At 45.9% G+C, this 57,278-nt stretch carries 62 protein-coding genes, 1 tRNA gene and 1 pseudogene (1 of these 64 running past the window's edge); 34 read left to right on the top strand and 30 right to left on the bottom strand.

What is annotated here, in order from left to right:
- The 5 genes in view from rpl7ae to infB are tightly spaced (at most 28 nt apart) and all read left to right on the top strand, a layout consistent with a single transcriptional unit that may run on beyond the window.
- A protein-coding gene (gene rpl7ae / locus NGAR_RS13260) for a 50S ribosomal protein L7Ae (protein ID WP_148681467.1) crosses the window boundary here: on the top strand, nt 1-268 show its 3' portion. The gene continues 119 nt to the left of window position 1, outside the view; only the last 268 of its 387 coding nucleotides appear in the window; the start codon falls outside the window, past its left edge; its stop codon occupies nt 266-268.
- A 21-nt stretch (nt 269-289) separates the two neighbouring features.
- Entirely contained in the window at nt 290-505 is a 216-nt protein-coding gene (locus tag NGAR_RS13255) for a 30S ribosomal protein S28e (protein WP_015020284.1), read from the top strand.
- 15 nt (nt 506-520) lie between these two features.
- The gene (locus NGAR_RS13250; RefSeq protein ID WP_015020283.1) at nt 521-736 is read left to right on the top strand and encodes a 50S ribosomal protein L24e; all 216 of its coding nucleotides are present in this window, start codon (nt 521-523) and stop codon (nt 734-736) included.
- Nucleotides 737-764: 28 nt separating this feature from the next.
- The gene (ndk, locus tag NGAR_RS13245) at nt 765-1,169 is read left to right on the top strand and encodes a nucleoside-diphosphate kinase (RefSeq protein ID WP_015020282.1); all 405 of its coding nucleotides are present in this window, start codon (nt 765-767) and stop codon (nt 1,167-1,169) included.
- 3 nt (nt 1,170-1,172) lie between these two features.
- A complete protein-coding gene (gene infB / locus NGAR_RS13240) occupies nt 1,173-2,966 on the top strand; it encodes a translation initiation factor IF-2 (protein ID WP_148681466.1) in 1,794 nt (597 codons plus the stop codon).
- A gap of 3 nt (nt 2,967-2,969) precedes the next feature.
- Here the strand turns inward: infB and trxA are convergent, their stop codons facing one another.
- From trxA to NGAR_RS13225, 3 genes are all read right to left on the bottom strand, one after another.
- Nucleotides 2,970-3,329 (bottom strand): thioredoxin, encoded by a 360-nt coding sequence (gene trxA / locus NGAR_RS13235; RefSeq protein ID WP_015020280.1) that lies wholly within the window; start codon nt 3,327-3,329, stop codon nt 2,970-2,972.
- A gap of 43 nt (nt 3,330-3,372) precedes the next feature.
- Entirely contained in the window at nt 3,373-8,037 is a 4,665-nt protein-coding gene (locus NGAR_RS13230; RefSeq protein ID WP_187147512.1) for a S8 family serine peptidase, read from the bottom strand.
- A gap of 174 nt (nt 8,038-8,211) precedes the next feature.
- Nucleotides 8,212-8,694: a 50S ribosomal protein L11 gene (locus NGAR_RS13225; RefSeq protein WP_015020278.1), complete on the bottom strand. Its 483-nt coding sequence runs from the start codon at nt 8,692-8,694 to the stop codon at nt 8,212-8,214.
- A gap of 1,049 nt (nt 8,695-9,743) precedes the next feature.
- Here NGAR_RS13225 and NGAR_RS13220 point away from each other — a divergent pair.
- The 3 genes from NGAR_RS13220 to NGAR_RS13210 all read left to right on the top strand — a co-directional run bounded on the left by NGAR_RS13220 (nt 9,744) and on the right by NGAR_RS13210 (nt 11,150).
- On the top strand, nt 9,744-10,556 hold the full coding sequence (locus NGAR_RS13220) for a helix-turn-helix transcriptional regulator (RefSeq protein WP_015020276.1): 813 nt from the start codon (nt 9,744-9,746) through the stop codon (nt 10,554-10,556).
- A 19-nt stretch (nt 10,557-10,575) separates the two neighbouring features.
- Nucleotides 10,576-10,821, top strand: coding sequence for a hypothetical protein (locus NGAR_RS13215; protein ID WP_015020275.1), 246 nt, complete (start codon nt 10,576-10,578; stop codon nt 10,819-10,821).
- 98 nt (nt 10,822-10,919) lie between these two features.
- Nucleotides 10,920-11,150, top strand: a complete 231-nt coding sequence (locus NGAR_RS13210; RefSeq protein ID WP_015020274.1) for an Lrp/AsnC ligand binding domain-containing protein — start codon at nt 10,920-10,922, stop codon at nt 11,148-11,150.
- Nucleotides 11,151-11,163: 13 nt separating this feature from the next.
- Here the strand turns inward: NGAR_RS13210 and NGAR_RS13205 are convergent, their stop codons facing one another.
- Entirely contained in the window at nt 11,164-12,384 is a 1,221-nt protein-coding gene (locus NGAR_RS13205) for an MFS transporter (RefSeq protein ID WP_015020273.1), read from the bottom strand.
- Between the two features lie 190 nt (nt 12,385-12,574).
- On the opposite strand from NGAR_RS13205, the gene NGAR_RS17790 reads away from it, so the two are divergent.
- The 3 genes from NGAR_RS17790 (at nt 12,575) to thsB (ending at nt 15,579) form a co-directional block, all read left to right on the top strand.
- The gene (locus tag NGAR_RS17790) at nt 12,575-12,739 is read left to right on the top strand and encodes a C2H2-type zinc finger protein (protein ID WP_015020272.1); all 165 of its coding nucleotides are present in this window, start codon (nt 12,575-12,577) and stop codon (nt 12,737-12,739) included.
- A 57-nt stretch (nt 12,740-12,796) separates the two neighbouring features.
- Nucleotides 12,797-13,822 (top strand): rhomboid family intramembrane serine protease, encoded by a 1,026-nt coding sequence (locus NGAR_RS13200; RefSeq protein ID WP_148681464.1) that lies wholly within the window; start codon nt 12,797-12,799, stop codon nt 13,820-13,822.
- Nucleotides 13,823-13,902: 80 nt separating this feature from the next.
- Nucleotides 13,903-15,579 (top strand): thermosome subunit beta, encoded by a 1,677-nt coding sequence (gene thsB / locus NGAR_RS13195; protein WP_015020270.1) that lies wholly within the window; start codon nt 13,903-13,905, stop codon nt 15,577-15,579.
- 14 nt (nt 15,580-15,593) lie between these two features.
- Here thsB and NGAR_RS13190 read toward each other — a convergent pair whose 3' ends face one another.
- The gene (locus NGAR_RS13190) at nt 15,594-15,815 is read right to left on the bottom strand and encodes a hypothetical protein (protein ID WP_148681463.1); all 222 of its coding nucleotides are present in this window, start codon (nt 15,813-15,815) and stop codon (nt 15,594-15,596) included.
- Between the two features lie 45 nt (nt 15,816-15,860).
- Here NGAR_RS13190 and NGAR_RS13185 point away from each other — a divergent pair, with 45 nt between their 5' ends.
- On the top strand, nt 15,861-16,190 hold the full coding sequence (locus NGAR_RS13185) for a hypothetical protein (RefSeq protein WP_015020268.1): 330 nt from the start codon (nt 15,861-15,863) through the stop codon (nt 16,188-16,190).
- 59 nt (nt 16,191-16,249) lie between these two features.
- Here the strand turns inward: NGAR_RS13185 and NGAR_RS19420 are convergent, their stop codons facing one another.
- Both NGAR_RS19420 and NGAR_RS13175 read right to left on the bottom strand, forming a co-directional pair.
- A complete protein-coding gene (locus tag NGAR_RS19420) occupies nt 16,250-16,465 on the bottom strand; it encodes a winged helix-turn-helix domain-containing protein (RefSeq protein ID WP_407637206.1) in 216 nt (71 codons plus the stop codon).
- 290 nt (nt 16,466-16,755) lie between these two features.
- Nucleotides 16,756-17,304 (bottom strand): hypothetical protein, encoded by a 549-nt coding sequence (locus NGAR_RS13175; RefSeq protein WP_015020266.1) that lies wholly within the window; start codon nt 17,302-17,304, stop codon nt 16,756-16,758.
- Between the two features lie 77 nt (nt 17,305-17,381).
- On the opposite strand from NGAR_RS13175, the gene NGAR_RS13170 reads away from it, so the two are divergent.
- A complete protein-coding gene (locus tag NGAR_RS13170; RefSeq protein ID WP_015020265.1) occupies nt 17,382-18,551 on the top strand; it encodes an aminotransferase class V-fold PLP-dependent enzyme in 1,170 nt (389 codons plus the stop codon).
- A gap of 3 nt (nt 18,552-18,554) precedes the next feature.
- Here the strand turns inward: NGAR_RS13170 and NGAR_RS13165 are convergent, their stop codons facing one another.
- On the bottom strand, nt 18,555-18,809 hold the full coding sequence (locus NGAR_RS13165; RefSeq protein WP_015020264.1) for an Lrp/AsnC ligand binding domain-containing protein: 255 nt from the start codon (nt 18,807-18,809) through the stop codon (nt 18,555-18,557).
- 92 nt (nt 18,810-18,901) lie between these two features.
- Here NGAR_RS13165 and NGAR_RS13160 point away from each other — a divergent pair, with 92 nt between their 5' ends.
- Nucleotides 18,902-19,534 carry a cyclase family protein gene (locus NGAR_RS13160; RefSeq protein WP_015020263.1) on the top strand — a complete coding sequence of 211 codons (633 nt, stop codon included), beginning with the start codon at nt 18,902-18,904 and terminating at the stop codon, nt 19,532-19,534.
- Between the two features lie 59 nt (nt 19,535-19,593).
- Here the strand turns inward: NGAR_RS13160 and NGAR_RS13155 are convergent, their stop codons facing one another.
- Nucleotides 19,594-19,800 (bottom strand): hypothetical protein, encoded by a 207-nt coding sequence (locus NGAR_RS13155; RefSeq protein WP_148681462.1) that lies wholly within the window; start codon nt 19,798-19,800, stop codon nt 19,594-19,596.
- Between the two features lie 1,029 nt (nt 19,801-20,829).
- Between NGAR_RS13155 and NGAR_RS13150 the strand changes: the two genes are divergently transcribed.
- A complete protein-coding gene (locus NGAR_RS13150) occupies nt 20,830-21,060 on the top strand; it encodes a hypothetical protein (RefSeq protein ID WP_148681461.1) in 231 nt (76 codons plus the stop codon).
- Here the strand turns inward: NGAR_RS13150 and NGAR_RS13145 are convergent.
- Complete coding sequence (locus tag NGAR_RS13145; RefSeq protein WP_148681460.1) at nt 21,044-21,859, bottom strand: spherulation-specific family 4 protein; 816 nt, start codon at nt 21,857-21,859, stop codon at nt 21,044-21,046. The two genes, NGAR_RS13150 and NGAR_RS13145, sit on opposite strands and share 17 nt — an antisense overlap.
- Nucleotides 21,860-21,952: 93 nt before the next feature.
- Between NGAR_RS13145 and NGAR_RS13140 the strand changes: the two genes are divergently transcribed.
- Both NGAR_RS13140 and NGAR_RS13135 read left to right on the top strand, forming a co-directional pair.
- Nucleotides 21,953-22,042: transfer RNA gene (locus NGAR_RS13140), tRNA-Lys, on the top strand.
- 131 nt (nt 22,043-22,173) lie between these two features.
- A complete protein-coding gene (locus NGAR_RS13135; protein ID WP_015020257.1) occupies nt 22,174-23,664 on the top strand; it encodes a site-specific integrase in 1,491 nt (496 codons plus the stop codon).
- 82 nt (nt 23,665-23,746) lie between these two features.
- Here the strand turns inward: NGAR_RS13135 and NGAR_RS13130 are convergent, their stop codons facing one another.
- Complete coding sequence (locus NGAR_RS13130) at nt 23,747-23,980, bottom strand: hypothetical protein (RefSeq protein WP_015020256.1); 234 nt, start codon at nt 23,978-23,980, stop codon at nt 23,747-23,749.
- A 479-nt stretch (nt 23,981-24,459) separates the two neighbouring features.
- Between NGAR_RS13130 and NGAR_RS17785 the strand changes: the two genes are divergently transcribed.
- Nucleotides 24,460-24,636 (top strand): hypothetical protein, encoded by a 177-nt coding sequence (locus NGAR_RS17785; RefSeq protein ID WP_015020255.1) that lies wholly within the window; start codon nt 24,460-24,462, stop codon nt 24,634-24,636.
- Nucleotide 24,637: 1 nt separating this feature from the next.
- On the top strand, nt 24,638-25,513 hold the full coding sequence (locus NGAR_RS13125) for a hypothetical protein (protein ID WP_148681459.1): 876 nt from the start codon (nt 24,638-24,640) through the stop codon (nt 25,511-25,513).
- Between the two features lie 570 nt (nt 25,514-26,083).
- Here the strand turns inward: NGAR_RS13125 and NGAR_RS13120 are convergent.
- Both NGAR_RS13120 and NGAR_RS13115 read right to left on the bottom strand, forming a co-directional pair.
- On the bottom strand, nt 26,084-26,542 hold the full coding sequence (locus tag NGAR_RS13120; RefSeq protein WP_015020252.1) for a hypothetical protein: 459 nt from the start codon (nt 26,540-26,542) through the stop codon (nt 26,084-26,086).
- A 134-nt stretch (nt 26,543-26,676) separates the two neighbouring features.
- Nucleotides 26,677-26,805, bottom strand: coding sequence for an AbrB/MazE/SpoVT family DNA-binding domain-containing protein (locus NGAR_RS13115; RefSeq protein ID WP_187147509.1), 129 nt, complete (start codon nt 26,803-26,805; stop codon nt 26,677-26,679).
- Nucleotides 26,806-26,929: 124 nt separating this feature from the next.
- On the opposite strand from NGAR_RS13115, the gene NGAR_RS13110 reads away from it, so the two are divergent.
- A complete protein-coding gene (locus tag NGAR_RS13110; RefSeq protein WP_015020251.1) occupies nt 26,930-27,166 on the top strand; it encodes a hypothetical protein in 237 nt (78 codons plus the stop codon).
- A 69-nt stretch (nt 27,167-27,235) separates the two neighbouring features.
- A complete protein-coding gene (locus tag NGAR_RS13105; protein WP_015020250.1) occupies nt 27,236-27,736 on the top strand; it encodes a hypothetical protein in 501 nt (166 codons plus the stop codon).
- 849 nt (nt 27,737-28,585) lie between these two features.
- On the opposite strand, the gene NGAR_RS13100 is transcribed toward NGAR_RS13105, so the two are convergent.
- The 6 genes from NGAR_RS13100 to NGAR_RS13075 all read right to left on the bottom strand — a co-directional run bounded on the left by NGAR_RS13100 (nt 28,586) and on the right by NGAR_RS13075 (nt 32,830).
- Nucleotides 28,586-29,803 (bottom strand): hypothetical protein, encoded by a 1,218-nt coding sequence (locus tag NGAR_RS13100; RefSeq protein WP_015017779.1) that lies wholly within the window; start codon nt 29,801-29,803, stop codon nt 28,586-28,588.
- 129 nt (nt 29,804-29,932) lie between these two features.
- On the bottom strand, nt 29,933-30,370 hold the full coding sequence (locus NGAR_RS13095; protein WP_015020248.1) for a hypothetical protein: 438 nt from the start codon (nt 30,368-30,370) through the stop codon (nt 29,933-29,935).
- A gap of 116 nt (nt 30,371-30,486) precedes the next feature.
- Nucleotides 30,487-31,035, bottom strand: coding sequence for a hypothetical protein (locus tag NGAR_RS13090; RefSeq protein WP_148681457.1), 549 nt, complete (start codon nt 31,033-31,035; stop codon nt 30,487-30,489).
- Between the two features lie 306 nt (nt 31,036-31,341).
- Nucleotides 31,342-31,650: a hypothetical protein gene (locus NGAR_RS13085; protein WP_015020246.1), complete on the bottom strand. Its 309-nt coding sequence runs from the start codon at nt 31,648-31,650 to the stop codon at nt 31,342-31,344.
- Between the two features lie 5 nt (nt 31,651-31,655).
- Nucleotides 31,656-32,021 carry a hypothetical protein gene (locus NGAR_RS13080; protein WP_015020245.1) on the bottom strand — a complete coding sequence of 122 codons (366 nt, stop codon included), beginning with the start codon at nt 32,019-32,021 and terminating at the stop codon, nt 31,656-31,658.
- 20 nt (nt 32,022-32,041) lie between these two features.
- Entirely contained in the window at nt 32,042-32,830 is a 789-nt protein-coding gene (locus tag NGAR_RS13075; protein ID WP_015020244.1) for a hypothetical protein, read from the bottom strand.
- A 1,022-nt stretch (nt 32,831-33,852) separates the two neighbouring features.
- Between NGAR_RS13075 and NGAR_RS13070 the strand changes: the two genes are divergently transcribed.
- Nucleotides 33,853-35,094 (top strand): hypothetical protein, encoded by a 1,242-nt coding sequence (locus NGAR_RS13070; RefSeq protein ID WP_015020243.1) that lies wholly within the window; start codon nt 33,853-33,855, stop codon nt 35,092-35,094.
- A gap of 491 nt (nt 35,095-35,585) precedes the next feature.
- Here the strand turns inward: NGAR_RS13070 and NGAR_RS13065 are convergent, their stop codons facing one another.
- Entirely contained in the window at nt 35,586-36,026 is a 441-nt protein-coding gene (locus tag NGAR_RS13065; protein ID WP_015020242.1) for a hypothetical protein, read from the bottom strand.
- Between the two features lie 245 nt (nt 36,027-36,271).
- On the opposite strand from NGAR_RS13065, the gene NGAR_RS13060 reads away from it, so the two are divergent.
- Entirely contained in the window at nt 36,272-37,555 is a 1,284-nt protein-coding gene (locus NGAR_RS13060; protein ID WP_015020241.1) for a DNA methyltransferase, read from the top strand.
- A 3-nt stretch (nt 37,556-37,558) separates the two neighbouring features.
- On the opposite strand, the gene NGAR_RS13055 is transcribed toward NGAR_RS13060, so the two are convergent.
- The 5 genes from NGAR_RS13055 to NGAR_RS13035 form a co-directional block, all read right to left on the bottom strand.
- The gene (locus NGAR_RS13055) at nt 37,559-38,317 is read right to left on the bottom strand and encodes a type II restriction endonuclease (RefSeq protein ID WP_015020240.1); all 759 of its coding nucleotides are present in this window, start codon (nt 38,315-38,317) and stop codon (nt 37,559-37,561) included.
- 514 nt (nt 38,318-38,831) lie between these two features.
- Nucleotides 38,832-41,093 (bottom strand): DNA polymerase domain-containing protein, encoded by a 2,262-nt coding sequence (locus NGAR_RS13050; protein WP_015020238.1) that lies wholly within the window; start codon nt 41,091-41,093, stop codon nt 38,832-38,834.
- A complete protein-coding gene (locus NGAR_RS13045; protein ID WP_015020237.1) occupies nt 41,090-41,356 on the bottom strand; it encodes a hypothetical protein in 267 nt (88 codons plus the stop codon). Before NGAR_RS13045 ends, NGAR_RS13050 begins: the two co-directional genes overlap by 4 nt.
- Nucleotides 41,357-41,620: 264 nt before the next feature.
- Nucleotides 41,621-42,493 carry a hypothetical protein gene (locus NGAR_RS13040; protein ID WP_148681456.1) on the bottom strand — a complete coding sequence of 291 codons (873 nt, stop codon included), beginning with the start codon at nt 42,491-42,493 and terminating at the stop codon, nt 41,621-41,623.
- 64 nt (nt 42,494-42,557) lie between these two features.
- Entirely contained in the window at nt 42,558-43,859 is a 1,302-nt protein-coding gene (locus tag NGAR_RS13035) for a hypothetical protein (RefSeq protein WP_015020234.1), read from the bottom strand.
- A gap of 330 nt (nt 43,860-44,189) precedes the next feature.
- On the opposite strand from NGAR_RS13035, the gene NGAR_RS13030 reads away from it, so the two are divergent.
- Nucleotides 44,190-44,744 carry a DUF72 domain-containing protein gene (locus NGAR_RS13030; protein WP_015020233.1) on the top strand — a complete coding sequence of 185 codons (555 nt, stop codon included), beginning with the start codon at nt 44,190-44,192 and terminating at the stop codon, nt 44,742-44,744.
- 245 nt (nt 44,745-44,989) lie between these two features.
- Here the strand turns inward: NGAR_RS13030 and NGAR_RS13025 are convergent, their stop codons facing one another.
- From NGAR_RS13025 to NGAR_RS13015, 3 genes are all read right to left on the bottom strand, one after another.
- Nucleotides 44,990-45,238, bottom strand: a complete 249-nt coding sequence (locus NGAR_RS13025; RefSeq protein WP_015020232.1) for a hypothetical protein — start codon at nt 45,236-45,238, stop codon at nt 44,990-44,992.
- 444 nt (nt 45,239-45,682) lie between these two features.
- On the bottom strand, nt 45,683-46,213 hold the full coding sequence (locus NGAR_RS13020; protein WP_015020230.1) for a hypothetical protein: 531 nt from the start codon (nt 46,211-46,213) through the stop codon (nt 45,683-45,685).
- A 111-nt stretch (nt 46,214-46,324) separates the two neighbouring features.
- Entirely contained in the window at nt 46,325-47,110 is a 786-nt protein-coding gene (locus tag NGAR_RS13015; protein WP_015020229.1) for an AbiV family abortive infection protein, read from the bottom strand.
- A gap of 253 nt (nt 47,111-47,363) precedes the next feature.
- Between NGAR_RS13015 and NGAR_RS13010 the strand changes: the two genes are divergently transcribed.
- The 6 genes and pseudogenes from NGAR_RS13010 to NGAR_RS12985 all read left to right on the top strand — a co-directional run.
- Entirely contained in the window at nt 47,364-47,822 is a 459-nt protein-coding gene (locus tag NGAR_RS13010; protein ID WP_015020228.1) for a hypothetical protein, read from the top strand.
- A gap of 114 nt (nt 47,823-47,936) precedes the next feature.
- On the top strand, nt 47,937-48,281 hold the full coding sequence (locus tag NGAR_RS13005) for a hypothetical protein (protein ID WP_015020227.1): 345 nt from the start codon (nt 47,937-47,939) through the stop codon (nt 48,279-48,281).
- 313 nt (nt 48,282-48,594) lie between these two features.
- Entirely contained in the window at nt 48,595-48,801 is a 207-nt protein-coding gene (locus NGAR_RS13000; RefSeq protein WP_015020225.1) for a hypothetical protein, read from the top strand.
- 311 nt (nt 48,802-49,112) lie between these two features.
- Nucleotides 49,113-49,472 carry a response regulator transcription factor gene (locus NGAR_RS12995; RefSeq protein ID WP_266190261.1) on the top strand — a complete coding sequence of 120 codons (360 nt, stop codon included), beginning with the start codon at nt 49,113-49,115 and terminating at the stop codon, nt 49,470-49,472.
- A gap of 32 nt (nt 49,473-49,504) precedes the next feature.
- Nucleotides 49,505-51,295, top strand: coding sequence for a sensor histidine kinase (locus NGAR_RS12990; RefSeq protein WP_015020223.1), 1,791 nt, complete (start codon nt 49,505-49,507; stop codon nt 51,293-51,295).
- Between the two features lie 812 nt (nt 51,296-52,107).
- Nucleotides 52,108-52,488 (top strand): annotated as a pseudogene (locus tag NGAR_RS12985) (response regulator); the annotation flags it as partial.
- Nucleotides 52,489-52,786: 298 nt separating this feature from the next.
- On the opposite strand, the gene NGAR_RS12980 reads toward NGAR_RS12985, so the two are convergent.
- Nucleotides 52,787-53,062 (bottom strand): hypothetical protein, encoded by a 276-nt coding sequence (locus NGAR_RS12980; protein WP_015020220.1) that lies wholly within the window; start codon nt 53,060-53,062, stop codon nt 52,787-52,789.
- Nucleotides 53,063-53,099: 37 nt separating this feature from the next.
- On the opposite strand from NGAR_RS12980, the gene NGAR_RS12975 reads away from it, so the two are divergent.
- The gene (locus tag NGAR_RS12975) at nt 53,100-53,678 is read left to right on the top strand and encodes a hypothetical protein (protein WP_015020219.1); all 579 of its coding nucleotides are present in this window, start codon (nt 53,100-53,102) and stop codon (nt 53,676-53,678) included.
- On the opposite strand, the gene NGAR_RS12970 is transcribed toward NGAR_RS12975, so the two are convergent.
- Complete coding sequence (locus NGAR_RS12970) at nt 53,679-54,074, bottom strand: CopG family ribbon-helix-helix protein (protein WP_015020218.1); 396 nt, start codon at nt 54,072-54,074, stop codon at nt 53,679-53,681.
- A gap of 237 nt (nt 54,075-54,311) precedes the next feature.
- Between NGAR_RS12970 and NGAR_RS12965 the strand changes: the two genes are divergently transcribed.
- The 3 genes from NGAR_RS12965 to NGAR_RS12955 are packed head-to-tail and all read left to right on the top strand — an operon-like array spanning nt 54,312 to nt 56,850.
- Nucleotides 54,312-55,265, top strand: a complete 954-nt coding sequence (locus tag NGAR_RS12965; RefSeq protein ID WP_148681453.1) for a metal ABC transporter solute-binding protein, Zn/Mn family — start codon at nt 54,312-54,314, stop codon at nt 55,263-55,265.
- Nucleotides 55,259-55,996, top strand: a complete 738-nt coding sequence (locus NGAR_RS12960; RefSeq protein ID WP_148681866.1) for a metal ABC transporter ATP-binding protein — start codon at nt 55,259-55,261, stop codon at nt 55,994-55,996. Before NGAR_RS12965 ends, NGAR_RS12960 begins: the two co-directional genes overlap by 7 nt.
- A 14-nt stretch (nt 55,997-56,010) precedes the next feature.
- On the top strand, nt 56,011-56,850 hold the full coding sequence (locus NGAR_RS12955) for a metal ABC transporter permease (protein WP_228369184.1): 840 nt from the start codon (nt 56,011-56,013) through the stop codon (nt 56,848-56,850).
- Nucleotides 56,851-57,278: the final 428 nt, after the last annotated feature.

Below are 57,278 nucleotides of genomic sequence, written 5' to 3'. Positions count from 1 at the left end.
AAAGGCCGTCGAGCGCGGCATTTCAAAGCTTGTTGTAATTGCCGAGGATGTCGAGCCTCCAGAAGTGGTGGCACACCTTCCGATCCTCTGCGAAGAAAGGAACGCGCCGTTCATCTTTGTCCCAAGCAAGCAGCAGCTTGGCATGTCACTTGGAATCGACGTCGGCTCTGCAGCTGCGACGATCATTGATCCTGGCGAGGCCCAGCATATCGTGGAGCAGGTAGTCACTTCAATTGGCAACCTGAAGGGCGCGGCCAAGAAAGGGTAGAGAAACGGTGGCTGACAGAAGATGAGCAAGGCAGCTGAAGAAAAGGTCGTTCCTGCTGAAGTCATTCAAATAGTGGGCAGGACCGGCATCGCAGGTGAAGTTATTCAGGTTAGGGTCAAAGTTCTCGAAGGCAAGGACAGGGGCCGCATCCTCACAAGGAACGTCAAGGGCTCTGTCAGGATGAACGACGTCCTGATGTTGAGGGAAACGGAGCGGGAGGCCCGCAAGATAAGGTAAGGTGATATTGTTATCATGAGCAAGACGACAGCAACATCGCTACGCAATTGTTTCTTCTGCGGCAGGCACATCACCACCGGCCACGGAGTCATGCTTGTAAGGAACGACGGCCAAGTCCAGTGGACGTGCTCTAGCAAGTGCAAGAAAAACCTGCGCGTTCTTCAGCGCGACGCACGGAAGCTAAAGTGGACAAGCCGATATGTAAAGGGCGGCCTACGCATGAAAAAGTAGAATAATAATAGTAGTAGATGAAAAAAATATGGCAGTCGAGCAGACTCTTATTGTAGTCAAGCCGGACGGGTTCAAGCGCCAGCTGACGGGCAAGATATTGGCAAGGTTTGAAGAAAAGGGCTTCCAGATAAAGAACCTAAAGTCGTATAACTTTACCAAGGAAAAGGCGCAAGAGTTCTACTCTGTGCACAAGGACAAGCCGTTCTTTGGCGAGCTGGTCTCTTTTATCAGCTCTGGCACGGTAGTCGCGTGCATCTTGGAAGGCAATAACGCGGTTAATACTGTCAGGCTCATGATAGGAGCCACCAAGTCGTTTGAAGCGGCGCCGGGCACAATAAGAGGCGACTTTGGACTTGGCTTTACTGACAACATCATTCATGCCTCCGACTCCCCTGAAAGCTTCATAAAAGAGTCGCGAGTCATTTTCGGTTGACACGTGGAACTTCGTCAGCCTGTTGTAGTTGTTCTTGGTCACGTAGACTCGGGCAAGACTTCGCTACTGGACAAGATTCGCGGAACAGCGGTCCAGGCCCGCGAAGTCGGAGGGATCACGCAGCATATCGGCGCCAGCTTTTTCCCAGTTGAAACCATCAAGGAGATGACTGGGCCCCTCTATGCAAAGCTTGCAAAAGCTGAAACTCCGATACCAGGACTGCTCGTGATTGACACGCCGGGGCACGAAGTTTTTGCCAACCTGCGCGCACGCGGCGGATCTGCAGCTGACATTGCCATAGTTGTAGTAGACGTAAACAAGGGGTTTGAAGCGCAGACGATTGAAAGCATCGATATTTTGAAAAAGCGCAAGGTGCCCTTTGTCGTGGCGCTCAACAAGGTCGACATGGTCACCGGCTGGAGGGCCTCTGGCAGGTTCATTTCTGAAGAGGTGAAAAAGCAGGATCCAAGCGTCCAGATGCTGCTTGACGAAAAGGCATACGCCGTAGTAGGAACGCTCTCAAGGCTGGGGTTCCTGTCTGAAGTGTTCTGGCGCGTCAGGGATTTCACAAAGGAAGTGGCCATAGTGCCTATCAGTGCAAGGACCGGCGTCGGGATACCCGAACTGCTGGCCGTGCTGGTGGGCCTGACTCAGCAATACATGGCAAAAAAGCTCGAGCGGCATGAAGGGCCAGCAAAGGGTATCGTGCTCGAATCTAGCGAAGAGGTCGGCCTCGGCCCGTCGGCAAACATCATATTGCTTGACGGCACCCTGCGGCATGGCGACATCGTGGTTGTAGGCAAGCGCGACGGTGCAGTCGCTACCAAGACAAAGGCGCTTTTGCTTCCAAAGCCGCTTGATGAAATGCGCGATCCTCGTGACAAGTTCAAGCCTGTCACCGAAGTCGTTGCGGCTGCAGGATTAAAGATCACATCGCCCGATCTTGAAGGGGTGCTTGCAGGCAGCCCGCTTTATGTCTACGATCAGAAAAAAGGTAAGGAAGAGCTTGAGCACCTAAAGTCACTTGTCGAATCAGAGATCAAGACTGCCATAGTGAGCAACACCGAGACCACCGGCGTTATTCTGAAATGCGATACGATAGGCTCGCTTGAGGCAATAACAGACCTGCTGAGAAAGGAAAACGTGCCAATCAGGATGGCAGACATCGGCAACATCACGAGGAGGGACATCGTCGAGGCGTCCGCGGTAAAGGAGAACGACCGCTACCTTGGAGTCGTGCTGGGCTTTAGCGTCAGGGTGCTTGACGACGCGCAGAAAGAGGCTCAGGACAGGGAAGTCAAAATTTTCAACGAGCAGATAATCTACAACCTTGTCAGAAGTTACACTGACTGGGTGGCGTACCAGCGCGAACACGAAGAGTTGATACTGTTCAACGAGCTGCCGCCTATATGCAAGTTCCAGTTCATGAAGGGGTTCATCTTTAGGCGCAATGACCCTGCAGTCTTCGGAGCTGAGATCCAGATAGGCAGGCTGAGGCAAAAAGTTCAGGTCATCAACGAAGAGGGTAAGAAGGTAGGCACCGTGCACCAGATCCAAGAAAGCGGCAAGGCGATTGAAGAGGCTACCACAGGTATGCAGGTGGCAGTGTCGATAAAAGAGCCGACCATTGGCCGGCAGATAAACGAGGGCGATATATTCTATACGGACATCAACAGCAGACAGGCAAAGCAGCTGCTAGAGAGGTTCAACCACCGGCTGAATGAAAAGGAAAAGGAGGTCTTGGACATGCTCGTTGCTATGAAAAGAAAGAACGACCCGACGTTTGGGTACCTGTAATCACTACTGGTACTTCTGGAGCAGCCCTTCCAGACCCTTCTCGCCGACTGCACCGACCGCCCTGTCGACAGCCTTGCCGTTCATGAACATGATGAACGTCGGGATTGCGTAGACGTCGTAGCGCATCGCGACACCTTGGTTGTCGTCAACGTTCAGCCTTCCAAATGACACCTTGTTGCCGTATTTCTTGGACAGCTTGTCAAATATGGGAAGCATGAACTGGCAGGGACCGCACCATGTTGCCCAGAAATCTACCAAGACTGGCTTGCTGCCTCCTACCACCTCGTCAAAGTTCTTTTCTCCAAGTTCGATCAGGTTGTTGCTGGCGGCGTGCATGCTTGCAGTCTTTTTGTCCTCACTCATGTGTCTCTCTGGTATTAAAAGTGAGTTATTTACTATTTAAGATTTATTGATGGTAGTCAGAGGCCCGGCGTCTTGTAAAAATAATAAACCATGCCACGCTTGCAATCCCACCGCCGGCCGCAAGGCCGACAAGGATGGCAGACATGATCCGGGGAGCCGCGTTTGCCACTATTATGGGCATGCTTATTGTCCCTTCGTTGCCCGCAATGTCAGTCGCTACAAGCTTTAGCTCATACTCGCCGTCTGGAAGCTCTGTAGTGTCAAGCTGGTATTCGGGCATCCCTGTAACGTCTATGCTCTTCCTGTCGCCCACCTGCAGGGTCACGCTGCGGATGTTTGGATCGTCGGTTCCCAAGACTACTGTGACCATGTCTCTCAGGTCCTGTGGGTTTGCGTTGATAAAGGACAGCGACGTTGCTGGGGGCGTCCTGTCGATCACCACTCTGATGTCCTGAACCACCCTGTTTCCTGCAACATCCTGAACATCTATTGTGTAGAGGTATTCGCCTTCAGGCAAGGTCGAATTGAGTATCGTAAAAGAAGACGATAATGTTTCCGATTGAATCTTGCTGCCATCATAAGCGGTGATGCTTACCGGCGACACTATGCCATTATTATCAGAAATATTCCACATCAGGGCGCCGCCTCTTGCAGTCACTATCGTATAGTTCTCTGCATTGCGTATGCCAGCATCTTCCTGCATGTAGATATTTACTACTGGCGGCGTCCTATCAACCTCAAATGTGGATACGAACGAGGTGGTGTGGCCTACAAGATCCATCGAATCTATACGTAGCCTGTGAGTACCTTCTGCCAGCACGGTGGTATCAACAACCAGATCAAAGGTACTGTTGTTGCTTCCAGTACTAATAATGACCTTGTCTGGTATGACCGGGTCGCCAAAGTCTATCGCGTATTCATAGCTGGCTAGGTTCTCTTCTGTGATTGTCACCGGAATCCTATGCTCTCCTGCGCGCAAGTATTTTGGAAGGTCTATGCCTATCGCCGGCGCAGCGCCGTCTGGCAGTATCGTAGAGAACTTGGCCTCTACCTGCAGGGGCTCGTATAGGCTGTTTCCGTGGAACAGAGTATTGTGCAAGAGAACAGAGTACACGCCTGTGCCGTTCACCGGAACATGAAGCAGCGTCGAGTTCTCGCCGGCATTCTGGCTGAAATAGAATGCGCCGCCCTCGCTGTAGGAGGTCGTCCCGAGCCAGTCGTTGCTGGGCCACCCAGAAAAGATCTCAAACACGCCAGAGGGTACGCTTGTCGCCACCATCCTGCCGTCCGGGCCAAAGGCCATCGCGCTGATGCTAGTAGAGTTGTGCGGCCACGATATCTTTAGCGTCATTGATGTTATCGTGCTGTCGTCCACCATAAAGTGGTATGACCTCCAATCGCCGGCAGAATACCTCGAAGTCATGTCAAACAGGCCGCCCACATAGCCGTTTGGCCGCAGGCCAAGGTCCTGCTCGCCAATGCTGGCGTCAGGCACCACCACCACTGGCACGTCCTTTGGCACCGGCTTGCTCGTGACAACATAGCTCACCGGCATCACAATCTGGTGACTGCTACTGCTGCTACTACTTTCACCTGCTGCTGGCTTGATCAGTATCGAGCTGTAGTAAATGCCCGGCAGTGTTTCTTCGGCGACATGTATGGTCGCCGTGACCACTTCCTTGTTGTTGGAGTTGACATTCAGGGTGAGCTTGCCGTCTCCTTCCGCTCCGTCAAGCGTGATTGCGGGGTTTGGCTGCCTTTCGTAAAACTCGATCGTGAGCGTGTAGTTCATCGCAGTCGAGTTTATCCGCCTGTCGCCCTGCCAGAACGAAAACACCGTCGGGACGGGATACACTCCTATCAGAGGGGTGTTCTTGAATTTTTCATTCGGATCTGATATTCTGAGCTCTTGCACGGTGCCCCACGAGCCGCCCCTGTTTATCATCGAGGTTTCAGCGTATGACACTTTGCCGTCCAGATTGCTGTCGGACCAGTCGTAGGCGTAAACCGAAGCGATGCGCAAGTGGTCGGCGTAAAACTCTGTCGTGTTCATGAAACTTTCAAACGGAAAAGTGACTCTTGCGACCATGAGGTCCGCGTTGTCCGGCACGCCGCCCATTTCGTCAATGCTGAAATAGTTCGGGTCGTATCCAAAATCTACCGAGCTGTACAGTGGATCTTTTTCAAACAGCCGCGTCGTGTTGTGCAGTTGGTACCTGCTGACGAGCTTTTCTATTGCGCCGGTGACCTCTACCTCCATGTCCTCTGCCGACGGGTTCTCAATTACGATCTGCGCGGAGGCAGATCCGCCCTGACTTATGTGACCGGCGAACCACCTGCCGTCCCTGAATTCTGCGCCAAGCTTCTTCTCTGCTACTCCCTGTCCGCCCTCGATTATGCCAAGCACGTCGCTGTATGAGTGGATTGATTTGGACATTGCGGACAGCACGTTTGGAACAGTGTCTTCAGTGTATGCCATGAGTTGGTCGTTTTCACCTTTTGCAAGCCTGATTGCAGCCAGTGCGTCAACCCTGCCAGAGCCCTGAACAAACGGATCGTTCTTCAGGTCAACAGCCGACGACATCAGTATCGTCTTGATTTCAAACGGGTCGGGTTCCTTCCCTTGCGACCTCATGTCCTCGATCACAAGCGCCGCCGCCCCGGCGACCATCGGCGCGGCCATGCTGGTGCCGCCAAAAAGCGCGAACGCACCATCGTTGTTCGAGTCATCGGCAGTGGTCTTCAAGTTCTTCAGGTTCACTATGGTCGGCGTGAACGCGTACGATCCTATGGCCATCAGCTCAGGCTTGGGGTCGCCTAAAAGCCCCGGCCCTCTGCTTGAAAAGTCTGCCACGTCGTCAAAGTAAGTCGCCCAGTTGCCAAACCGCGTGACATTCTCAAAGCCGTTGTAGCCAACGTGCACGTTGTTGGTCGTTGCCCCGACAGAGATAGCAAGAGGCGAAGCGTTTGGCGCGCCCACTGACCCGTACCCAAGGCCGTTGTTGCCAAGGCTGTTGACAAACAGCGTGCCGGGATAATCGTCATCAAGCAGGCCGGGAACCACTAGGAGCGACGAGATCACCGACAGCACGTCGTACCCTGGCCCGTACTGCAAAAGCGGGAACGATGCGACGCCCCAGCTGTTGCTGATAATGTCGGCCTTGTGATCGCCGCTGTAGCGCCACACGCCGTCCTCGCCCAGATCAAAGCCTGATGAGTAGAGCCAGCCGTACAGCGAATCGCCGGCCCACAGCGCCTTGACAGGAATTATCTTTGCGCCCGGAGCAATGCCTGCAAGGCCGTACATCGTGCCGTCATCGTAAATGTTGTACTGCTGCTCGCCCTTTGAAGCCACTGTCGCGGCGGTGCCGGTCCCGTGGCCGGCGATGTCGTACATTACTCCAAAGTAGTTGCCGGCAGGGTCGAGCGGCTCGAGCAGGTCTGCAACGACCACGCCACCGTAGCCAGTCTCTTCGCCCAAGACAGGCTTGGTCTTGTTGCTGCTTGCCACCACCTGCCACAGATCGACCACCCTTGCACCAGCAGTCCCAGCGCTAAAGTCTGGAAAGCCGTCGTCGTTGTAATCGTATGTCAGAAATTCATTGCCGTCACCAAGCTTGATGGGAACATCATCTGTAAAATCATACGAGGGCTCGCTAAAAAGGTGCTCCACATGCGCCAGCCGCGCAAGCTCGTTATGGGTGTAGAAATACCACCCAGAGTACATGTCGGGGATTATCGTGTCGTACACACCTGGCTCTTTGCTGTCAACTACAAGCACCGGCACGAGCCCAAACGTGAGCGTGCCAAACTGCTGCTGGAGCTGGTAAATTATGCCAAAGTGGTAGACGCCGCTTGCAGACCGGATATAGTCAGTAGGACTGCGCCCTATTATCCAGTCAACCCTTGCTGTCGCATTGACAACAGGCTGGCCGAATATCGGGTAGAGCGGGTTGTAGGTGGGTATGTTGCCAAACGTCGTCTTGAGAAAGACAGTGCCAGTCTCGTTGGCATAGGCCCATGAAGTATAGCCTTCCGGCGGGCTGTCTTCTGTATAGTCGCCGTCCACTATTGCCCCAGATGGGTCTGTCTTGGCCACATACGTCGCCCTTGTCAGCACGATCCCCTGTCCGTCTGCGTCCAGCATTATGGGAACACCGTTTTCGTCCCTTGCAAGGGCATGCATCATGTCAGGGTTTGAAAAGTCTGTACCGGTATCAACTATGGCCACCGTCACCCCTTCGCCGGTGATGTCGTACGTGTCGGCCACCTTGTCAGAGCCAATTATCGACGAGCCAGAAAGCCTGCCGGGGCTTCCTATCTGATCTTCTCTATAGTCGAACTGAAGCGGCGAGTCGGCCGCGTACGAAAAGCCCAGATTTTGGGGTAATGGCGATTGCGATACTGCCACGCCAAGGAGCCGCTGCTGGCTATACTGCTGCGTCGATCCTCCAAAGCTTACGACGTGCGCGCTCTTGCCAAGAGCCGCGATGTTGCCAGAGCCATAGACAAGCGTCCTGCCGACATTACCATTGTATTCCATCCTGCCGAGGTCGATAGCTCCAAAATCCGTCTTGATCGCGTTCTTGTCGACCGGCAGGCCGTTGACGGTTACAATGTCGTCGCCCTTTAGATATGGCAGCGACTTGCTGAAAAGCGAGGTGAGCGGGCCGGATTCTCTGATTGGCAGCGAGTATGCTGCCGGCACTGCCAAGGAAGCGGTTGTTATCAGGAATAGTAAAACAAGACAAAAAGCGCTCCGAGGCATGTAATACGCTATTGTTATAGAGGATTATTCTCTGTTATTATGATTTCTATGGTAAAAGTTGGATGTCGGCTCAGCTTTACAGTTGTCGGTTGGTAGTTGCTGTGCCGTTCTAGGTCACTTTAGGAGGTCGTCGTACTTGCCTGCGGCAATGTCTGCATAGACCTCCTTGGCAGGCTTGCCTTCTACCTTGACCCCCATGCTGACGCATGAGCCAATGACTTCTTTGACCGCGCCCCTGACGTCAAAGGCATACGAGCCATCGATCTTCATCTTGGCTATCTTGACTGCGCTGGCCATCGTCAGGTCGCCGGCATAGTTGGTGCCTGCCGTCCCGGAGCCCTTTGGTATGCCTGCCTCCTTGGCAACCAGAGCTGCAGTCGGCGGAATGCCCACTTCGACCGTGAACTTTTTGGTCTCAGAGTCTACCTCTACTTTGACTGGCACCTTCATGCCTGGAAAGTCTTTAGTCTTTTCATTAATGGTATTTACAACCTGCAACACGTTTACGCCCATCGGACCCAGCGCCGGACCCAGAGGCGGACCTGCATTGGCTTCGCCGCCGTTTACCAGCGCGGAAATGGATTTCTTGTCTCCCATATGACAGCCAAGCAGAGGTTTTAGCCAAATTATATGTGTTTTTATGGTTTAGTTATTTAGTTACGACAGTTTATACCTCATTCTCAGACTGAAATGGAACAGACGGCTGAAGACGAACGTATGAAACATACTATCGTGAACATTGTACCGCACATAAATATGAAGGTTGAGGAAATAACTGGTACAACTCGATATAGAATTTCTAAAGATAAGGAGCCGCAATATCGACATCTTCTCAAATTACTTGGAGAATGGAAGCTGATTAACTTTGAAAAGCTGATCCCACTCAATTAAAGCTCGAGCAAATGAGCTATTCGAAGCTGCTATGGGGCTCAATGATAAATTTCAAAATATGCAAATTCATCCCACGGACTTTCTAATTAGATTCGTTTATTCTCCCTTTGATCCCCAAGTCAAGGATCAGTCCTTAGCAAAACAAAGATGCAGTTTGCAATCGCAAAACAAATACAAGATGCCAAGCAGATACAAGAAGTAAAGAAACTATATTTCAAGGTTCCAAAAATGACCTGAAAGAATAGTTCAGGCGGCTGAGCGATTGACAAAAGATTCGGGTTTTCTTGAGGAGCAATACCGCGATATAGACGGCAAGTTCTTAGAAAGATACTGGGATTTATATTTCAAAATGTGTATGTATCTTGAAAAGATAATGTACTTGTCAATATGCCAGCAGCTTTAGAAATTGCGCATAATTGGTAATAGTTTACAATATTATATTTCGCGGTTTCTTTGTACGAGAATTGACAGAGCTTCTTCATTGAAGTAATGTCATTCTATAATCCTATGCGAATACAATCATTAGTCATGCGTCTAAATGTCTCCATGAGTTGGGATGTAGGGCTGTTTGATAGACTTGATTGCTGTTATTGACACAGGTTAATGGCGTTCAATAATTATGCATGTATTTAAGACATAGAATATCAAACGGAGAGGGAGGGTATACTGTGCTAATGCAATAGTATCCTTTTGTATCATCTCTTCATCATGCTTGACACGTTTTTAAACCCGTGGCGTGTGTAAATGCAGCAGGGATGTCTGATCAGCAGCCCAACGAGGGAGTTGGGTCTTTATTCTTCGAGCTTGCCGGCGACCTCCGCCTCTCTATGCTGACAAAGCTGAGCCAAAAGAACTATCGGTTGTCCCAGCTTGCGTCAGAGCTGGACGCCACGATGCAGGAGGCCCACCGGAACATGACTCGCCTTGTAGACTCGGGGCTCGTCGCAAAGGACAAGGAGGGCGAGCTGGTGCTTACTGCCTACGGCAGGACGGTCGTCACCATGATCTCTGGCTATGACTTTTTGTACCGCAACAGGGACTTTTTCCTAGACCACAGCTTGGGCGACCTCCCGCCAAAATTCATCCAGAGGATGGGCGCGTTGCAGAACTGCGAAATAGTGCACGGCGTGATGGCGATCCTGCAGCGCTGGAAGAACCTTTACTCTGAATCTGAAAAATACATCAGGGAGATAATGGCTCAGGTGCCCCTTGACCTCATCGAGACCGTCAGCAGCAGGGTGGAAGCAGGCGTGAAATTCCACTACATTTTTGCGAGCAACTCGGTCGTGCCAAAGGGCAGGACGCAGCTATTGCAGAAAGTCGGCTGGCGCAACTTTATCAGCAAGGGTCTGGTTGAGCGTAGGATGCTTCCAGAAGTCAAGGTGATGATGATCTTTAACGAAAAGCAGGGGTGCGTCTTGTTCCCTAACATGAAGGGCGAGCCAGACCTCAACGTGATGTTTTACGGCGAGGACAAGGAATTCCTTGAATGGTGCGCCGACCTGTTCAATTACCAGTGGGAAAAGGCCGGCCCGTTTGACGAGAGCAAGCTAAAGCACGAAGTCTAGGCCATCATTGGGACGGCACATGAACAAAAAACTTGCTTTTGTAGGTCTTGTGTTGATGCTTGCCGCCATACCGCTTGTGCAGTTCAGCCTTGACAACTATGGCCAGTATCTTGAGCAGCAGGCAGAAGCAGAGCGCCGGGCGCTTGAATATGCAGACACGATATGTTTTGGCGGAAGAGCACTTTTTCCGCAGCTGTATTTTGAAGCATCGATGCATACCTTTTGGCAGGATTGGCTGCAGGTTCAGTTGGAGCGGTACTTGTAGGGTTGAACTGGCGTGAGCTGATAGCTGCTGGCAGCAGCGATTAACTGTACAAGACCTTTTTAGATCAGGTTTTTATACGCCAGACATTATTCAATGCTATGCCAAAAGCTTTTGTTCTCATGAATGCTGAACTTGGAAGCGAGGATTCACTTGTTAATGACCTGAAGAAACTTGACAGCGTCAAGGAGGTCTATCAGGTTTACGGCGTTTATGACATTGTGGCGCAGGTCGAAGCAGACACGATGGAAAAAGTAAAAGAAACGATCACTTGGAAGCTCCGAAAGCTCAATGGCGTCAAGTCCACCCTGACGATGATTGTGATGGAATAAAAACACAGTAGAGTCAGGCTGCGGCTTTAACCACGATCCGCTTGAAGTGTTTGCTCACGAGCGCAAACGACGCGCCTAGGAACGCTATCGCAAGGGTGAACGTGGCTCCATAACCAAATGTCGCCGCAACTTCTCCGGCGGCGATCGATCCTATCAAAAGACCTGAGCCTATTATCGCGCTGTTGACCCCAAGCACGCTTCCCGCCCTGCCGTCCGGGATCATTTTGAAGAGCGACGAGGTAGTGGTGGTGCTCCATATGCTAAAGCCGACTTCGACGGCAACAAACGCGACGACCGTCATGGCTAGTATTGATGCAGGGTTATTGGCAAAGAGAAACGCCGCCACGACTGCAAGCACTATGCCAAACATCCTTGGGAGGTATGCGAGCCTGCCCATCGTCTCCTCGCCGCCCCTTGCCACGAGCCGGTGGTTGAATGGGAGGAAAAAGACCCTTGACATGTGCAGTATGGTATATGCAAGGAACACCTGCGAGTCTGTGACCCCGCTGTCCTTCAGAAACGGCGTGTAGGGTGTGAACAGCAGGTTGCCCGATAGAAAGTACAGGCCAGTGCCGGCAAAGAACAGGAATTCTTTTCTCGACACGCTTGCCTGCAGCTTTGAAAGTGACAGGTCGGCCACCGGCTTTAAGAACATGACAGGCACCTGTCTTAGCCGGTCGACAAGGGCGGCAGGCGACATGGCTATTGCCCTGCGCTTCAGCGTCGCCGGCGGATCCCTGACAAATACAATAGTCAGGGCAAGAGAAGAGATCGCTATCGCAGAGCATATGACCGCGTATGACTGGGCATCGTACTTCATGAGCCACAGGTATCCAGCCACCATCGCGACGACAAGTCCGGCGGCGCTGATAAACGACGTCCAGCTGAATGTCTTGAGCCAGTCCTCCTTCCTTGACTTTTCCATGACAAGCAAGTTTGTGACAGGCGCCGGCCCGACGGAAAAGAACCCGACCAGCGCGGACAGGACCATGAGGACTGGGATGCTTGAGACAAAATACATCGCTCCGCATGTTATTGCAATGGCGGCCGAGCAGGCGGCGATTATGGTCTTGCGCCATTGCATCGCGTCAATCAGCCTACCCCAGAAAACTGCTCCAAGCGTTACTGCCAGATTTGAAAGGAACAGCGCGATCGCCACGTCCCTTACCTGACCGCCGAGCCCAAGCATGTAGATCGGAATGATTGTCGATAAGCCTGACGAGCTCGCGTTCATTGGCAAAAGGTACCATGACCACTTGCGGCTAGTTAGAGGCTCTGAAACTTGCAAATAGGAATCTACTTAACAGTGCCTGACGAAATTCATTTATAAAATTCATCTGGTAGAATATTATATAGGCTTTATACATTATTTGCCAAAACGCAACTTTAATCAATCCCTTAAGCAATCACACACAACAACAGCATTGGGACTCTTTCGAAAAAAAGCCGATGAGCAGAAGGTGTGGAAGTGCCCGCATTGCAACATGACCTTTGACGAAAAGGAGAGGATGAAGCGCCATGTAAGAAAGGCCCACGGCGAAAAGGGTGGCGGCGACATGCCCAACATGAACCCTTTTGGCTTTTCATAGCGCAAAGACTTATTTCTTGTCAGTACACATCCTACAATTAGAGACATAGGGAAAAACATGTTTCCAATCCATGATGACACAGAGCGCGTGCATGGAAGACCGTACCTGAACTACGGCATGATTGCGATAAACGTCATCGTCTTTATCTGGGAGGCGTCGGTCACCAGTTTCTTTACAGACCAGCGCGCAACGGAGGAAATGTTTATGACCTATGGCGCGGTGCCCGACAGGCTTTTCAACGACTTTCCGGCCAGCGCGCCCACCATTCTCACATCAATGTTCATGCACGGCGGCATTGCCCACATCATTGGCAACATGGTGTTTCTGTTCGTCTTTGGCGACAATATCGAGGACAAGTACGGCAGGATAAAGTACATCCTGATATACATCGGATGGGGAGTGGCCGCGGCCCTTGCCCATAGCGCCTATGCAGTATCGACAGGCGAAGGAGAAATTCCTGCAGTCGGCGCGTCGGGCGCGATTTCCGGCATCCTTGGAGCCTACATGGTCATGTTCCCAAGGGCGAGGATCTTTACTGTAATTGCAGCATTCTTCCTCTATACCGTGAGGATACCTGTCCTTATTTACATCCCGCTATGGTTCGCAATGCAGGTGATATTTGCTGTGATAGGTCAGCTGGGACCAGCCGGCACAGCCGGAGTGGCATACCTAGCGCACATTGGTGGCTTTGTAGCCGGCGTAGCAGTCGGCCTTGCATGGAAGGCGCTCCCAGACTCGATAAAATACAAGGAAGGCATCGCGGCCGCAGCAGGAGGTGCCAAGCCGGCATTCAGGGGCCCGATGTTTAGAAAGACCCGGCCCAGAATAGAGGACGTAGCTACGGCTGCGCCAGAGGTCATTGAGGGTCCGGACTATTACGAAGTGATTGCCGAGATCCGCGGCGTGTCGGACGCCTCTGATATTACAGCAAGCTACGACGCCGACAGCCGGCAGGTGAGGATAGTCGCGCACGGCACAAGAAAATACGAAATGTCTGCCAAGCTCCCTGCGACGGCGGTCAACCCCGTGGTGAAATACATCCAGTACCTCAACGGAATTGCCCGGATCAGGCTCACGAAATAATAAAATAACAACGTTGCAGCAAATTTAAAATATCCCGCAAAGGCCCATTAAATTTACAATTTTAGGAGGAATATGAGAAAATGTCAATACAACAGGGATCAGCTGGAGGCGTCCCAGTGCTAATCTTGAAGGAAGGGGCATCGCAGACAAAGGGTCGTGACGCGCAAAAGAATAACATCACTGCTGCAAAGCTGATAGCCGAGATAGTCAGGAGTTCGCTTGGTCCAAGGGGCATGGATAAGATGCTTGTAGACACTCTTGGCGACGTTACAATAACAAATGATGGTGCTACAATTCTAAAAGAAATCGATGTTCAGCATCCTGCAGCCAAGATGATGGTAGAGATAAGCAAGGCAACCGACAATGAAGTTGGAGATGGCACGACCTCTGTGGTGGTGCTTGCCGGCGCGCTCATTGAAAAGGCTGAGGAGCTGATCAACAAGGATGTGCACCCGACTATTATCGTCGACGGCTACAGAAAGAGCGCGACAAAGGCAATAGAGGTATTAAACAGCATCGCTCAAAAGATAGAGGGCAATGAAAAGGCCGAGCTGGCAAGGATAGCCCGGACATCGATGCAGACAAAGCTGGTGTCAAAGGAAGCCGGCGATCTGGCAGACATTGTTGTCACCGCGGCTACTTCTGTAGCCGAGAAGACAGATACAGGCTACAGACTTGATATCGACGACATCAAGGTGGAAAAGAAGGCGGGCGGCAGCATCCGGGACACAAGGCTGATCAAGGGCATTGTCCTTGACAAAGAGGTCGTGCACGGAGGCATGCCAAAGAGGATCGAGAACGCCAAGATTGCCCTCATCAATTCTGCCCTTGAAATCGAAAAGACCGAGTTTGACGCTAAGATAAACATCAATTCTCCAGACCAGATGAAGATGTTCCTTGAGGAGGAAAACCGCATGCTGAAATCGATGGTAGACAAGATCATTGCAAGCGGCGCAAACGTGGTCGTGTGCCAGAAGGGCATGGACGACATCGCCCAGCACTACTTGGCCAAGGCCAACATACTTGCAGTAAGAAGGGTCAAGGAAAGCGACATGAGCAAGATGTCACGCGCCACCGGCGCCCGCGTCGTCAACAACCTTGACGACCTAACCGCAAAAGACCTTGGCAGTGCCGAGTTGGTCGAAGAACGCAAGGTGGAGACCGACAAGTGGGTCTTTGTCGAAGGCTGCAAGCACCCCAAGTCCGTGACCATCCTGATAAGGGGTGGCTCTCAGAGGGTCGTCGACGAGGCAGAGCGCTCAGTGCATGACGCATTGATGGTGTCAAAGGATGTCCTTGAAAAGCCGGCCATAGTGGCAGGCGGAGGCGCTCCAGAAGCCTATGCAGCATCCAAGCTCAGGGAATGGGCAAGCACTCTCTCTGGCAGAGAACAGCTGGCCGCAGAAAAGTTCGCAGAAGCCCTTGAAGTGATACCGCTGTCGCTTGCAGAGAACGCCGGCATGGACCCGATAGACACACTCACCGAGCTCCGCTCAAAGCAGAGCAAGGGAAGCAAGTGGACCGGCGTCGATGCAAGGAACGCCAAGATAGCCGATATGAGCAAGCTGGACGTGGTAGAGCCGCTTGCAGTCAAGGAGCAGATAATCAAGTCCGCCACAGAAGCAGCGTCCATGATCCTGAGGATCGACGACGTCATTGCTTCAAGCAAGTCCGGCGGAGGGCCACCCGCGCCTCCAGGCGGAGGAGGTATGGGTGGCATGGGCGGCATGCCCGGAATGGGCGGTATGGAGATGTAAGATCTCCAACCCTCTCACTTTTTCAGTTCTACCGCAATCACTTCTTTTACCCAGCTCCCTGTCTCTTGCATTCTCGACAGTCTGTCCAAAAAGTCCTGCCAAGAAATGCCACCATATGCGTCAACCCACTCCTTGTAGTGATTAGTTAAACTCTCTAACGCTTTGCCGTGGTGCAAGCAATATCTACTGCCAGACATTGTAGTCCGGTGGCAAGCGGCGCATTTCTGAGTAGTCATGGAAGGTTTATTTAGAGTCTGGATTTTAAGGGTTATAAAGACATCATGCTTACTACTACCCCTTCAAAAGTTGTATGGATCGTTGCGGTAGGGTACCTCGCGTTCTTTTTCGCCCTGGCGTCAGGCATGATAAACGCCATAATTGAGGGAAGGGACTTTGGTGGCTTTATACTCCCAACACGCTCTGTCCAGACGATTGGCGAGACTGTGGTCATCACCCTGATACTTTTCATCGGCATGGCCGGCACCCTTATGCTCTACCACTCTGGAAGGTCGGTAAACCCGCAGGTGCAGAAGGCGCTCCTCATCGCAGGCTTTGGGGTGCTTGGGATTGCCCTTCTTCTTGGGTTCATACTGGTAGGCGTCAAACTCTAGATCTACATCTGATTCTTTTCTTCTTTTCAAAAGTGCAATAGGCAAAAACTGAAAAGGTACTAAAAGTCATGTATGTGCAGTCTGCGGATCTGTTTGTATGTGTTCAGAAAATTTATGCCCTTCTCTGTTGTCCTATAGACATGATCAATGCTGTCATACTCTAGCAGGCCGCTTAGAATGAGTAAATTGACATGCTGCTTGAGCTTGCTATAGGAAACATAGGTGTTGTACATTAACTTCGTTTTTGAAATCCCGCCCATAGACGACTCTAGGATGCGTACTGTTTCGCTAATGTGGCTTCCAAGAGCATGGTTATGGATCCTATATTCTTGATAGCAAGAATGACCTGTTTGCTTTTTATGTTATTCCCTGTCAGATTTAGGGTAAACAAGAGGTCACAACTGTCGCATTGATAAATTCCTGGATTCACTTTTGTCTCTATTTTATGCGAGAAAGATGCATAAATATCTTCTATTGGGTACTTCTATAATGATCTACCTGAGAATGGACATCAAGCATACTCTTGATGCAATGCCCATTATGCGGTCACATCCTTCGGCAAATATCAAATTGTGATCAGGCTATCTTTATAAACCAGCCGCGTTCCTGCCGGTATCGATTCGTGCCCTATCACCGTCACGGCAAGGTCGCGCTCTATCCGCTCGATGCTCAGCTTGGCTGCGCTCTTGCGCTGAAGCAGCCTCCTGCTGGCCGGCGACTGGACCCATCCGCCATCCTTCCTGTAGCGCAGCATGCTTGTCGCAAGCACTGGGATATTTTGGTTCACGCCGTGCCTAACAAGTAGCATCAAGAGCACGGCAAGCAGGTGGTTCAGGCCGCCCGTCCGCTCCTGCGCGCGGAAGAGGTTGTAAAAGCTGTTGACAGAGTCGAATATCACAAGCGAGCTTGTCCCCATTGATTCAAGGACGTCCTTTACCATTGGGACGAGCCGGCCTTCAGAAGGCAGGTAAATGTCGACACTGTTTTTTGCCTGAACAAGCCCGGCGTTGAAATATGCGGTGAACGTCGTGTCAAGGTCGATATAGGTCACCTTCTCAAACTGCGACACGAGGTGCGCTGCAAAGCACAGCTTGGCGTACGGGTCGCCGAACATTAGCGTATTTAAGCCACGCGTGCTCAATATCCTATTATCAGACAATTGCTGCTCTATTGCAGGAGGTTAGATATAATATGAGTGACATTGACGATCAGATAAGGCGTGACTTTGCAGTAACAAAAAAGACCATCTACATGAACAACGGGGCCATTGCCCCAACGCCACTGTCCACGATCAAGGCAGTGACGGATTTCCTGCTGAAATGCGCAGAGGCCGGACCCGACGCGCCCCAGACTTTTGACTATGTCATGTCCTTGCTTGACGAGCTGCGCACAAGGGTGGCCCACCTGATAAACTGCGAGCGCGACGAAGTGGTGCTTGTGCAGAGCACTACCGAAGGGCTCAACATGGTGGCAAACGGCATCGGTTGGCAGGCAGGCGACGCAGTAGTAGTGAGGGGCGGCAGGCACGAGCACTATGCCAACTACCTGCCGTGGGTCTCGCTGTCGCAGAGAAAAGGCGTACAACTGAGGGAGCTTGCCATAGACGGAGAAACCGGCTACTTCGACCTTGCAGACCTTGAAAAATCGATCAAGGGCGCGAGGCTTGTCACCATGAGCCACGTGCTGTACAACACTGGCGCGATAATGCCGCTTGAAGAGGCTGGCAGGATCGCGCAGGAAAATAACGCGCTGTTCTGCGTTGACGCGGCCCAGAGCGCCGGCACAATTCCAATCGACGTGAAAAAGATCGGCTGCCACTTTATGGCGTTTCCCGGTTTCAAGTGGCTCTGCGGCCCAACTGGCATCGGGGTGTTCTACTGCAGCAAAAAAGCGTCTGAAATGCTGACCCCGCCGTCCATCGGGATCGAATCGGCCATGCTTTCAGAGCAGAACATCATTGCGTACTTTGATATGCCTACCAAGTTTCAGGCGGGCTTTCGCAACTTTCCCGGTGCCGCCGGTCTTGAAGCCTCGCTGAGGTACATCCTCAGGATAGGTCTAGAAAATATCAGGAAAAAGAACATGAAGGTGGCAGGCGCCCTTCGCGACGAGATAGGCAAGATCCCCGGCGTCAGGCTGTATGGGCCGGGCGACGAGAACAAGCGGACATCGATTGTCACTTTCATGACGCCGGCAGCCGATTCGTCAACAATAGTGAAAAAGTTGGAACAGGACAACATAATATTTGCCGCAAGGGATATCGGAGGTGGAAAGAAAGCGGTAAGGGCAGCGCCCCACTTTTTCAACAGCGAAGAGGAAGCGGCGACTGCTGCGAGCTATGTCAAGGGACTGCTCCGATGACCATTATTTCTTCTTCTGCTCGCCCTGCCCTTCGATCACAATCATTGTCAGCGTTGACCTGACTTTGTCAATGCGCCTGACATGCCACGTTATAGTTTCGCGGAGCTTGTCCATCGAATCTGATCTGATTTTGGCGATGATGTCGTACACTCCATAGACTCCGGAAACCTCAACAGCTTCTGGCAGCTTTTTGATTTCGCGGATAATTTCTTCTTCAGAACCAAGGTCGCAGTTGATAAGCACATATGCTGTTGGCATATGGAATTATGGTGCTGTGAGTAATTAAACAGATCGTATTATTCTCTCTCACGCAGAGTTATTAATGACATTCTGCCTCCAAAAGTTGGCATATGGTGAGAGTGATCGACCTAACAATGAGGATTACGCCCTCGATAAGGGTCTTTCCCGGGTCGCCTCAGCCTTCATTCATCCCATGGTCTAGGTTCGATTCCCACGGCTACGACTCTGAGGCAGTTTTCATGAGCACCCACACGGGCACGCATGTCGACGCCCCTTCCCACTTTGCCCCCTGCCTCGCAAGCATCGACATGGTTCCTGCAAGCAGACTCGTCTGCAGCGCCGTCCTGATAAAAGCGCCAAAGGGGGCAAACCAGCTGATAGAGCGCGAAGATTTTGAGAACGAGCCAGTAAGAGAAGGAGAAGTGGTGATGATCGCCACAGGCTGGGAAAAGCGTGTGGCCAAGAGCAACTATATGACTGAAAACCCGGGGCTGTCAGAGCAGGCCGCAAGATACCTTGCTAGGAAGAAGGTCAACGCTGTTGCAATCGATGGACCAAGCATCGACGCAGGCGCTGACAGCAAGTTTACTGCGCACAACATCCTACTGCCGCGCAGCATACTGGTCGTAGAAAATCTTTGCAATGTAAGCAAGATATCGATGACACGATTCACGTTGGTTATCAGCCCACTCAAGCTGGGCGGCGCGACAGGGTCGCCGGCACGCGTACTTGCACTCGTGTAAAAAGGTTAGAGTTAGCTAACTATTTTGGCGTGGCAAAGTAAGTCCGACTTTATCCTGCTTTATATGTCTCCAATTGACGTTTTCCTTGTCTCTAGGATTTCTCTATTCTTCACATGGCGTTGCCTGTCCTTCATCCTTGTCCGCGAACTCTTGCCCGTCCTTCTTGCAGCCGAGCCTTTCGCACTCCTGCCAGCCGCCTTTCCTTTCATCCGTTTAGCAGCCCTCCTTGCAGTCCTGTTCGAAACATTCGATCTGGCCCTAGCCATGCCCTGGAATGTGCCAAATGATATTTAGCAAGCATGAATGCCAGTTCTAGATCAAACGCCCAGTAGGGGTATATCTATCACATCATCTGTCACATTTTTTGTCAAATGCTGACGATCACAGTAGCAACAACACATCGTCGATACTACGACAGCCCTGCTATTACGTGCAAGTGCCACGCTCTGGCAGAGTGTGATGCGACTCTACCAATTACTAAATATCATATTTGCCGTGCTTATTCATGGCAAGAAACAGGAGAAGCAACAAACAGTATGATAGAAACGCTGCCAAGGACAAGAGCACAGATTCCAATAAAAACAAAAAGAAGGGCATGGCTCGAAGGAAAATAGGCTAATCGGCAAGTGCCGTATTTATTATATGATGTCTATAGAGACTACTACATACAAAGAGCGAAAATAGCCGCCTACATCCCAATATGTATGATCTGTTACGCAATTAGAAATGACGAAGCAGTTCCAAAGGAAGCAATGCCGCTCATGTGGAGAAAAGGTTGTGCCCAAGGGGGTATGCCTGCAGTGCAACGAGCCCAGCATGGTCTGGTGTGAAGCCTGCTTTCTTGTAGAAGAATATCTGCATGTCGGACATACAGAATTAGACCTGTTCTGACAGGTCTGGCAAAAAGCTATATGCAAGCTCTTCTAGTCATCATAGTCGACTATGTAGAACCCTGCATGGCCAAAGGTCAGGGAATGAGGTCTATAGTTATTGTCCAGCTCTTGTCGGTTGGCTCCTGAGACTTCGAATTTGCAATTATAGCATACAGCTTTCATCTGTCAACGATCTCTTCTTTGATCGATGTGGTTTGCTTGGAATGATATAGATTAGTCTGTCATTATTTTGACTACTGTCTTGGTGTTCGACAGAAGGCGCACGCCATAAAAAACAGGCAACTAAATTTTGGCTGCGTCCAGTTGAAGGTGTTAAACTACTATACAGTCATATAGAGACAACATCAAGAACCACCTTGCAACAACCTTTTTAGAGCAAGCGCTAAACTCATGCGCATGGAGTTGGAACGCCCACGAAAAATGGAGCTCCTGCACACGCCCAAGTCAGAGTTGCTGAGGCTCATGAGGGAAAATTCCCTGACAGTAGACGAGGTCGTCTTTCTATTCGGATCAAACAAGCTGGCTGCGGCCGACGTCAGGATGAACGCGCCAACCATTTGCGACAAGCTGCTGACGATCTTTTTGCGACAAGCTGCAAATCGCGCTACCGTCCCGCCTATGACTGCTGCCTAGCTTTTCTTTCCTCTTCCACCTGCAAAGCATAGCTGTCAAACCATGCCGGTAGGTCGATGTATTTGTCTGTGGAAAAGTGGTATCCTATGCCTGCGCTCCATGCCTCTGCAGTCTTGCTCATGGCGTTTGACTCGCTGATACAGGCTGTGCAGTATTCATTGCTCGATACCCCCATGAAGCGCGACGGCAGGTACTTGTCCATCCACGATATCTGGTCGTGGTACACCCACTCTTCCTCTAGGCTGACGATGTCGGAGATCTGCATTATGCTCTCATTCACTTTGTAGTGGCCGGGATTCATTATGGCGAGTTTGTCCTGCCCGTGACTTTTGATATGCTGGTAGACTGCGGCATAGTAGCTGTGCTCGGCGTCCGTTTCGATGTTGGTCACTTCATCCACAAATATGCCGTCAACTCCTGACGCCATCTGGCTGTCAATGTCGGCCCTGACAGCGTTCAAGTCACGCGCGCCGTAATCCGTCCAAGTGTACGTCAGCACCTTGATGTCTGCTTCGCTGAACTGCCAGCGCACGTCCGGTGTCAGGTTAAGCTCGCCATCGGGAAAAGAGTGCGGCACTATCACGAGCTCGGGCTTGGCTGCCAATATCCTTGATGCCTGATCAGTCATCGCGCCGTTTTCATCAACCAGATGCCCATAGTAGATGACGTACAAGTTCTCCGGGTTTGCAGGCGACACCTTTACAAACGGCAGCATGATTGGAGCGGCGACCGCGCAAGCAAGGGCTACTGAAGCAATGACTATTATAGCGAAATAGGACTTCTTTTGAGTAGATTGCACCTGTATTAATAGAATCCGTACTTTTTATGCTGAAGCATTTTGTTAATGACGATATACCATTAAATTATGCTCTGTAGGAGCGTAAGTTGCTCTGGGCCCGTAGCTCAGCCAGGTAGAGTACCGGACTTTTAACTGCAATAGAAAGAAATCCGGCTGTCTCGGGTTCGAATCCCGACGGGCCCGCTCACTTATCGGGTTCTAATAACCACTGGTAAATTTTTTCACCAGAAGGATATTAGCGGCGGCAAAACTTTCCAAAAGAGACAGATCAAGGCTATAGGCAAGAAAACTTCATTCAAAGGAGCTGCAACCACATGCCGATAACGCTTGCAACTCTGCAATCAAAGATTCAGAGCGAAGTACAAAGCCGTATAAATGCAAGGCTAGTTAAAGAATACGACGCCTTTCATGAGCTGAATAGGATTTCCGAGAGCAGACGAAAGAACAACCTCAAGGGAATTATCTATTATTCCAAGTGGTTAGCCAGCAAATATCCATCAATGACGCTGTACAAAGTAAACAATAGAGAGCTTCACATACTGCCTTTCCTGAACCAATATAGAAAGACAGCAAAGCAAGATCCTGAAGAGAAATGGGTAACAACATGGAACGATTATCGAAGCAGGCTGATCCACTTTTTCAGGTGGCTTCATAACACAAAGATGAAGGGTAAGGCTAGTGATGAAGTTCCAATAGAGGATTGGGAAACACCAGACTTTGTAAGGATAAAGAAGCAAAAGACAAAGCGAAAAAATACATACTCTGTCAGCGAGACATGGGAGCGAGACGAAATACTAACTATCCTGCCATATGAGATCAAGATGCGAAACAAAGCCATAATTGCAACTCTGTGGGATTTAGACGGTAGGAATCATGAAGCAGCAAAGATGAAAAACAAGAACGTTAGGTACTTAGAAAAATGCGCTTTGGCTGAGGTACCGTTTCAGACAAAGACGGGCGGCGGCCCTGCTGTACTGAGGATGGCCTTCTCCTATCTTTTAAAGTGGAAACTTGAACATCCATTCAGAAACGATCCTGAAGCTCCATTATTCTGCAATACGAGAAGCGATCATTTAGGCGAACCCCTCGATCCTGACTACATCTGGCGAATAACCGACAACCTCAAGAAGAGGATAAAGAAGCTGGTTGAAACGGGAGCCATCAAAGACGAGAAGGAAAGGGAAAAGCTTGAGTTTCTACTTAGAACAAAGAAATGGAACCCGTATTGCTTTAGGACTTCTGCAATACGTGAGGATGCAACCTATCTTTCACATTTTGCACTAACACAAAAAGTCAGATGGGTACCTAATACCAGACAGGCATCAAAGTACATGGCACAGACACTTAGTAAGGATGTTGTAAATACCATTCTCGCTCATGATGGCATAGTCGTTCAAGAATCGAAACCTAGAGCTGTAATAAGCAATTGCCCAAGATGTCAAGAAGTGAATCCTCTCGAATATGATATATGTTCAAGATGCAGTTATCCACTCACTGAAAGGGGATTCCAGCAAATAAAAGAAGAAGAGGATTCGATGAAGAAGCAGCTTGAGGAAATGCAAAAAAGGCAACAGAAAATAGAAGCAGAGCTCAACAGTATGCATCATATTACTAGATTTGCTTCATTGGTATCTGCCAGCCCAGACGGTATGACAATAGATGAATTGATGATGGCCCTAAAAAGCTCTGAGCTTGAGAAAGTTGCAAGTGACATGAAACGAGATATGGACATGACCATAACAAAAATGGCAGGTGGAAAAGTTAAAGTACAATTCGCTTATCAGGCAGCAAAGGTTAAGAGATAATGCGGAAGCCGTTTCCACATCCTTCTTTTCATTTTACACGCCGAATGTAGTTATTTAAAAAATAAGAGAGGAAATAGCAGGATCAGAATTCCAATGTCACACAGATCGTTATTGTGATGTATAACGCACCTTGATCATCCTTGCTGAGTCGATAGTCAAGTACCTTATTGTCGATCTTCAGCTTTGCTGCAACCTTGCTTAGTGCTGCCTCTATCTCTCCCTTCCTTGCTTTTTCTAAACTGGGAACAATTCTTGTAAATTCCTGTTGGACAGCTTTTTTGAGATTTGCAACGGGTGATGCTTGCAGTTCTTCCATACTACCATAAAGAGAGTTGAATCATAATACTAATCCCAGAAATATTTGTATAAGTCGTACATGCTGCGGTCTTATCTGTTGCATCTGATCATTCACGAACTGAATTGAGCAGCCCATTAGTTTTATCTTGGAAAATTCTTCTACCAATATAAAAGCCCAATCGTAGAGTTAAATCTTGCGGCTGATAAGACGACGACGAAGAATAATGGCAAGTCAACAACTTGTCAAGACACCAAGATCAGTAACATGCGATAATGAGTTGGAATACATCGGGCAGTCACAATTTTTTGCGACTTGCCCTATGTTTCGGAAAAATGTAAAGCTGATCAGACCAGCAGGAAAGGTGAGCAAAAGATGAGAGGATTTAGCACACTAGATTCAATCCCTGCCTACCAAGCCAGGACTGAATCTAGCGGCCGCAGTCATGAACAAGGATGGTACTACCATACGTCATGGGCTGACGTAGGAGGTTTTGCTTCATGACTGAAGGGAATTCCACTTCCAACGATAAAACGATTGCTGATATTCGCTCAGCAATCCTTCAGGGCAAGTACAGAATATCAGACGAATTTCTAAATCTGGTACTGGCAGGGTTCTTGCAAATTGCGATAACAGTAGAACCGCTTGACATGTTGACAGTGTGTGAGCGTGAGTAAAATGGCAAAGTACAGCCCAACCAGAGCAGAGCAGCAAAGACTGATTAAGCATTTACTATGGGTATCGCAAGACGGAAAATGTAAGATTTGCAAAAAGGACAAGACAGAGAATGGAGGAGTCATAGAACATCATAACGGGGATAAAGCTGATTATAGCCCTGAGAACATAGGCTTTGTCTGCTATTCCTGCAATCAGCGCAAGCGGCCTGATTATTGCCAACAGGGTTCGGTGTCAAGTGGTAAAAGTGTGTGTGTGAATACAAATGCAGAAGCAACAGACAGCGAGCAGTACAGAGACAGAATAAGGATAAAAAAAGCACCCCTTGAAATCGAAATCAACAGGGATTCAGAACCTACAGTACGGCGTTATCTATGGGAAAATATCGGAAGATCAGAAGGCTTGACAGTTGAAGATGCTGTCAATGAATCGGCAGAGAAGGCGGATTGCAGCCCAGTAACATCAAGAAGACACATAATGAAAGCATGTTCACTAGCAGGGCCATTCAAGATTGAAGAGTTTCAGAACAAAGATTACATACTTTTGAGAGATGGCTATAGCCCTTCTCTACAATCAAGGTTGGGGCAGCTGGACTCCCAGATAATGAAGGAAAGAATTGCAAAGGCAGAAGAAGAGAAAAGGCAGAAGGAACAGGAATTACTTGCAAAGGCAGAGCAGCTAAAAGAAACTGAAGAGCAGCAGCAGAAACTAACAAAATCATTTAACAAGAAATGCCTTGAGGTTGAATTACTCCAAAAACTTCTGAAAACAAAGTACGGACTCACTGAAGAGCAGATTCAGAAAGAACTTGGGGGAATGACAAAGGTGCTAGTGAATAATGAGGATAAGACAACAAGTCAAAGACCACATGGAATATGACCTTACACAATTCTTTGCCAAACTCTGCTCTTCTTGCAGGGAGCAAACAAAACAACTTAAAAACAGATGTCGCCGCTGCTATAACATCATCACTCATATCAAGCATAACAAGCTCAGGATCAGAATAGACAAGTGCGTGCATTGTGCCAAGCCAGGTAATGATCCAAGAAAAGGAATCTGCGAAAGATGCGAAAGGTCAATTCATGACCCAGCCTCTGGAATAACCCGTACTTGTCTTTGAATATGTGATTCGGATTTAGATGCAAGTACGGCAACGGTAGAACAGATCAGGCAAGCCGCTCATGAATACTGCTTGTCATGCCAGACAACGGCTTCATCAGGCCGCAAAGCTCTAGGGGAAAAAGGGTTCAACTCCTAGCGTAATCCAAGCAAGCCAGCTTTACCTGGGAAGGTATTTGAAAAGTGACAGTCATTAATGAAAAGGACTGAATTAAGTCAAAGCAAAAGACTTGCATTAAAAGGCAACAAAGGTGTTATACGAATGACTTCTTAGAATCAATGAGATTAGCTGGCTATCGAAAGGTAAGGATAGCTGCTGGATCAAGATGATTAGCCAAGCTTGAAACCTATCCCGCCGATTATTTGCACAATAGTGCCCATAACATTGGATGCATTTCCCTTCAACATGCCCTCAAATCTCTGCATTAACGATTCTTGACCAAGATTTACAGCTATTACAAATTCTTGATCTTGAAAATTAGGGTCTTTAATTGTATATGTCATTGTGCCCTCATAAGCAAGACGATCATCATGACCGATTTTCATTTGGTACACTTTGCCATGCAGTATAGCCTGCGACTGGTTGATTCTTTTTGCTTCTATAGTTACCAGATAGCCATCACCTGATTCGAAATTCTTCTTGACATACTCGATTTGCTTTTTCAGGGGCAAGGGCTTTTTCTTTGCAATTTTGTTAGTGATAGTTGTCGGTTGTGTAGTTGAGATGTTTACCATTTCAACTGGTTTAGCCTTAATTGAGTCTGCTGCTGAGGGTTTCGTCTCTTCCATTATTTCCTAGTATCAGCAAATGATCCTTAAATGCATCTCTCTAAGTTATCATTCTATCACCTGAATTTACCAGCCAACCGAAATGATCCTAAGAATTATCAGTGTGATTATTATCGAGATCACTTCTCATTAGGTCAAACGTCAGTACTTTTTGCGATGTATATCCTGCCGCCTTCTTCAATGAAAGCTATAGAATCACCGCCTTTCAGCTTTAGTTTCTCTCTTACCTTCTTTGCAATAGTAATCTGAAACTTGTGACTCATTGGGCTGACACTGAGTATTTCACGCTTACTTTCCTTGCTGGACATACTTGGGATTGAAAGAATGTATAGTAGGAAAGTTCTTTAGGATGTCCAAAGGATACAAAGGTAACAAAGGAAGCAGGGTTTGATAGCAAAACAGATTGCTACAAAGCATGTCTGGAAGCTCGTAGGGATTGGGATGATAGCATTTGGAGTCCTTATTGCTTTGCCGATTGGAATACCTCATGCTAACGATAGGACTGGTTTAGGGTGGTTCTTTACGGCAGGCGTCTTCATGATAGCGGCGGGAGTTTTCATCATGGCCGCATACGTTGACAGGGCAGTACGCAGACATAGAAAGAAATTCTTTGAGGGAACTTGACAGTATATGCCTATTGATAATTACACTTGGCGCAATTGCAGAAAGTGTGGACACCGATATTCATCTAACTTGCGAAATATCTGCCCCCGGTGTGGAGCCAGAGGAAAAATAGTCTCCGGCAAGATCGTAGCAGCGGCCATTGTCGGCATAGCAGGGTTAGTTGCAGTATATTATGCTCTGTTCAACAGCGAGGGAATATCGACTATCCAGAACGTTTTGAAAAGTACCACTAATGAGGATGTCTCTGTTTTGCCAAGTGGTGGTGCTGCTTCAAGGACACCAATTGCAACCTACAGGTATTGCTATAGCGCAATTCGTGGTGACTTGGGGAAAAATGGGTATATTGATACTCAATGTTATGAAAAGTTCTTTGCCCCATTTATGAGAGAAGTTGATAATGATGAACTTGCAAATTTCAAGTTTACTCTTCCGTACGAGTTGAGTGACATGACAACAATACGCACTGAGAGCTCCGTCTATAAATATGGAGAGAATGAGTTTGAACTCGGACTATACGATCAGGTCGGCGAAAAGCGTTATCATGTAAAGTTGTGGGAATACCCGCACTAACGCTTGTATATGACCCGAATTTAACAATGTGTGCACGGCAGGATATTTGGCCAACAGACAGCCTTTCCTCAGCTGTGCTAGATGATTGAATTTCTAGTCCCATTACGTTATATTCTGTCTAGTGACCTGTGAATACGAAATAGACCATTTTTGCTGCTAGCTCGATTAACTCATGGTTCTCTGATACGGTTTCCTTGAACTTCTTTAGTTTTGTTCTTTTATCCTGTTCATTTATAATGTCCTGCGTTCTCTGTTTGGGTTGCTTACCAAGTTGTTCAAACTCCTTTAGAGCATTATCTATTACGCTTTCAACTAATCCGATTCCAGATTCAGATATTCTGACACCATCGGGCCAGCTCCGTACTTGCCAAACATGTGTTCCTTTGATCAGGCCAACTTTCTCAAGATAAATTAAATCGGCACGAACAATATTTTCGCCAACACCAACAAGCCCGGATTCCTCTACAAATGCTTCATCAACAATTACCCAATTCCCGAAATTACCAAGTATTCATCGTATAGGAGAGTGAGCATTTTGAATCTTATCTCGTTGTGGTATTTTGCCAGTTCCGCATTACGACTTTCCACAAATCTTATTCCCATTGCGTCTATGCCTACGTTGATGGGATAACTTGCATGTAAAGCTCTGATCCCCTTTACATAATGATTCCTTTCAAGGAAATCAAAATGTGCTTAAGTACCCTTGAATCTAAGGTTAAACCACTCTCATTGATTATCCCATCGGTAACGATGTTATGGCTAAAGTAGCCTTCATCATAGAACCTATTATACAATGGTAGCAAAAGCTTGTACCGTATTTCATCATTATCCATTATCAGTACCTGGCAATTAGCCACCATCAATTATAACTGACCTGCTGTTTTTGATCTGTACCGAGTACACCGCGCCGTATTTCTGCTCCAGTCCCAGCCGCAGAAAAAGCAGCATATGAAAGTACGTAAATTCTGCATCGTATCTTCTCCCGTACCTTCCGCGCGTCGCCTTGCTGAGGTACTGCCACTTGATGTACACCCACTCATTCTGTATAACAAGCGATGCCAGAACATAGAGGAAGCGCAGTGCTGGACTCCTGGATGACGTCCTGGCCCTGCTCTTTCCCATCGCCCTGTATGACGATTCTATGCCAAATCTCCTCCGGTACTCGTCAAACATCCGCCCTACCGGGATATTGACAAGGCCTGCGGCATAGTACATGTACTGGACGCCGCGTTTCTTCCTGTACCTTTTCTTCCGGTATTTGGCAACGGCATACAGCCTGAATGTGCATTTCTCGCCGGTGGCAGAATCTGTCATTTCGCAGTCCGGTACGACGAAACTATCCCTTCTTTTCCGGGTCAGTCTGGATAACGTGCCGCCTTTCCTGCCTCTTGGAAAAGCGGCTATGATGTACGGGATACGCATGGAATTGAGGTAGCTCATTACAGCTGCTGTAAAGAACCCCTTGTCAAGGAACAGGCATTTTATCACGATGCTCGCCTTCTGTACCTCTGCAAGCAGGTACCTGACTACTCCAACCAGTGCTTCCCCCTCCCGGATGTACCTGGTGGCCAAGGTGAACCTCCTTCCATGGAGCATCACGTAGGCGCTGGCGTACGTGAAAAAGTGGGTCGTGCCGCTCCTGGCCCTGCCGCGTCTGACATCCCCCTCATTCTCAGGCTCGCCGTGGTAGGGAACGTCTGTCATGTCGATGGCTATGTCGACAGCTCGATTGTGCAGGGTCTCCGCCACCCTTTTCTGCAGCAGCCTGTTGGCGGCCGACTGAATCCACGAAATGTCAATCTTGGACACGTGGTACTGGACATCCCTCCTGGACGGGGTGCTGGCCAGAGTACAGCAGGCTTGTGTTATGGATGTCCCACCGGTACAGGCATAGACCACAGAATTTGCTATATCGACTACTGAATACCGCCTTTTTCTGAAATCGGCTGGCCTGAAGACTGGCAGCAGTACGTTTACTGCATTACCAAGTACTCTCTCATGTGTCAAAAAATGTTTGTCGGTAGGTTCTTGGGTAAATGTACCGCACTGGATTGGCAGGGTTCTCACAAACCATGCGTCTCTGGTGGCAGCTTTAGCTGTTGCCAGGGACGCCCTTCAACAATCGACTAAAAAGCTGCTCACAAACTCGTTATTGCCAAGTACTGATTATGTTCTTTGTAAGGATGTGGTGGGCGGTTAATATGCGTCTTGTTCTGGCTGTTCTATACAGCTGGTCGTTTTGATCATTTCTATGGTAGCAGGCAAGCTATTGCCGCCTGACATACTCATACAATCCAATGCAACGCTAGTTTTTCCATACGGATCAACCTTTACATAAAGACGCAATGATTTAGTCACGTCATCTTGTAATGCCGTAGGGTCATTGCTGAAATACCAAGTTTTACCGATTTGATATTCTACATAAGTTGTAGTTCCTTGATGCCTGATCTGTTCCAATGGTGTATATCTTTCATAGAAGGCTTGAACTTCTGGAAGGTTCCGTACTTTCTGCCTAACTTCGTCATCTGACATAGTAAAGGCAGGCTTGGCAAATGAAGCAAATGCTACAATGAGCGCAACGCCTACAGCTAAACCGGCTATTGTTGGAATTGTGACGCCTACCTCATCAGACATGAATTGAAGCCAAGATTATCGTTGTATTGAACCTTTTCTTGCTATCTATGCATTAGGTGATGGTATGCTATGAAATCTTGTTTGTATGCACTCGCTTTTTCTGAGGAAACCTGAAGTTAATTTTGCCTTCTTCTTTGGCTTTCTAACGGCTTCAGTGTGCGTCGCTTTTTGACTCTCATATTGATCTTCTTGTAGAGTTGGTCATAGCAGGATTCAGCATGACAAATATACAATCTGCCTTTGTACATTATTATCTCTGCGTCTGCATATTGAACTATCAATTGATCGCATACTTGACAGAAATGTTCTGCAAGCTCTTGGGGTACCGTTCCGAGACTAACTCCTGCTAAACCATGCAGAGGATCTTCTTCACTATTCCTTCGTTTGGATAGTATTGTGGCATTAGGCCCTATCCGCCAGTTGTGTTTATGGAATTGAATCGTGCCCCACTTCCGCATCTGCTCCATCCTTCGCATTGCTGAAGCCGCAAGTGCAGGGCTGGCATATCTGAATATGATGAGCTTGCCAATGTTTTCAGTAGTAGCGTTATTTCCCTGCTCCTTTATTGCACCAAGAATAATCTTTTCCTTTTCTGACGTAGGAATCAAACAATGCGCATATCGATCATCAATCTTTCCATGCATCTGTAGCAGTTGGGCCATCAATGCAAGCATAGATTTGTGAAGCTAAAAGTGTAATGGGTACCCCCTTACAAAATATTCTAGAAAGTGACTGCTGATCGTCTGCTTGCTTTGGCAATTGAAGCCAAAAACCTCAATTTCCACTCCGTAGACTTTGCCAAATATCACTTTTGATCATTTTTTTCAAGTGAAGATTATTTCACTTGCAGACTTGACAAATTTCAGGCCGAAATTCGATTTCTACATGATCAAAGTGCGGCTGGCAGAGCTCGCAGAGCTCTTGAGAGTACTTGGAAAAATGAAAATAGGAAAATTCGTAAAAAGCGAGTGTTATTTCTCGATGATGACTTTACCGATTAAATCAATTCTACCTTTTGAAACTTGCAAAGTGCATCGAGCTCCAGCCGCTTTTGATCTGCCTTGAGCATTATTCATTCTTAGGCTAAATCCGGCATTATCACTCTGTATGTTGTTTGTTCTGATCTCATGAGCTCGGCCGCTTTTGTCTTTATAGTTGATCACGACTGTTAAGCCATCTTGTAAGAATGCCTTGCAGTACCAAATAATGAGAGGTTGATCACTCTCATTAACGGTAATCGCTGTTAGTTCTGAATTGTCATTATAGATCAGTTCTGGCATTTAGATCACTGCTTAACCTCTCGTACTCTGACTATTGATGACCAGTTCTTGTTATGCCAAATACCAGCGAATTGTCTACCTTGGTACTTGAACCTAATTTTCTGATTTATTTGTGGTCTGCCAGTAACATCATAAAATCCGTTTTTCCATTCATGCAAGTATTCGGCATCTATCTTGATTTCACCATTCCATGATCCTATTTTGTTTTCGTTTGGATATGCGTATAATATCCCTCTCAATTTTCCTTTTTTATCTGGTACCAAAAATGATCCGTTAGCAGTAAAAGAATGTCCATTAGCAGTAATGGTACAATCGAGCTCTAGCAGACTCTTGCTTTTACTACAGATTATAATGTCGTTTGAATATTCCATTTTTAATCACTCTCAATTTCTTAGTGCACCAAGCAAGGAGTGAAATAAACCTTGCTTTTACATCTAGTACACTTCAGGCTATTGCTTGGATTTTTTGTTCCAGACTTTATCCAATATGATGGAAATTTGTACTCATGGCTCTTATCGGCAGTACTTCCGTCAATGTACCAGTGATAGCCTGAATCATCACTACTGCAATTTGTACACTTGCAACTAGCATATAGATCAAATTGCACTATCGTAAAATAATCAAATTCTGGTACTTTGAAGATTCTAGGCTTTGTATATCCACCTCTAACATCACAACCGCCATGTATTTGCAGTATTATGTAGTCAGGATAGTCTATATCTGCTACATGGAAGGTTAACCCTTGCAGTACTTGACCAAGTAAATTTTCGTAATTGTACGTATTGAATGACTCCTCGATTCTGTAGCCATATTGATCACGCAGTATATCTTCTGCAAAAGTCTGCATGAGCTCATACCATCCTTTGTCCTTATTGTCTGGTAATTCGCTATAGTCATCGAATTGTTTTTGCAAGTCTTTTGCTAGTCCATCAAGCTCTAGGAATGAGGTTAGGTAATGGAACACATCGAGAGATATACAAAAATCTCTATCATCCCATATTTCGATGCTCAATTCTGGCAATTGTCTAAAGTCTGCTATTGCTTGATTTCTCTGCCAGTGTCTCCCATAAGCGCCGCCGCTATCTAAAAAGTGCATACCAGTGTTTTCTTTAAGCATATCTGCAATTGCTTGTTCTATTTCGTTGTAGTCTGGCCCTAGAGTCTGTTTTTGTCTAGTCAAATCTATCAAGCTCCTTTAAACAGTCGGACTCATAGCAGTCTGAAATTTCGCAGTAATCACATAAGGCATCAGTCTTTTTGACGAGCTCGAAGTAACCTTGCTTCAAATTGCCACGTAAGCGATTATTCGAGCTCCTGAGCTCTCCAACTATCCACTTTAAGCCTTGCCTTGCTTCTTGCTTTGTACGGTATAATTCGTCAGAGTCTGGAATGCATCCATGTAAACCAGCCAGTACATGATAATGCCTTGTGGACTTGCTCATACTATATCCCTCACTGATACCGTTTTTTGCTCGTCATTTAGTCGAAATAATACAAACGTCCAAGCGATAGCGCAATCCTCTAGCGCTTTATTCTTGTTATTACAGTGTTCTGACAGTGTGCTGTGGTACCTGCAATACCTAGCGTACTTGCATTGCTGTTTTTGAATGGTTGTTACCATTGAAACTGAGCACAAAATAACTTAGCTATAAGGAACAGTACCATTGAAAAAATGACGAATTGACTCCATTTTGATATTAGTTAACATGATTTGACCAGCATTTTACCAGTGGAAATTGAGGTTATCAAGTCATGAAAAGATGGCCCTTGGCTAGTATGGCCGCCTACCCCTAGTACGTACGACGGGTACCCTAGGCATACGGGGTTCAAGTCTTGATAGTCTGTACAGGTCAGAAAAAGGCAATTCTGCAGAGTTGTGTTTTGCAGTCTAAAGTCTCCCTCTATATGGTGCAGTACCACTTAGCAAAAAATTTGGGAATCGACGGTCAAACAAATACACTCTGAGAAAGTGTGTATAAATCGATTTTCGCTCGAATATTGTGACGTTTGCCAAAGTTTCTAAAAGTCGCTTCCTTCCTCGTTTTCATATTCTATTATTGAACAGAACGTAGATTTTATATGTACCATCATTTTCATTAAAGTACCAAATTCAACCTTGTACGGAAAACACCTTTATCATCTTTCTCTTCTTGCAACTTTGGAACGACACAGTTAAAGCTTGGAATTAACACACTCTCATTAGTGTCAACTCTTCAGTTTGAACAACACATTGATCTTTGGGCCAAGCATAGAGAAAAGATAACCTCATCAATTCTAAGGATACTTAGCCAACGACCACACACAATTCCAGAGCTTGCCAAGAAACTGGACTTGAGTTATACTGCTACCTTTGAATGGCTCACAAGGATGAATCAGATTGAAGTTGTATATGAGGATAAGGCTGCTTGGATCGGACTCAGGGATCACCGATACAATATTGATTACGAGTCACCAGACATTGATTCCATTCCTGCCTATTGCTTTTATAATATTCACTTGATTCATGATTGGTACAGATATGCACAAACAAGAGGTCAGAAGGATGACTTAAGGACCTTCAAGAACCTGTGCTATGGAAAGGTTGTTCCAACCTTCAAGATTAATCCTGTGTACTGGAGGCATCCAGAAACGACCAAGCAATTCAGAGATTCCTATGAGAAGCGTTTCAAAGCTCCTTTCAAGCCACATATACGTGATGCAGTACGAACCTTCCTTCAGCTCTGTCTTGGTGTTAGATTAACCAAGTACGACTCTGCCATACTTGGACTAAAAGTTGTAGCTCCTAATGAAGGCAAATATCGTTATCTGAAGCTCACTAAAGATGAATTTGACAAAGCCGAAAGATGGCTAGAGTCTGACGAATGTAAGCAGCTATGCGAGCAACAAGGGATCAGACATTCGGCCCTGCTTTGTCATTGGGCAATAGCCATTTCTTCTTTTGGCAGACCTTCATCAGTACTGGCATTAGAAACAAGAGCCATAGAGAATCATGGCTTTCTAAATAGGACCGCTCTGCACTTCATGTTGCAAGAATCAAAGCAACAGAAGATATTCCCAAAGTACGTGATGGAAGAAAAATTAGTCAAGTGGGCTGAATCCTATTGGAAATTCAGGCTAGAAGATACTAGGCAAGGATGGAGATACCTCTTTATCACCGATCTAAAAGAGCTGCCTGACACTAGGAAAAAGTATTCTGCAATTTACAAAGCTCTATTCAGGCACTTGGATAAGAAAGAACCTGTGTGGCATGAAGATTCACTTTATTGTATACGGCATATTGGAATACAACGCTGGATTATGGTTCATGGATTCGCAGCAATTCCGATGCTTCAGGTAATGGGTTTCCCAATTGACAAGACCTTATTCATGCACTACGCCGGCCTTGCCCCTCAAGACTTTCTAAAGGCAGCAAGCAGTCTTAATTTTCAGCAACTGGTGACCTAACTTGTCTTTTCCCTGTAAATTCTGCCAATCAGCTCTTATCTATTACAACGAGCTAACTGGCGAATGGTGTGAAGTTCAAACAAAGAAAAAGCACAAATGCGCCAAACCAGACTATGCCAATCTTGTCCGTGTTATGCGTTCAGGCGATCCTTGTACCTTCTGTCACAATCAAGAGAATGACCGAGCAGCCATAGACTACAAGATAGCAGGGGAGAAAACAACAGCCAGAACCACAGTATGTAGTAATTGCGTTCAGAAGCTCTTCAGGGTATTAGTGCAGGCGGAAGAACAAACATTCTGAAGGCTCAATTTACTGAAAGCCAGTTTTGATATTATTACATGCAAATGCTTGGCTTTGTCAAGGAGGAAGATATTCTGATGCATCTGTGGAATGACTATACGACATTCAAGAAGTACTGATTGTGCCTGATGAACTACAGGAGCGCTTTCTACAATTGAAGGTTGTAACAATTCCATGAATAACTACAAGGTCAGGAAGGCCCGGTTGAAAAACTGCCCTCATATTGATTGGTAAAGGGGTTGACCTTCCAATTAACAGTCCAGTTCCTCCCCTTCTTATCAAAACCTATCCTCAAGGTGCTCAGGTTTGTTAGCCACATTTCAGTAAGTTGAAGCCTGTCAAGCCCGAGATGGAATACCAGTACAGCTTTTTGTAGCCACATCCATTGCTCAACTAACCTCTCAGTCTCTTGGTGTATCTTCCTGCCCATTTTGCCGCCTACTAGAAGCTCGACGGCGCTTAGGCAACCAAAGATTTCATCAACCTTTTGTTTTACTTCGACAGGAATGTTATCTTTATTCTTGTCCTTTGATGATGAAATGAGATTGCGTAGCTCTTGAATTGCCTTCCGCTTTCGCTCTATGTATCGTAGAGCCTTATTGATTCTTTCATTATCAGAAGGTCCTTCCAATGGTGAAATCTGAAAGCCTGTCTGCTCTTAAGTATTATGCCATAATACGAAGGCGAGGTTCAGCCGAGTCTTAACAGGCTCATATTACCTGAATCGGTCTCCTTCAATCGCAGAGCAGACGGAAAAGCTTCGATTACTTTAATAGATGGTGTAAGTTCTGCTTCATACGTGAAGAATTGGTCTGACTTGAGCTTGGAGTTAGACTGTCACAACGTCATCGCCCTTTCTAACGGAGCTGACATTTGATGCAATCGACCTTTGAAGGCCCAGAAAGGAAAAGGGAAATCAAGGACGACTGGACATTTGCAGATGCCGATACAAGGCGAATGACTCATGGCCTGCATACTTATCCTGCCCGAATGATTCCGCAAGTCACAGAGAAACTAATTACCAAGTTTGCGAAGTCTGAGTCTGACGACTTGTGTATTGATCCCTTTTGTGGATCGGGTACAGTCCTGGTAGAAGCCAAACTAAAAGGAATAAAATCAGTGGGAGTTGATGCCAATCCTCTTGCGGTTCTTATCTCAAAAGTAAAGACTACTCCAATCAAAAAGGAAGTACTTGAAAGGGAATGGAGCAGTCTGCGTCAAAAGATTGAAGGAGATATTTCCAAGGAGAAGCCAGTCGAAGTTCCAACAATAAAGAACCTTGAATACTGGTTCAAGCCACAGGCAATTAATGGCCTTGCGATCATCAAGCACCACATTAACAAAATAGAGAATAAGGATGTACAGGACTTTTTCAAAGTTTGCTTTTCAGTAACAGTCAGGAAGGTTAGCAACATTCGATCAGGAGAATTTAAGTTATATCGACTGCCGCCAGACAAGTTAAAGCTCCATGATCCAAAACCACTACTTGCATTCTCGGAAGTAACCAACAACAACATTCAGAGAATGGACAAGTTCTACAAGGCTGTTGACAAGTCTGTTAAATCGATTGTAGTAAAAGGTGATACAAGGAAGTTACTTGAGCTTGATCCAAGGAATCTGTATGAAAATTGTGCTACTCTTCTGATTACCTCTCCACCCTATGGTGATTCCCATACCACTGTCGCCTATGGGCAGTTCTCTCGATACTCTTCTGCATGGCTGGACTTTGATGAAGAGGAAGTCTGGAAAGTAGACAGGATTGCCCTTGGCGGAAAGCTCTTTGATGAAGTAGAAGATTTGGAAAGTCCCGCATTAACTCATACTCTGCACATGATAGCAGATGCAGACGAATATAGGGCCAGAGAAACCTATGCCTTCTTCAAAGATATTGATACCTGCTTTGCTCAGATTGCAAAGGTCATGAAGAAAAGGAAGAGTACGATCTGCTTTGTTCTAGGCAATAGGACTGTAAAGCGCATGGTAGTACCTGCGGATCAGATTATGATTGAACTTGGTCACAAGCATGGGTTCAAGTATTATGACACATACCACCGAGAAATTCCAAACAAGACAATGCCTTTGCAAAATGCTCCAGAGAATGAAATAGCTCTCAAAGGCGAAACAATTTCAAAGGAAAATATAGTTGTGTGGAAATACTAATTATTACCTCAAGTCTTTAGGAAGGTCGGATAACTTTCTAATCCAATCCTTCTTTGCAAGATAGCTCTTGGCCTTAACCTGATCCTTGACATATACGATTAGATTGTGATCATTGATTTCTTTAGCCTTCTGATCTGGAATATCATCATCCATAGTGATAAGGTACATTACCCAATTCCTATTCTTCTCTGGTAAAGCTTGCTTCCATCTCTCTCTCAACGTGTGCTTGCATGAAAGGAACTTTGCCTGATCGGGTTTCTTTAATGCCACTTCCTGATTTGGAATAACAATGTCCATTCTGTTCATTTTCTTACGTACACTCTTGGCGGTCCTCTCACATTTGATACCGCATTTTTGCAATAGGAATACTGTGATATGTTCAAACGTAGTGCCAGCTCTGGACTTTCTCATTTGACTTGTCCTAAATTCAAAGGACACAGCAACAGGCATGAATATGTCTAAGAGCTCTGAAACAAACTCCTTTTGATTCTTGGTGTTCGCTTCTATCTCAGGCCCATACTTCTCCATGAACTTCTGAATCACTGGCCTCGAAGCCATTCGTTGATACACCTTGAATTTGGCAAAGGCGTTATCTGTTACAAGCTCCATAACTTCAGAGAAGTGGTTCTTGACATATTCAGGTTCTAGCTTTTTGAATGGGAGGCTATCGATTGATTCTTGCAATATCTTGATAGGTGGCGGAATCGATTTCAATGCAGGATCGAGAAAAGCTGCGATTTCGCTTTCCGTCAGCTCTAACAATGTCAAGGTATGCTCCCAAGAAGCTGACAAGTCCACTAGAAAAACATTCTGATTCTCACTGTCATGGGCGACGAGGCTCGACCAACAGATTCAGAATCAGTATTTACATTTTCTTTAACTCAAACTCAAAAAGTCTTGAATACACCATTAATTTGATAACCCCTTCTTGAAACGGAACTTCATCAGGTTCGGCAAGCAAGAGATGGCGAAAGGCAGAATCCTGATCAAGATACTTTATCGCCAATTGCTTTAGTCTCACTAAGTTGATTGTGTCTGTGTGCATAGCGTTCATCAATTATAGTACTATGAATATGTGCGACAATTGGCGTAGTATGTATACTACAATGGCTTTTTATTCCACTTCCTCTCTTGCCGTTATTGGCTACATTCTTCGCTGCTCCTGTGGTTGGACAAAGCAATGAGAACCTAATGATTAACATGGAATCTTTCTTACTCTCAAGTAATTACATGAGATGCCATTCAAAGGGCATGGATGTGAAATTGAATTTATTGGCTAGATAGAACTATAAGGGAAGCCCATCAAGTCCTGTCCTTCTTCGTTTATTTGCAGTTCATATCCAAATGGTTCAGTAATAGAATTACAAGTTTCTGCTAATAGCTCCACGTACCGCTTTGCATCATAGGTTGTCCTTCCATCAATCAGCTCTTCAGGAACAGTTCTCTGCTTTGATTTCTTTTGATAATAATCTGTTACGATGTAGCGCAATACTTGACCTGCCTTCAAGGGTTTACCTTCTTCAGACAGTTGATGGATGGAGCTAATTTCAGCAGTGTTCCTATTCTCAAATTGATCGGAATCTTTTGAAAGTTGTTTCGTAAACATCAGTTCTTCAAGTAGTACCCTCCCCTCCTTCAATCTCAGGACATACTGGTTAAACAAGTTTTTAACTTCAGGCATGAGAGCCTTTACTTCATGAATAGTTTTTCCTTTTGCCATTATCTTCAATGCTTCTTGTTGAAACTTTGAAAACAACGGCGGCGTATCGTGCCTTCTTGCTTCAAGACCTCTTACTTTGATAGAGCCATCAGTGAACACTCCAAAGTATCTGTTTGGTACAGGCAGCTTTTCATTTCTCTTGGATGGCAAGAATACCACCCAATTGTATTCACCTTCAAAACTGATCTCAAAGCCTGTTGCATCTTCAATATCCTGCTTCAGCTTTAGGTAGTCATCATCGCTAGCATCTCTCTTCTGAACCCACAGTGAATCAACTATGCCATGCAGAACACGAAAGCCTTGTTTTTCAGCTACCTTTACAGCCCTCAAAAGAGTCTGACGGTCATAAGCACATACAGCCTGATGGGAATCTATTCTACCGAACTTCGCATTGTTAAATCCAAGGTAGCCAAAGCTTGTGACATTAATCCATTTCAATGCGTTCTGTCTAGAATCGTAGATTGCTTTTGACTTGCTATCTTTGGCCGCCTTCTTTAGTTGCTTGTATTTAGAACGCTTTTTGATTACTATCTCTAAGGCAGTAGGAACGATCCCTGTTCTTTGCTTGCAGGTATTGAAGTTGAGCTCTGGTACTCTCCTATCTGAGTCGATACAGCAATTGCAGGATATTGTTTCTGCCGAGACATTCTTCTTGTACATGATGTTTGGATACAACGAAACAAAGTCAAACTCTGCAACCTTCTCATGGACACCTATCATTGGTACTAGAATCAGGCCGCCCCTATCAGCTAGAAGCAACTCTTCCAGAGTCTTGAAGTGCTCTGCTTCATCAGGCTTCCAAGGTACAAGGCGGTCATTCTTTATAGCATGGTAGAATTGCAAGCTACTAAGACACTTGCCTATAGAGGCCCTAAAGGCAGTATGTAGCGGCATTCTGCAAATTCTAGCCACTTCAAAGAATCCCTGCATTCCTGATTCATCGTAGACAAATGAGTTTGAAAAGTCAAGATGTATCCTGCCTAACAAGGGCACAGTCGCAGGCTTGAAATGTATCTTGCCATATGACACGTACGAAGTTCCTTCATAGGAGGGCATTGAAACCTTGAGCTTTTCTCTATTCAGTAACAGATCAATGCCATTCATTTCAGCTCTCCGGATTAGGTAAGGAAAGACGAAAGCATCTCCGTCATGCAGGAGTACAAAATCAGGATCAAGCTCTGTAACTGTTGATATTAGTTCCTGAATAATTTCTGCTTCAGATTGTTTTTCAATATCAATAGTAGTATCATCGTCATTCTTCTTGATTGAGACAGACTTTATTCTGTCTGTGAAGCTAGGCAGTCTGCCTTCTCTCTGTAGTTTAATATCAAGTCGTATTGTTCTGAAATCAGGTAATCGATAATCTGTTAACCATACATCGTCTTGTACTTCCCATTGCAGTCTTGATCGTAAGGGCTTCACTTTGCAGAAAGCCAGTGGGAATAGATCGTGTTCGTAAAAATAGGATTGAGCAGGAAGCAAATCTACATTGTACAAACGGAATTGTCCATAATCACCCGACTGCCAGATTCGATTAGCAAGCATTTCTGCCTTCCTTGAATCTGCAAGGGTTATCTTCAGCAGTTCTGACTTGACACGATCTGTTAATCTTTCATATTTAGAAGTGATTTCTATTCCCTTGATGAATCCCGCTAATTCTTTGTTCTTAGCAATACCCTTCAAGTTATCTGATGCAACGTAGAACGAATGAGTCCATTGATCTTCAAGTTTTATAGCTCTGCCGCTCTCTGTTAATATCCAAAAGATCATTCTGTCTCCTAGAGTGTAGGAATCGAATAGCCAGCCTGAGACAGTCAAGGCTTCTCAACTTTTCCTTTCTCAAGCTTCTCTATCTTGGCAAGCAGCCACAGGATGATCTTCTCCTGTTCAAGCAGCATAGCCATGAACAAGGCTTCATTTTCAAATGGCTTTGCCTTGGCTTCGATTGATCGTGAGTACTTGTAGCATTTTTTCATCATGTTATCAAATGCGATTCTATCTTCTGCATTCAGTACATCTGCATAGCTCTGCCAAGAGCCTATGATTTGAGTGATAATATCATCATTTGGGAATAGTGTCATACCTCTCTCCTGTCAACTGTTCAACTCGATTGACTATCTCAGACAGCTCCCTATAGTGATGCAGAAGCATTGAAAGAAAGATAGGATAAATTACAATAGGATTCGCAGAATACATACAAGATGGAATATAGAGCCTTGACTTGTCAAACATGCCATCGAGTATCTTTCGTTCCTTTCTTTCAAGGCATTTACGAAACCCCTTCCACTCAGATTCTTCTTCCATTAACGCCATTGTAAAAGACGGTATTGTTCTACCCAAAGCCTTCACCTAGCAGAAACTATTCGCAAGGCATTCTCAGGCATTGTAAATTCAGATAAGGTACGCTTGTTCTGAAGCAGCCTAATCTGAAGAGGATCACTTTCTGACAACTCGATTTGTTTGCTGAAATTAGGAAGAATCAACTTGTCATACTTGCTTGCTGAATTGTACATCGATACTATGACTAGAATATCTCTTGGCAATTTCCAAAGTGCATTCATAATCTGATTTAGCAGGTATTGAGCCTCACGGTACCTAATTTGTGGATCATCCAGGAACATGTTCAGCAAGTCAGAAATGACCACTATCTTTGTACTGAATTGATGGATCACTTCTGGCAGCTTGCGTATTACTAAGCCTGCTAATTGGTAGATTGTGAAAGCCCTACTAATAATTATCCTTCTAAGAACAGTTCTTATGTCCATGCCGTACTGGCGTGCGAAATTAACACACTGGTACAGGTTAGTACTATTCCCTGCATCAATGCATAGTACGCTTTTAGATGCTAGGCCGCCATATCGTTGTGACATTAATGCTCGAACCCAAAGCCTTGTAACAAGCAAGTTCGCATACCTACGACTGCCAATTATGCAAGCCCTATCTTCTGTTGAGAGGGCCATCGAATTATCAATGTCTTGAATATCAAAGGTGAGTTTTGCTGTCAAATCATAGGCTGTTTGCAACTTTGGGAGCTTTGCTTTATCTGACTTTTTTCTTCTTATTTTCAATGATTCTGAAAGAAGATTTGAGCAGTATGGGCACTGTTCAGAACCACTAGGTACATACTCGATAGATGACGAAATTTCCCTTAGCAGGGTATTGCATTTGGTGCAGAAATATTGGACAACATGTTGTGTAATGTTGTTCCAGTTCCCCATACCGCCAGCTCTGAAACAAATTATAAAACATAGCTGGCACTTTGGGGGGAGGGGGCGTCACAATTCAGGATAGGTAATATGTCCAAATGTAGTCTTGTGGATATGAATATTTCTTTGCGACAAAGGTCGAGACATCCATTTCATTCGTAATACTGTCGAAAAGAACAGACCCTTGAACGGTCGAGCCTGCCAGAAGCTCGGAAAATGGCAAGGTGCCACCATAGCTTTTGTCGTGTTGGATTCCCTGTTTATCGATGATCACAAACTGGTCAGGTGGATATTCGTCGGTGGTGCCAATATTTCTGACTATCAAATCTACTCTAAACTCATTTACTACGTCTCCATAAGTAGTAAATTGAGGATGGGTGAACATTCCATACTTGACCAAGGTCACTTCAATATTTCCATTCTGCCGCTTGTCATTGACGATAGTAGCAGTTTGTGTAAATATTTCATCAAGCTTCTGCTTTGCCTCTTCTTGTGATAGTGCAGGAATACTTACAAGTGACGTAGTAGATGTAAATGAAATTCCGGCGGGGTCAGTGAACACAATCTTGGCAGTGCCAGTTGAAGTAATACCTTTCTGAATTTCACTTGTAGGGATTGTCCATCCATATCCCAAAAATTCAGCACCTGTGAAGGTATAGTGCCAAGTTGAAAATTGCGAGCTGGTTACTGAGAAGCTCTTGTTGTAGAGCTGTCTATTCATACCATCTGTGATTGAAAAAGAAACCTTGCCATCGGAAGAAATCTCTCGTTTACCTGCATCAAATAGACTGAATACGATTGTGTAGCTCCCATTCTCCTTACCATCGCCTTGGACTGAAAACTCAGAAATGCCTGCAACAAGCGATCCTTTGGGTTCGTTGCTGTTGTTCTGGTTCCCTGACGATTGACTTGGCGTAGGCTGTGTTTGGGCAACAACTGATGTTTGGCCCACTGAGACTGTGGCTGTTTTGGCAGCTGAAAGGATTTGAGGATTCTTCAGATCAGTTACAGCATACGTTCTTACATTGTAACTTCCAGTTGTTTGAGGCTGCCACATTACTCCCAAGTCAAATTGCTCTCCGGGAGGAATGGTGCCAGATACCCACGATAGGAATACCGTTACCTGATTACTATCTCGTACTTCGAATAGTGTGATGAAAGGTTGTCTTGCACTTTGTGGATTAGAGATCGTGGTAGACAACATGACTTGTGACCTGATGCCAGCGGTGTCGAGGACATCTCCATTTGTGTTTAGCAAAGACGGAGTACCTAGATTCAGACCTGTTGTCGCATGAGCCTGATATCTTGCAGTTTGTGACATGATAAATAGTGAAGACAGGAAAATACCGACGATTCCAAGCACAATGGCCTGCCTCATGATAGGAAGAATATACCAGGATTATTTAAGGAGATTGTTTTGCAGAATTATCTAATGCAGTCATGTTTGGCGCTTTACTGTTAATCTATTCAAAACCATCTTTTCCGTTTTTCTTCTTCTATTCGAGCTTCAGTAGGCGGATGACTGCGCTGACCTTTGCATTCAGGACAGTTGCACGTTATGACCGTTTGTGGACTTGGCTCCCAAGTTAGATTCTTTCTTGCATCTCTGCGTCTTGCACAATGGCAGGGAGTGTCGCTATGTAGATCATGGTAATCTACCAAGTGGAATAACTGGAGAGCTTATGTCTATATAAACAAGTTTCTAAACATGCAACTCTACATAGGTTGCTCCGGCTGGAGCTACTCTGCATGGCTAGGTCACTTTTACCCTAAAGGTCTTGAGGGAGCAAAGTACCTTGAGTACTACAGTATGGTATTTGATTATGTTGAGATTGATTCTTCATTTTATCGAATACCTAGCCAATTAACAGTTAGTAGATGGGAAAAAGTGACTCCAGACGACTTTAGATTTACTGCAAAGTTCCCAAAATCCATGACCCATGACATGCGGTTAGGAGAAGGAATTGAAAGTGACCTAGAGTACTTTTACAAAGCCATGACTCCATTAGCTGGCAAACTTGGCTGCTTGTTATTGCAGCTGCCGCCTTCAATGACGATGAAGGAAGGGCTGAAAAAGCTCCAAAGTCTGCCATTTGATAAAAGGTTCAGGTACGCAATTGAACCAAGGCATGAAAGCTGGTTTGATGAAGAGGTTTACTCTTTTCTAAAAAAGAATGAGCTATGCTTGGCTTGGACTCAGCAGGATAAAATTCAGACTCCCAGTTGTAACAACAGATTTCATCTACCTTCGATTCATTGGTGATAGGAGCATCGATGAAAAAGACTTTGGCAAGATACAAAAGGATAGGGAAAAGGAATTAAGATATTGGGCAGGAATAATAAAAAAAGATCAAGCCTGAAGGTGGATTTGTACCGGCAACCAATCACTATGCGGGCTTTGGCCCTGCGACTGCGAACACCTTTAGAAAGATGATAGGATTGCCAGAACTGTTATGGGAAGAAAAGAAACAAGCGAGCCTATAAGACTATAGTTAGTTAGGGAATAGGTTACAATAGTTCTTGCAGGCGCTCGCACATAATCGTTTCAATGATTTTTCGCTCACTCATGCCTGTTTTATCTTGCAATTCTTCTAATGCTTGCTTGTATTTGTATTCAAGATCAAAGCCTGTAAGGACGTGCCAAGAATCTCCTTCATGCCAAGGTACTTCGCCATTCTCAGGAACTTGTCTTGTAGAGATATACTTCGATTCATGAAAACAGGTTAATTGGTATCTGTAAGTAATTGGATTTGACATTCGGTACGTGACTATGACTGCAAAACGTTCTACACAGAAATCTAGTTACCTGCTTTGCAGCTTGGGCAACCATCCGAAGCGGGATAATGGATGCCGTGACGTGGACACTTAAGCCAAGCCTCCTTCTTTACTTCATACCAGTTGTCTTTCTCTGCCACTAGCCTAATCCTCGTCTGGCTGTAGATAAAGGTTATTTTCTTCGTCGCAGTTTGGACAGTCGCTTGTAGAAGTAATCATGATCTTATGAGTAGGACAATTGATCCATACCTCACGAAAGTCGAACGGTATTTCCTGTCTTGTCGAGACAAAGCTTGATACGTTTTGTATAAATGTATTATGAATTTTTCTGTCGCCCGCAATTAGGACATTCATCTAATGCGTTGTATTTCACGTGACATTTAGGACACTCGATAACCGCTCCGTCGCCGACACGCCACTTGTCATTCATCGAGACAGCCTCCATTGCTTGACATACAGCTGTAGCTCCCTTCCAGTCAGGATGAAAAATATAAGGATTGCACCTCCATAGATGCCCCATATTCCTTCTGACGTAGGATACCTGTCACCCAGAAAGATGAAGAATCCCATCAGAATTGTGAGAAGGCCGCCGTACTGGAATACAAAACCATAGTAAGGATATAGCCGAGCATACAGGTGTTTGTAGCACAATGCAGAAATGATTTCAAGTACAAATGCAAGCGATAAGAAGATAACCAATAGTTCAATGACTGCTGATTCGAGCTGTTCCTGATTTGCAGTAAAAACAAAGACAAGGGCCGCTAAGGCGAAACCAGCCAAGGTCATGGATGTTGACTCTGACTTCCCATGCTCTTCAATTACCCATTTCCGACCTTCATCATCTTTCCCTTCAATGGGATTGGTATAGAGATACTTTCTTCCGAGAATCCAAGCGATGCCAACGAATATGATTAGATAGGCTGCAAGAAGCAAGAATAGAATTTCAGCCAGCGTCATATTTGCTGGCAACAGTTACTTTTGCTAACTAATCAACTTGAAGAATAAGAGGCGATAAGATGGAAGGGAAATACGGCAGTTGCCGTATATGTTTACGTGCGCCGGCTGAAGTTAACTTTGGTGTTCGATAAAAAAGAATTTTGTCTTTTTCATTGTTTGATATTCCTTGAAGTGAGAGACGATCAATTGCTTTTCTTGACCAGAGAGACGACGGCCAGAATTGGTCAGTATTATTTTGGTTATTCTATCGGATTCTACGACCGTCTCGACCTTTATCGAGTTGTCATATCTGTCAAATGAGAACAAGAGCATCATAAGTTCAAGTTCTATCTTCTTCTTATCTATCCATTCACTTTCAGGAGCACTCAAAATCTCTTGTGTTTGCTCTTCATCAAGAAAATGCTCTATTGCAGAACTAACTTCCAATATTCTTCTGTTCGCTATGCCATCAATCTTATCGAGATCATTAGGTGATATCCAACCAGCCTTTGTCCAGTTTACATACAGATTAGATTCCTTCTCAAAAATACTTCTTTCTGTAGCATCAAACGTAAGCATATCATCCTCTATCTTCTGAAGCTGCCGCCGAAAATCATTATCATCAGAATCAAACTGTCTTCCTGATTTTTTTTGCATGAACTTGTTTGTGTGGTAAGATTTCTTGACATGATCGAGCATCTGCTTCCAGTCTTTCAATGTGAGATTCTCTTTCTTGATCCATTTATCCCGAAGAGAAATGGCCTTGCCTAACTCTTCATATGCAAAGATCGCACATACTAATGCAGAAGAAAATTTCTTGTTATCCCTAAGCAGCTTTGCATCCTGAAGCAGTCTATTGGCATTATGGATACAGAGCTTTATCCCTCTTGGGAGGCGGTCATAGGGAATTTCTTTCATGAGTAGTTGCTGCTAGAGCTGGCTTGCAGCAATAACTTTAAAGCTTACCCTGCTAACCTAGTATCGATATGTCGAACCCTACAACATGTAGCGTTCCAATCCCGACGGGCCCGCTCGCTTATCAGGTTCTAGTACCTACTGGAAAATTTTTTCACCAGCATGGTATTAGAAGTGAGAAATTTTCTTATGCGAGCCATGCAAAAATGAAGTACGTCTTTTTGTACAAGCAGACAACTATAGGAGTTGCATCCCTATGCCGATAACCCTTGCAACGCTGCAATCAAAGATTCACAGCGAAGTACAAAACCTGACAAATGCCCAACTTATTAAGGACTATGATGGATTTCATGAAATCAACAGGATAAGCGAGAGTAGAAGAAAGAATAACCTGAAAGGTATAACATACTATGCAAAGTGGTTATCAGTCACGTACCCTTCAATGACGTTCTACGATGTCAAGAATAGGGAGCTCCATATCCTGCCTTTCTTGAATGGATACAGAAAGACGGCAAAGGATGATCCTGAAGAAAAGTGGGTAATAACATGCAACGATTATCGAAGCAGGCTAATCCACTTTTTCAGATGGCTGCATAACGTCAAGATAAAGGGAAGGGCTAGTGATGAAGTACCGTTAGACGACTGGAAAACTCCAAAATTTGTCAGAATAAAGAAGCAAAAGACCAAGCGCAAAAATACGTACTCTATCAGTTAGACATGGGAAAAAGACGAAGTTCTAACTATAATTCCGTATGAACCTGAGGTTAGGAACAAGGCGATAATCACCGCTCTATGGGATGTCGATGGAAGAAATCATGAATTAACAAAGATGAAGAATAAGCACGTTCGATACAAGCAGGAATATGCAGATGCTGAAATTCCGCATGATATCAAGACTGGCGGCGGGCCAGCAGTTCTAAGAATGTCATTTCCTTACCTGCTTGAGTGGAAGAACAAACACCCATTCAAGAACGATCCAAAAGCTCCTCTATTCTATAATATGAAGAGTGGTAGAACACTAGAGGCAATCCACTTGATCCTGATTATCTTTGGTGTTTTAGAACATCCAAAAACCCATAGGCCTGCAAGGAAGCTAACGAGCTATCAATATGCAATCTGGAAAGACTCGGCAAAATATCGGCTGGTTATCAAAAGCCAAAAAGTGGGATTTTGACCACATCAGCGCTAATAGAGGATTTTCAGCGCGCTATCGCCGTTTGCAAAGGACGGGACATCCTTATCATAGCACAAAGCCAGGACCACGCTAACGAACATTTACGCACCTTAAATGCAATGATTATCAATTCTGTAAGATATTCACGTTATTTGATAACTGAACCTGCCGAAATGCTGTTTAGAGAGGAAAAGACAAAGGTCAAAGTAGCCTACATTTACAACCCTGACAATCCTCGCCGGCCTACTCGCATTTAGGGCTGGGTGCTAGGGAAGGTCAAGTTTGGTCGTGGAAGAATGTCGCCCATATACACATGAGCGACATTGCCGTCCAAGAGAGCCATAAAGACGATACAGGCTTGTTTGCAGCTGCATTCTCAAGACTGGCAAACACTGATGGGAGCATCCTCATTGAGACGCCGCCCCATGGGCCAAGAGGCAAAATATATGAAATATACATGCAATCGAAGCTTGCAGCCGCAAAAAGAGAAAACGTGGAAGGTCAGTTTAAGAGGCTATAGTAAATTCAATATCTGAAGCATTGCATATGGACGGTCAGCTTTGGCATTTGTTGCGTATGTGATAAATCAACTTGCGTGCTTTGTACACTCGCGTTAAAAAGTCTTAGTTAAAATATGGTTTACGCTTCATGGGTTCTGTGCCCGTGCAAGTAACAAAATCGAACAACCGACGCTCGCAAGCTCTCTTACTTGAATTTAACCCGGTTGCTCTAAAGCTATCGGTGCCCAACATACTTTCCAAGATAGCTCTCTCGTTGCCATCAGCAACTGGCTCAGCGCCCAAAGACGACCGCAGATCCAAACCTCGGATTTTGTATATAGACGATGAGGTTAACATCACAAAAGTCATCAAATATGGGCTGGAGCAATACGGCTTTGCTGTTGATGTTTTCAACCATCCAAAAGCAGCACTATCCTCGTTTCAGCCAGGCGTCTACGACCTGCTGCTCATCGATATAAGGCTGCCAGAGATCAATGGCTTAGACCTCTGCAACAAGCTATTAAGGATAGACAGCAATGTGAAGATTTGTTTCATAACCGCATATGATTTGAAGAAAGAAGAAGTAAGAAACAGAGTCCCAGATCTGCAGACAGAGTGCATCATTAAAAAGCCGGTGTCATTTGACAACCTAGTCAGCAAGATAAACGGCCAGCTTCACAGGAACAACTGATCGATATTGCAACAACCGTGCGATGAAACGCCATGAAGATCAGAGCCAAGCTGACCATTGTCACGATTTCACTGATCATAGCTTCCATAGTAATCCCTTCAATAATAGCGCTGGAATCCTTTTCGCAAGAACTGGAGTCACAAATCACCCACAACTTAGAGCAGGAAAGCATCAGGAGCATAGACAAGATATCAAGATTTCTGTTCGAACGGCAGGGAGACATCAAGCTACTTACTGATCCTAGCAATAGCATAATGAGAGGACCATCAATATCTCAAAAACTTGAATACCTTCAATCGGTTGAGAAGACTTATCAGGTGTATTCTGCTTTTTCAATATACGACAAAAACGGGATAAAGATCGCGGACACACATGATTTCTCGATTGGCGCAGACAGCTCAAATGAACCATTTTTTGTAAACGCCATGAAAGGAAACATCCACTATGATTCGGTTCCCACTTTCTCAAACGATGTTGGTCAGTATGTTATGCACTTTTCAGGCCCGCTGCTTAATGAGGATGGCAACATAGACGGCGTGCTGGCAGGCATAATACCTATCAGCAGAATATATGATATCGTCGAACAGGCTTCACAGAGCAGAGAGAATTTGCAGGCAGACTTGGTTTCATCAGGCGGACTGGTCATTTACTCTAACTATGACAAAGAAGCGATTATGCAGAAGAATTTGTCGTACCTGCCAATATTTGGCAAGATAGCCGTTTCTGGCAACCCTTCAGAATCTTACATTGGCAGCGTGAATGATGTTGACGAGGCAGAATTCTTTAGCAACGATGAAACCATCTATGTAGCAGCAAGTGAGCAGGGTTTTCTAGATTACAAAGGAAATCAATGGATTCTAATTATAGCAGTTCCTACTGAAGTTGCATTTAAAGAAGTAACGCAATTGCAAAACAATTTCATTATTGTTGCGATAGCAATCCTGTCTGCGGCTATTATCCCAGTCATCATATTCTCCAAAGCTTATACACAATCGCTGATAAAACTCAAAAACGCAGCAGCTGAAATTGCCAAGGGCAACTTTGACATCGCCGTTGAAATAAACAGCAACGACGAAATTGGAGAGTTATCACAGCAATTCGATAAAATGAAGAACGACTTAAAAGACAGGGAGCGATTGAAAGATGAATTCATCAACATCGCTGCTCATGAGTTGAGGTCGCCGCTTCAGCCAATCATCAGCTATAACGAGCTTGCATTGAAAGGCTTGATGGATAAAGACGAAGCGCTCAGAATTATTGATTCAGAGTCTCAGAGGTTTATCAAGCTGGCAAACGACATCCTTGATGTAACTAGAATTGAAGGTGGAGCGCTGTCATACAATATGCAGAGAATCAAGATTATCGATATAATCAGCAGGATTGTGAGCTCGACAAAAATTTCTGACAAGCTTGGTAGCGATGTATCCATTGACCTTGTCAAGGACAAAATAAGCGATGCCGTAGAAGTCTATGGAGATGAAAATCGCCTCAGCCAAGTTTTCATGAACATCATAGACAACGCAGTCAAATTCACAAGAAAAGGCAGAATCAGGATAGAGACGCGCGTTCAAGAAAACAAGCTTGGGATAAAGATTAGCGACACAGGTGGAGGAATTCCTGCTGAGATAATGCCGAAGCTTTTTGGCAAGTTTGTCACAAAAAGCGTCCAAGGCGGCACCGAACATGGCACCGGCCTCGGGCTATTTATTAGCAAAGCGATAGTGACAGCACACGGCGGAGAAATTTATGCTCAGAACAACAGCGAAGGCGGGGCTACGTTTACCATTCTGCTTCCTATTGCAGACGGCGGAGTGTTCAACTAAAACGTCCTATTTTTTCTGAATTCTTTCAATCAAGCCTGTCAGCATTAAGAGTTCGAAATGTTGCATATGACGAGTTTCTAAAAGCGACCAATACTGTAGATATGGAAAGATGTTCAAGTGGATAACAGACCTGCATGCGTCAAACAAGTCAGAACGAGAAAACTAGATTTGCTGGCGAAGACAGTGCATGGTTTTTCACAAATGGTTTTGGTAATGGATGCTTTGGAGCAGAAAAAGCCATCGACAGATTCAACAAAATATGTTATTATTGTGTTCGTACAACTTGGAAAACATATCTGACGAAAAACACATAGCTAGGTTGATTGAGTGCCATGGTTACGTGATAATCGACGAGCCGCTTGCAGTCTATAAAGATCAAGATGCACCATAACCACACAGATGACTCGGGCGCATTTATTGGAGTTGTTTCGGCAGCCACCTAGGCGGCTTCATATGCTGGCCATGTAGAATATAGATGTCTACATAAATTGAGCAAACAGACTGTAGTTTTCTTTCACATTGTTTTATAGTTTCTTATTATAAGTATTTCTTATGGGAGTGTCTGTCAACGGGCACCAAGGGATGCTAGACAGGATATATTTTTGCAACAATTGCAAAGCCGTCTTTTTGTTTCAGGCAGATGTCGAGTATCATAACATGACATCGGGCCATTCAAGCATCAAAACTTTGTCATTTGATGAATATTATAATAAAAACTGAAAATTACAATTTCCTTAAATAGATGCCTGTATGTTCCCTGATGAGAGAACTGCAACGAACAAGAAAACTGCCTTGGCAGGGATGACGAGCCAGATTCTTTAATGGTTATTAAATTGATACTTGAAAAGCAGAGATATGTAGTTCATGCTTTGGCAGACCCGCGTTTAGCATTAGAACACATTGAAAAAGGCTGCAAAGACTGCAGCATCGCAGTCTCTGATATAAGGATGCCGCATATGACAGGCCTTGAACTGGTAAAGTATTTGAAGAAAATACGGCCTGATTTGCGCATTATACTTATGATGGCTTTTCCGGATTATCACAAATGTATCCATATTTTTTGGAGCCGTTTACCTATCCGGACTTGCGCCATTTTCGGCATTCTATCAGGCACTAATCCTGATGAGCCGAGGATAGACCACCCGTTGCGAGACTTCCTAATTCTTCTTGCACCAGCAGGAGCAGCTAGCTAACAGAGCTTTATAAGAGAAAAGAAAGTAGTGATCCGAAAGTAAAGCTTTTGCGGCCATATATGAAACAAGAAGGACATGAAGCACACATGATCATGTATCGCTTGCTGTGTTCTAATACACAACCAGTTAAAAACAGCTAGACCTTGCCAAAGGTTTTCAGTAAAGTGCTTAAAGCTTTTGTTTGCTAACCATGGTTAATGAGTTCTTACGGAATCCAGCAATCAGGACAAAACTGTGAGCCAAACCACTGGCCCCACTACAATAATGAGGGTATAAGTGTAGGTTTGCCCACCTTTTGTCAATTGAAGTTCTGCATCTTAGATGGGGCTGGGAATTTTATCTGAGGGTAGCAGGTTTTAATATCTAAAAACTCATTGTTAGCATAATCCATCATGGCAGTTATCAAATGCGCAGAATGCCAGTGTGCTCCCCAAAATTGTACAACAAATGCCATAGCAGAGCAATGCTGTATTATCTGCCAAAAAGATGTTTGTTGTTGTATTGCAATCCATAGGCACACTTCTTTAATCAAAAAGTCTCTTGCGCTGTCTGATGAACCCTCGCTAGCTAACAAGGACTACTGCTGTTCCACCGATGCCTGTAAAGATGAAATGATTGAGCGGCAAACTGGCTCGCCGCATTTGCTTTCTTCTGGATGGCTTCAGTTCTTCAGGCACGTCAAGAGCCTATATGCCGCGGCGCTTGGCATCGAAATCCTGTGCATAGCTGCTGCAGAGATTGGAGAAAATCTCGGCTTGCATCTGTTTGGATTCAACCTTGTTGGAATACCAATAGCATATGCGATGGGCTATGCGCTGGCTGGCTTTACCACGTTCGCAACCATCCTAGGCAGATGCGACCATGGCAGGATTGATAGCTGCTGTTCTGTATTGGAGCAGGGAACGGGCATCACCTCGAACCTTAAGATGACGTTCAGAAACTTTGCAGTCGGCACCACTAGAATCACTCGACTGCACAAGCAGAGGAATCTGAAGCACATACTCAAGACAAGCGGCTACATCTTGGTCACCGCAGAGAGCGCATGCATACTGACTGCCGAGGCTGTGGATCTGATATTCTATCAATACTCTATCTTGCTGGCAGTTCCTCTGGCTTTGCTGGCGGGCGCATTTACTGTGGTCGTGCCAGAAGCCTACCGTAAAATGAATGCAGCAAAATCGAATCAGTAGCTACATTGGCAGCAGCCGGACATGATCCATTTTCCTGTTAGTTTTGAAGCGCTTGACCATTTCATTTATTTCTTTAGCATCGCCTTTCAGAAGGAACACCTCCAAGCACTTGTCTCTCCCAGTCTTGTTGTGTATGTGGGTTGTGATGATGCTGTCGAACGAGTGACCCATCTCATTTACTTCGTTGTCTGACTTTTCGTCATGGATCACAAGCATCACCGCATGAACGTTGCCTGCGAGGTTCTTCCGCTCTTTTTCTTCTGCAATGAGACTGCGCAGGCCGGCTCTCACTATTTCAGAGCGACCAGAGAACCCGAGCTCCTTCTGCAGCTTATCAATCTCTCCTATGATGTCTTCATTCAGCGATACGCTGACTATGGTCACGCCTTTACTCATTATTAACTGCCTTATAAATACATCTTATTAGTTATTAAGAAAAGTATATAATCTTAATATCATTCTGCAATGATGTGCATTTCCTGGAATGTTGCCAACAATACGCAGGGGAAACCCCAATAGCCACCGGCCTACATTGCAGGGACACACCGCCTGCCGTTATTAATGTCCTTATATATCAGCAATTAAATGTTATTAACATAAGTATATATTGTTAATAACCAAGAATATGTGGATATGGACAAGAAGATTATTGTAGGAATCGCTGCTGCGGCAGTAGCAGTTGCTATAGCTGTCGGGGTTATTGCAATATCAACCCAACCGCAGCCTCTGGCCTCAGGCGACACTGAAAAAGTAAAAGTCATCGCTTCATTCTTCCCGCTCTATGATTTTGCCAGCAATGTGGGAGGCGACAAGGCTGACGTTTCTGTAATAGTGCCGGCCGGCATAGAGCCCCATGACTGGGAACCCACGCCCAGAAACATAGCAGATGCAGGGAATGCCGATCTGATAATCTATAACGGAGCAGGTTTCGAAGGCTGGGTGGCACAATTGAATGCCAAGAATGCTGTCGACACAAGCAGAGGCATTGAGCTCATGGAAGGTGAGCATGAAGAGGAAGGCGAGGCTAAGGAAGAGGGGCACGAAGAGTCTGCACTTGACCCCCACATCTGGCTTGATCCTGTGCTTGCAAAGAAGCAGGTCGAGTCAATAAGGAACGGGCTCATTCAGGTCGATTCAGCAAATGCAGACTATTACAGGCAGAACGCCCAGCAGTATATAGCCGAGCTTGATTCTCTGGATGCATTCATCAGGTCAGAGCTTTCTAATTGTGAGAAGACTGATTTCATAGCCTTCCACAACGCCTTCAGCTATTTTGCCAAGAGGTATGGCTTAACGCAGCACAGCGTTCACGAAGGCCTGTCGCCTGAAGGCGAAGTGCTTCCCCAGAGGATATCCGAGATAAAGCAGCTGGCCACTTCGCTTGGCATAAATATCATATACTCAGAGGATCTGGTAGACCCTAGGCTTGCAAATGTGATAGCAAGCGAGATACCGAATGGACAGGTGCTTGTGCTGAGCCCGATAGAAGGATTGGACAGAGAAGAGCAGGAGAAGGGCTTTGGATACATCGAAAAGATGAGGCAAAATGTGGAGAACCTCAAGGTGGGCCTAAAGTGCCAATCATAGATGCAGTGAAAGTGGACAGAGTAAGTTACGATTACGGCCAGGGCAAGATACTTGACGACATATCATTTTCAGTAGAGGAAGGAGATCTGCTTGGCATGATAGGTCCAAACGGCGCTGGCAAGACAACGCTTTTCAACTGCATGCTGGGTCTGATTGAAGATTACGATGGAAGGATAGAGATATTTGGCGAAGACATTCGAAAGAGCAGAAAAGTGCTCCAGCAGATAGGCTACGTTCCGCAAAAGAAATCAATAGAGCAAGGATTTCCCGCAACAGTGGAAGATATTGTGTCACTCGGAGCCACAAGAAAGCCGTCTAAAGGAAATATTTCTCAGGCTATTGAAACAGTGGGTCTTTTGGATTTCAAAGACAGAAGGATAGGCGAACTATCAGGCGGCCAGCAGCAGCGCGTCTTCATAGCCAAGGCCCTTGTGAACGAGCCTAGGCTTATGATACTGGATGAGCCGGCTACAGGCATTGACCAAGAGACTCAGAACAAGTTTTACTCGCTTGTGAAAAAGTTGAACAAAGAAAACCACATCACAATAATCTGGTCTTCGCATGATTTGGAAGCTATAAACAGCATTGCCAACAAGGTGGCATGCATAAACAGGAGCATGTTCTTCCACGGCAAGTCGCATGAGTTCTTTGACAATCCAGAGCTGCTCAGAAAATATTCCGAGTCGAGCATGCAGGCTCACATGCACGACCATTATCACCATCATCACTGAGAGGCATAAGAAATATGGTGCTGGAAATTCTAGAGACAGCATTTATTCAGAGAGCGCTTGTGACAGGCATAGCTGTCGCAGTCATATGCTCTGCTGTCGGCTTCTTTCTTGTCTTAAGAAGGCACTCTCTATTTGGCGACGCGCTGTCCCATATGGCATTTGGCGGAATTGCAGTCGGCCTGTTCACAAACATCTACCCTTTGTGGACTGCTATCGTAGTATCCGTCCTAGCAGCGCTGGGTATGACGAAGCTCAGGCAATCTACTAAAGTGCCACCTGATGCAACTGTGGCTGTCCTTCTTTCGTCAGGTCTTGCATTGGGAATAGTGCTTGTGAGCATATCAGGCGGCTTTAGCGTAGACCTGTTCAGCTTTCTTTTCGGAAGCATACTGCTTGTGAGCCCAGATGAAGTTTACATCATCATTGGGCTGTCAGCCGGAATAATGGCCATATTGCTTCTGCTCTACCGCAAGTTCATGTACATAGCGTTTGACGAGGAGCAGGCAAAGGTCAGCGGGCTGCAAGTGTCAAAACTGAACTATCTTTTCATAGTGCTTGCAAGCATCACAGTCATTGCGTCCATAAGGCTAGTGGGCATACTGCTGATTTCTTCTCTCATAGTCATACCAAACATAACAGCGATGCTGTTTGGAAAGGGCTTTCGCAAGACTGCAATAATCTCAGGAGCAATAGCTGTCTCTTCAGTCATTGCAGGCATACTGATATCCTATGCAGCAAACATAGCCACAGGCGGGACAATAGTGCTTGTGCTTGTGATGATATTCCTCGCAGCCCTTGTTGCAAAGAAGGCTGAAAGAACCAAGAGGCTCGCAGGCATTAAAGCTGAAGCATAATTGGAGGACACTATGCCGATCACGTATAATAGGGTCAGTTGCAGGTCATGCTGCTCCTTGCTTGCAGTCACAAAAGTCTGCAAACATTGCGATGAACCTACTATATGGAACTGTCCCAACTGCCTGACAACATATGACTCGATTCATTTGCATAACACAAAACAGAAGGAGCCGATAAGAACTGAAGCGTGTTGAGCAAGTGCAACAGCTCGCCGGCAGCAAATCTATGGTCTTCATGCTACCAGCTAATAGCCACCGGATGCATGGCTCTAGTCATGAATGGACGAGAAGTGACAATGGACAGGTTGTATATCGTATCAAATCAAACTAGCAGGCAAACAACAGGTAGGCTTTCACAAAATGTCTTGCCACTATAGTTATGTCAAGTCTCCGGTTGCTGATAATATCCTAATAATTACACTTCAACA

The organism is Candidatus Nitrososphaera gargensis Ga9.2 (assembly GCF_000303155.1).
In the GTDB taxonomy this organism is placed as follows: Archaea; Thermoproteota; Nitrososphaeria; order Nitrososphaerales; family Nitrososphaeraceae; genus Nitrososphaera; species Nitrososphaera gargensis.
The sequence above is the reverse complement of the archived record's forward strand: the minus strand, read 5'-3'. Positions and strand labels throughout refer to the sequence as shown.

Coding starts and splice junctions, on each gene's coding strand:
- NGAR_RS13015 (WP_015020229.1), bottom strand. CDS start 47,110: ATGAAAGAAATTCCCTATGACCGCCTCCCAAGAGGGATAAAGCTCTGT.
- NGAR_RS13215 (WP_015020275.1), top strand. CDS start 10,576: ATGAACAAAAAACTTGCTTTTGTAGGTCTTGTGTTGATGCTTGCCGCC.
- NGAR_RS13250 (WP_015020283.1), top strand. CDS start 521: ATGAGCAAGACGACAGCAACATCGCTACGCAATTGTTTCTTCTGCGGC.
- thsB (WP_015020270.1), top strand. CDS start 13,903: ATGTCAATACAACAGGGATCAGCTGGAGGCGTCCCAGTGCTAATCTTG.
- NGAR_RS13045 (WP_015020237.1), bottom strand. CDS start 41,356: ATGACACTATTCCCAAATGATGATATTATCACTCAAATCATAGGCTCT.
- NGAR_RS12955 (WP_228369184.1), top strand. CDS start 56,011: ATGGTGCTGGAAATTCTAGAGACAGCATTTATTCAGAGAGCGCTTGTG.
- NGAR_RS13190 (WP_148681463.1), bottom strand. CDS start 15,815: ATGACTACTCAGAAATGCGCCGCTTGCCACCGGACTACAATGTCTGGC.
- NGAR_RS13220 (WP_015020276.1), top strand. CDS start 9,744: ATGTCTGATCAGCAGCCCAACGAGGGAGTTGGGTCTTTATTCTTCGAG.
- NGAR_RS13020 (WP_015020230.1), bottom strand. CDS start 46,213: ATGACGCTGGCTGAAATTCTATTCTTGCTTCTTGCAGCCTATCTAATC.
- NGAR_RS13120 (WP_015020252.1), bottom strand. CDS start 26,542: ATGGAAGAGACGAAACCCTCAGCAGCAGACTCAATTAAGGCTAAACCA.
- NGAR_RS13030 (WP_015020233.1), top strand. CDS start 44,190: ATGCAACTCTACATAGGTTGCTCCGGCTGGAGCTACTCTGCATGGCTA.
- NGAR_RS12970 (WP_015020218.1), bottom strand. CDS start 54,074: ATGAGTAAAGGCGTGACCATAGTCAGCGTATCGCTGAATGAAGACATC.
- NGAR_RS13210 (WP_015020274.1), top strand. CDS start 10,920: ATGCCAAAAGCTTTTGTTCTCATGAATGCTGAACTTGGAAGCGAGGAT.
- NGAR_RS13130 (WP_015020256.1), bottom strand. CDS start 23,980: ATGGAAGAACTGCAAGCATCACCCGTTGCAAATCTCAAAAAAGCTGTC.
- NGAR_RS13225 (WP_015020278.1), bottom strand. CDS start 8,694: ATGGGAGACAAGAAATCCATTTCCGCGCTGGTAAACGGCGGCGAAGCC.
- NGAR_RS13080 (WP_015020245.1), bottom strand. CDS start 32,021: ATGGAATATTCAAACGACATTATAATCTGTAGTAAAAGCAAGAGTCTG.
- NGAR_RS13040 (WP_148681456.1), bottom strand. CDS start 42,493: ATGGGGAACTGGAACAACATTACACAACATGTTGTCCAATATTTCTGC.
- ndk (WP_015020282.1), top strand. CDS start 765: ATGGCAGTCGAGCAGACTCTTATTGTAGTCAAGCCGGACGGGTTCAAG.
- NGAR_RS12965 (WP_148681453.1), top strand. CDS start 54,312: ATGGACAAGAAGATTATTGTAGGAATCGCTGCTGCGGCAGTAGCAGTT.
- NGAR_RS13165 (WP_015020264.1), bottom strand. CDS start 18,809: ATGCCAACAGCATATGTGCTTATCAACTGCGACCTTGGTTCTGAAGAA.
- NGAR_RS13060 (WP_015020241.1), top strand. CDS start 36,272: ATGCAATCGACCTTTGAAGGCCCAGAAAGGAAAAGGGAAATCAAGGAC.
- NGAR_RS13160 (WP_015020263.1), top strand. CDS start 18,902: ATGGTGAGAGTGATCGACCTAACAATGAGGATTACGCCCTCGATAAGG.
- NGAR_RS13170 (WP_015020265.1), top strand. CDS start 17,382: ATGAGTGACATTGACGATCAGATAAGGCGTGACTTTGCAGTAACAAAA.
- NGAR_RS12975 (WP_015020219.1), top strand. CDS start 53,100: ATGATTGAGCGGCAAACTGGCTCGCCGCATTTGCTTTCTTCTGGATGG.
- NGAR_RS13200 (WP_148681464.1), top strand. CDS start 12,797: ATGTTTCCAATCCATGATGACACAGAGCGCGTGCATGGAAGACCGTAC.
- NGAR_RS13185 (WP_015020268.1), top strand. CDS start 15,861: ATGCTTACTACTACCCCTTCAAAAGTTGTATGGATCGTTGCGGTAGGG.
- trxA (WP_015020280.1), bottom strand. CDS start 3,329: ATGAGTGAGGACAAAAAGACTGCAAGCATGCACGCCGCCAGCAACAAC.
- NGAR_RS13175 (WP_015020266.1), bottom strand. CDS start 17,304: ATGTTCGGCGACCCGTACGCCAAGCTGTGCTTTGCAGCGCACCTCGTG.
- NGAR_RS13000 (WP_015020225.1), top strand. CDS start 48,595: ATGAGCGACATTGCCGTCCAAGAGAGCCATAAAGACGATACAGGCTTG.
- NGAR_RS13125 (WP_148681459.1), top strand. CDS start 24,638: ATGGCAAAGTACAGCCCAACCAGAGCAGAGCAGCAAAGACTGATTAAG.
- NGAR_RS13135 (WP_015020257.1), top strand. CDS start 22,174: ATGCCGATAACGCTTGCAACTCTGCAATCAAAGATTCAGAGCGAAGTA.
- NGAR_RS13025 (WP_015020232.1), bottom strand. CDS start 45,238: ATGTCAAATCCAATTACTTACAGATACCAATTAACCTGTTTTCATGAA.
- NGAR_RS13010 (WP_015020228.1), top strand. CDS start 47,364: ATGCCGATAACCCTTGCAACGCTGCAATCAAAGATTCACAGCGAAGTA.
- NGAR_RS13155 (WP_148681462.1), bottom strand. CDS start 19,800: ATGGCTAGGGCCAGATCGAATGTTTCGAACAGGACTGCAAGGAGGGCT.
- NGAR_RS13035 (WP_015020234.1), bottom strand. CDS start 43,859: ATGAGGCAGGCCATTGTGCTTGGAATCGTCGGTATTTTCCTGTCTTCA.
- NGAR_RS13005 (WP_015020227.1), top strand. CDS start 47,937: ATGAAGAATAAGCACGTTCGATACAAGCAGGAATATGCAGATGCTGAA.
- NGAR_RS13095 (WP_015020248.1), bottom strand. CDS start 30,370: ATGTCTGATGAGGTAGGCGTCACAATTCCAACAATAGCCGGTTTAGCT.
- NGAR_RS13255 (WP_015020284.1), top strand. CDS start 290: ATGAGCAAGGCAGCTGAAGAAAAGGTCGTTCCTGCTGAAGTCATTCAA.
- NGAR_RS17785 (WP_015020255.1), top strand. CDS start 24,460: ATGACTGAAGGGAATTCCACTTCCAACGATAAAACGATTGCTGATATT.
- NGAR_RS13115 (WP_187147509.1), bottom strand. CDS start 26,805: ATGAGTCACAAGTTTCAGATTACTATTGCAAAGAAGGTAAGAGAGAAA.
- NGAR_RS13085 (WP_015020246.1), bottom strand. CDS start 31,650: ATGCCAGAACTGATCTATAATGACAATTCAGAACTAACAGCGATTACC.
- NGAR_RS12990 (WP_015020223.1), top strand. CDS start 49,505: ATGAAGATCAGAGCCAAGCTGACCATTGTCACGATTTCACTGATCATA.
- NGAR_RS13205 (WP_015020273.1), bottom strand. CDS start 12,384: ATGAACGCGAGCTCGTCAGGCTTATCGACAATCATTCCGATCTACATG.